At 70.7% G+C, this 41,326-nt stretch carries 39 protein-coding genes; 26 read left to right on the forward strand and 13 right to left on the reverse strand.

Translation table 11 applies throughout. From position 1 onward, the window contains the following. The 5 genes from Q8S40_RS11115 to Q8S40_RS11135 form a co-directional block, all read left to right on the forward strand. Nucleotides 1-2,202: cobaltochelatase subunit CobN (locus Q8S40_RS11115; protein ID WP_305670444.1), on the forward strand; the 2,202-nt coding region annotated here is incomplete at its 5' end. Beyond that, a complete protein-coding gene (locus tag Q8S40_RS11120) occupies nucleotides 2,202-3,335 on the forward strand; it encodes a hypothetical protein (protein WP_305670445.1) in 1,134 nt (377 codons plus the stop codon). The genes Q8S40_RS11115 and Q8S40_RS11120, both read left to right, overlap by 1 nt. Continuing rightward, nucleotides 3,328-3,954, forward strand: a complete 627-nt coding sequence (locus Q8S40_RS11125; protein WP_305670446.1) for a precorrin-8X methylmutase — start codon at nucleotides 3,328-3,330, stop codon at nucleotides 3,952-3,954. The genes Q8S40_RS11120 and Q8S40_RS11125 overlap by 8 nt, the downstream gene beginning before the upstream one ends. Beyond that, nucleotides 3,951-4,670 (forward strand): precorrin-2 C(20)-methyltransferase, encoded by a 720-nt coding sequence (locus tag Q8S40_RS11130; protein WP_305670447.1) that lies wholly within the window; start codon nucleotides 3,951-3,953, stop codon nucleotides 4,668-4,670. Before Q8S40_RS11125 ends, Q8S40_RS11130 begins: the two co-directional genes overlap by 4 nt. Continuing rightward, on the forward strand, nucleotides 4,667-5,422 hold the full coding sequence (locus Q8S40_RS11135) for a precorrin-3B C(17)-methyltransferase (protein ID WP_305670448.1): 756 nt from the start codon (nucleotides 4,667-4,669) through the stop codon (nucleotides 5,420-5,422). Before Q8S40_RS11130 ends, Q8S40_RS11135 begins: the two co-directional genes overlap by 4 nt. A 100-nt stretch (nucleotides 5,423-5,522) precedes the next feature. Here Q8S40_RS11135 and Q8S40_RS11140 read toward each other — a convergent pair whose 3' ends face one another. Then, the gene (locus Q8S40_RS11140; RefSeq protein WP_305670449.1) at nucleotides 5,523-6,278 is read right to left on the reverse strand and encodes a cobalt-precorrin-6A reductase; all 756 of its coding nucleotides are present in this window, start codon (nucleotides 6,276-6,278) and stop codon (nucleotides 5,523-5,525) included. Between Q8S40_RS11140 and cbiE the strand changes: the two genes are divergently transcribed. Genes cbiE through cobM form a run of 3 tightly spaced genes read left to right on the forward strand, consistent with a single transcriptional unit; the run spans nucleotide 6,277 to nucleotide 8,638 of the window. Next, entirely contained in the window at nucleotides 6,277-7,497 is a 1,221-nt protein-coding gene (cbiE, locus tag Q8S40_RS11145) for a precorrin-6y C5,15-methyltransferase (decarboxylating) subunit CbiE (RefSeq protein ID WP_305670450.1), read from the forward strand. The two genes, Q8S40_RS11140 and cbiE, sit on opposite strands and share 2 nt — an antisense overlap. After that, entirely contained in the window at nucleotides 7,476-7,877 is a 402-nt protein-coding gene (locus tag Q8S40_RS11150) for a cobalamin biosynthesis protein (RefSeq protein WP_305670451.1), read from the forward strand. Before cbiE ends, Q8S40_RS11150 begins: the two co-directional genes overlap by 22 nt. Beyond that, the gene (cobM, locus tag Q8S40_RS11155) at nucleotides 7,874-8,638 is read left to right on the forward strand and encodes a precorrin-4 C(11)-methyltransferase (RefSeq protein WP_305670452.1); all 765 of its coding nucleotides are present in this window, start codon (nucleotides 7,874-7,876) and stop codon (nucleotides 8,636-8,638) included. Before Q8S40_RS11150 ends, cobM begins: the two co-directional genes overlap by 4 nt. Here cobM and Q8S40_RS11160 read toward each other — a convergent pair. Beyond that, the gene (locus Q8S40_RS11160; protein ID WP_305670453.1) at nucleotides 8,605-9,705 is read right to left on the reverse strand and encodes a cobalt-precorrin-5B (C(1))-methyltransferase; all 1,101 of its coding nucleotides are present in this window, start codon (nucleotides 9,703-9,705) and stop codon (nucleotides 8,605-8,607) included. The two genes, cobM and Q8S40_RS11160, sit on opposite strands and share 34 nt — an antisense overlap. 53 nt (nucleotides 9,706-9,758) lie before the next feature. On the opposite strand from Q8S40_RS11160, the gene cobA reads away from it, so the two are divergent. From cobA to Q8S40_RS11185, 5 genes are read left to right on the forward strand one after another with little or no spacing between them, the layout of a single operon-like run. Then, the gene (gene cobA / locus Q8S40_RS11165) at nucleotides 9,759-10,547 is read left to right on the forward strand and encodes a uroporphyrinogen-III C-methyltransferase (protein WP_305670454.1); all 789 of its coding nucleotides are present in this window, start codon (nucleotides 9,759-9,761) and stop codon (nucleotides 10,545-10,547) included. A 5-nt stretch (nucleotides 10,548-10,552) separates the two neighbouring features. Then, nucleotides 10,553-11,872 (forward strand): cobyrinate a,c-diamide synthase, encoded by a 1,320-nt coding sequence (locus Q8S40_RS11170; RefSeq protein ID WP_305670455.1) that lies wholly within the window; start codon nucleotides 10,553-10,555, stop codon nucleotides 11,870-11,872. After that, complete coding sequence (gene cobT / locus Q8S40_RS11175) at nucleotides 11,869-12,861, forward strand: nicotinate-nucleotide--dimethylbenzimidazole phosphoribosyltransferase (RefSeq protein ID WP_305670456.1); 993 nt, start codon at nucleotides 11,869-11,871, stop codon at nucleotides 12,859-12,861. Before Q8S40_RS11170 ends, cobT begins: the two co-directional genes overlap by 4 nt. Further along, complete coding sequence (locus Q8S40_RS11180) at nucleotides 12,861-13,613, forward strand: adenosylcobinamide-GDP ribazoletransferase (RefSeq protein WP_305670457.1); 753 nt, start codon at nucleotides 12,861-12,863, stop codon at nucleotides 13,611-13,613. The genes cobT and Q8S40_RS11180 overlap by 1 nt, the downstream gene beginning before the upstream one ends. After that, the gene (locus Q8S40_RS11185; RefSeq protein ID WP_305670458.1) at nucleotides 13,607-14,158 is read left to right on the forward strand and encodes a histidine phosphatase family protein; all 552 of its coding nucleotides are present in this window, start codon (nucleotides 13,607-13,609) and stop codon (nucleotides 14,156-14,158) included. Before Q8S40_RS11180 ends, Q8S40_RS11185 begins: the two co-directional genes overlap by 7 nt. Before the next feature lie 36 nt (nucleotides 14,159-14,194). On the opposite strand, the gene Q8S40_RS11190 is transcribed toward Q8S40_RS11185, so the two are convergent. The 3 genes from Q8S40_RS11190 to Q8S40_RS11200 form a co-directional block, all read right to left on the reverse strand. Then, on the reverse strand, nucleotides 14,195-14,527 hold the full coding sequence (locus Q8S40_RS11190) for a hypothetical protein (RefSeq protein ID WP_304807476.1): 333 nt from the start codon (nucleotides 14,525-14,527) through the stop codon (nucleotides 14,195-14,197). Continuing rightward, nucleotides 14,524-16,938: a phosphoenolpyruvate synthase gene (ppsA, locus tag Q8S40_RS11195; RefSeq protein ID WP_305670459.1), complete on the reverse strand. Its 2,415-nt coding sequence runs from the start codon at nucleotides 16,936-16,938 to the stop codon at nucleotides 14,524-14,526. The genes Q8S40_RS11190 and ppsA overlap by 4 nt, the downstream gene beginning before the upstream one ends. A gap of 257 nt (nucleotides 16,939-17,195) precedes the next feature. Next, the gene (locus Q8S40_RS11200) at nucleotides 17,196-17,426 is read right to left on the reverse strand and encodes a DUF2934 domain-containing protein (protein ID WP_305670460.1); all 231 of its coding nucleotides are present in this window, start codon (nucleotides 17,424-17,426) and stop codon (nucleotides 17,196-17,198) included. Nucleotides 17,427-17,857: 431 nt separating this feature from the next. Between Q8S40_RS11200 and Q8S40_RS11205 the strand changes: the two genes are divergently transcribed. Together Q8S40_RS11205 and Q8S40_RS11210 are read left to right on the forward strand one after the other, a co-directional pair. Beyond that, complete coding sequence (locus Q8S40_RS11205; RefSeq protein ID WP_305670461.1) at nucleotides 17,858-19,324, forward strand: FAD-dependent oxidoreductase; 1,467 nt, start codon at nucleotides 17,858-17,860, stop codon at nucleotides 19,322-19,324. A gap of 250 nt (nucleotides 19,325-19,574) precedes the next feature. Further along, nucleotides 19,575-20,837 (forward strand): ferredoxin reductase family protein, encoded by a 1,263-nt coding sequence (locus Q8S40_RS11210; RefSeq protein ID WP_305670462.1) that lies wholly within the window; start codon nucleotides 19,575-19,577, stop codon nucleotides 20,835-20,837. 108 nt (nucleotides 20,838-20,945) lie between these two features. On the opposite strand, the gene Q8S40_RS11215 is transcribed toward Q8S40_RS11210, so the two are convergent. The 4 genes from Q8S40_RS11215 to Q8S40_RS11230 form a co-directional block, all read right to left on the reverse strand. Next, the gene (locus Q8S40_RS11215; RefSeq protein WP_305670463.1) at nucleotides 20,946-21,260 is read right to left on the reverse strand and encodes a hypothetical protein; all 315 of its coding nucleotides are present in this window, start codon (nucleotides 21,258-21,260) and stop codon (nucleotides 20,946-20,948) included. Nucleotides 21,261-21,457: 197 nt separating this feature from the next. Next, nucleotides 21,458-22,354 carry a universal stress protein gene (locus Q8S40_RS11220; RefSeq protein WP_305670464.1) on the reverse strand — a complete coding sequence of 299 codons (897 nt, stop codon included), beginning with the start codon at nucleotides 22,352-22,354 and terminating at the stop codon, nucleotides 21,458-21,460. 298 nt (nucleotides 22,355-22,652) lie between these two features. Beyond that, entirely contained in the window at nucleotides 22,653-25,628 is a 2,976-nt protein-coding gene (locus Q8S40_RS11225) for a cation-transporting P-type ATPase (RefSeq protein WP_305670465.1), read from the reverse strand. 74 nt (nucleotides 25,629-25,702) lie between these two features. Further along, nucleotides 25,703-26,431 (reverse strand): GntR family transcriptional regulator, encoded by a 729-nt coding sequence (locus Q8S40_RS11230; protein WP_305670466.1) that lies wholly within the window; start codon nucleotides 26,429-26,431, stop codon nucleotides 25,703-25,705. A gap of 365 nt (nucleotides 26,432-26,796) precedes the next feature. Between Q8S40_RS11230 and Q8S40_RS11235 the strand changes: the two genes are divergently transcribed. Genes Q8S40_RS11235 through Q8S40_RS11270 form a run of 8 tightly spaced genes read left to right on the forward strand, consistent with a single transcriptional unit; the run spans nucleotide 26,797 to nucleotide 33,804 of the window. Further along, the gene (locus tag Q8S40_RS11235; RefSeq protein ID WP_305670467.1) at nucleotides 26,797-27,807 is read left to right on the forward strand and encodes a tripartite tricarboxylate transporter substrate binding protein; all 1,011 of its coding nucleotides are present in this window, start codon (nucleotides 26,797-26,799) and stop codon (nucleotides 27,805-27,807) included. Continuing rightward, entirely contained in the window at nucleotides 27,804-28,874 is a 1,071-nt protein-coding gene (locus tag Q8S40_RS11240; protein ID WP_305670468.1) for a ketopantoate reductase family protein, read from the forward strand. The genes Q8S40_RS11235 and Q8S40_RS11240 overlap by 4 nt, the downstream gene beginning before the upstream one ends. Continuing rightward, the gene (locus Q8S40_RS11245; RefSeq protein WP_305670469.1) at nucleotides 28,871-29,692 is read left to right on the forward strand and encodes an alpha/beta fold hydrolase; all 822 of its coding nucleotides are present in this window, start codon (nucleotides 28,871-28,873) and stop codon (nucleotides 29,690-29,692) included. The genes Q8S40_RS11240 and Q8S40_RS11245 overlap by 4 nt, the downstream gene beginning before the upstream one ends. A 4-nt stretch (nucleotides 29,693-29,696) precedes the next feature. Further along, the gene (locus Q8S40_RS11250; RefSeq protein ID WP_305670470.1) at nucleotides 29,697-30,536 is read left to right on the forward strand and encodes a polysaccharide deacetylase; all 840 of its coding nucleotides are present in this window, start codon (nucleotides 29,697-29,699) and stop codon (nucleotides 30,534-30,536) included. Next, a complete protein-coding gene (locus Q8S40_RS11255) occupies nucleotides 30,533-31,147 on the forward strand; it encodes a carboxymuconolactone decarboxylase family protein (RefSeq protein WP_305670471.1) in 615 nt (204 codons plus the stop codon). Before Q8S40_RS11250 ends, Q8S40_RS11255 begins: the two co-directional genes overlap by 4 nt. A gap of 36 nt (nucleotides 31,148-31,183) precedes the next feature. Then, the gene (locus Q8S40_RS11260; protein WP_305670472.1) at nucleotides 31,184-32,155 is read left to right on the forward strand and encodes a tripartite tricarboxylate transporter substrate binding protein; all 972 of its coding nucleotides are present in this window, start codon (nucleotides 31,184-31,186) and stop codon (nucleotides 32,153-32,155) included. A gap of 4 nt (nucleotides 32,156-32,159) precedes the next feature. Beyond that, nucleotides 32,160-32,945: an SDR family NAD(P)-dependent oxidoreductase gene (locus tag Q8S40_RS11265; protein ID WP_305670473.1), complete on the forward strand. Its 786-nt coding sequence runs from the start codon at nucleotides 32,160-32,162 to the stop codon at nucleotides 32,943-32,945. Nucleotides 32,946-32,955: 10 nt separating this feature from the next. Further along, entirely contained in the window at nucleotides 32,956-33,804 is an 849-nt protein-coding gene (locus tag Q8S40_RS11270; protein WP_305670474.1) for an aspartate/glutamate racemase family protein, read from the forward strand. Between the two features lies 1 nt (nucleotide 33,805). Here Q8S40_RS11270 and Q8S40_RS11275 read toward each other — a convergent pair whose 3' ends face one another. The 3 genes from Q8S40_RS11275 to Q8S40_RS11285 are packed head-to-tail and all read right to left on the reverse strand — an operon-like array spanning nucleotide 33,806 to nucleotide 36,960. Further along, the gene (locus tag Q8S40_RS11275) at nucleotides 33,806-35,008 is read right to left on the reverse strand and encodes an MFS transporter (RefSeq protein ID WP_305670475.1); all 1,203 of its coding nucleotides are present in this window, start codon (nucleotides 35,006-35,008) and stop codon (nucleotides 33,806-33,808) included. Beyond that, nucleotides 35,005-35,991: a dihydrodipicolinate synthase family protein gene (locus Q8S40_RS11280; RefSeq protein ID WP_305670476.1), complete on the reverse strand. Its 987-nt coding sequence runs from the start codon at nucleotides 35,989-35,991 to the stop codon at nucleotides 35,005-35,007. The genes Q8S40_RS11275 and Q8S40_RS11280 overlap by 4 nt, the downstream gene beginning before the upstream one ends. A gap of 3 nt (nucleotides 35,992-35,994) precedes the next feature. Next, nucleotides 35,995-36,960 (reverse strand): tripartite tricarboxylate transporter substrate binding protein, encoded by a 966-nt coding sequence (locus tag Q8S40_RS11285; RefSeq protein ID WP_305670477.1) that lies wholly within the window; start codon nucleotides 36,958-36,960, stop codon nucleotides 35,995-35,997. A gap of 111 nt (nucleotides 36,961-37,071) precedes the next feature. On the opposite strand from Q8S40_RS11285, the gene Q8S40_RS11290 reads away from it, so the two are divergent. The 3 genes from Q8S40_RS11290 to Q8S40_RS11300 all read left to right on the forward strand — a co-directional run bounded on the left by Q8S40_RS11290 (nucleotide 37,072) and on the right by Q8S40_RS11300 (nucleotide 40,510). Next, nucleotides 37,072-37,902 carry an alpha/beta fold hydrolase gene (locus Q8S40_RS11290; RefSeq protein ID WP_305670478.1) on the forward strand — a complete coding sequence of 277 codons (831 nt, stop codon included), beginning with the start codon at nucleotides 37,072-37,074 and terminating at the stop codon, nucleotides 37,900-37,902. 209 nt (nucleotides 37,903-38,111) lie between these two features. Next, the gene (locus tag Q8S40_RS11295) at nucleotides 38,112-39,521 is read left to right on the forward strand and encodes an ABC transporter substrate-binding protein (RefSeq protein WP_305670479.1); all 1,410 of its coding nucleotides are present in this window, start codon (nucleotides 38,112-38,114) and stop codon (nucleotides 39,519-39,521) included. Then, on the forward strand, nucleotides 39,515-40,510 hold the full coding sequence (locus tag Q8S40_RS11300; protein ID WP_305670480.1) for a Gfo/Idh/MocA family protein: 996 nt from the start codon (nucleotides 39,515-39,517) through the stop codon (nucleotides 40,508-40,510). The genes Q8S40_RS11295 and Q8S40_RS11300 overlap by 7 nt, the downstream gene beginning before the upstream one ends. Here Q8S40_RS11300 and Q8S40_RS11305 read toward each other — a convergent pair. Further along, nucleotides 40,485-41,326 (reverse strand): 2-aminoethylphosphonate--pyruvate transaminase (locus tag Q8S40_RS11305; RefSeq protein ID WP_305670481.1); only part of this gene is annotated, 842 nt, incomplete at its 5' end. The two genes, Q8S40_RS11300 and Q8S40_RS11305, sit on opposite strands and share 26 nt — an antisense overlap.

Consider the following 41,326-nt stretch of genomic DNA (forward strand, 5'->3'; position numbering starts at 1 on the left):
ATGGCGCTGCTGCGCCTGCGCGCCACGCCGCCCGCCGAACGGCGCCTGGCCATCCTGCTGCCGGACTATCCCGGCGCGGGTGGCCGCACCGGCTATGCGGTGGGGCTCGACGTGCCGTCCAGCGTGCTGGCGCTGCTCGAGGATCTGCGCGCGGCCGGATACACGCTGAGCGATCCGCCGGCCACGCCGCGCGCCCTGCTCGACGCGCTGGCCATGCCCGCCGCAAGCTGGCCGGTCGCTGACTACCTGGCGCAGGGTGGCACAGCCGATGAAGCCTGGGGCGAACCAGATCAGGACCCGGGCGTAGCCGATGGCGCCTTCCACTTCCGCGCCATCACATTCGGAAACATCCTGTTGGCCGTGGCGCCGGACCGTGGCCGCGCCAGCGACCGCCGCGCCACCTATCACGACCCTGCCCTGCCGCCGCGCCACGCGCTGCGCGCCTTCGGCCTCTGGCTGCGGCACGCACGCGACGTGCATGCGCTGGTCCATATGGGCGCGCATGGCACGCTGGAATGGCTGCCGGGCAAGGCCGTGGCGCTGACCGTCGCTTGCTTCCCCGAACAGGTGCTCGGCGCGCTGCCGGTGATCTATCCCTTCCTGGTCAGCAATCCAGGCGAGGCCGCACAGGCCAAGCGACGCATCGCGGCGGTGACGCTCGGCCATCTGCCGCCGCCGCTGACCACGCCCGGCCTGGCGCCGGAGCTGCAGGACCTCGACCGCCTGCTCGATGAATTCGCCGCCGCGGACGGCATGGACCGCCGCCGCCGCGAGCGTCTGGCGCAGCTCATCCAGCAGGCGGCGGAATCCGTGCCCACTTTGCCCGCTTTGCCCGCCGATCCGGATGACCGGCTGCGCGCGCTGGATGCCTGGATCTGCGACGTGAAGGAGCTCGCCATCCAGGACGGCCAGCACATCTACGGCCGCGCCGCGCCCGGTGCCGATGCCGAGCGCACCGCCTGCGCCGCCTCGGAACGCGCCGGGCTGCTGGCGGCACTGGATGCGCGCCACGTCCCGCCCGGCCCCGCCGGCGCGCCGTCGCGCGGGCGGCGGGACGTGATGCCCACCGGCCGCAACCTGACCGCCACCGACCCGCGCGGCCTGCCCACCCCCACCGCCATGGAGCTCGGCCGGCTGGCGGCGGCGGAGGCGCTGCGGCTTTATGCGCAGGAACAGGGCGAGGCGCCGCGCCGGCTGGTGCTGGACCTCTGGGGCAGCGCCACGCTGCGCACGGGTGGGGAGGAGATCGCCCAGGGCCTGGCGCTGCTGGGCTGCGTGCCGGTCTGGGACCGGGCGACGGGCCGCGTCACGGGGGTGGAAGTGCAGCCGCCGGCGGTGCTGGGGCGCCCGCGCGTCGATGTCACCTGGCGCATCTCCGGCCTGTTTCGCGACCTGTTCCCGGCGCAGATCGCGCTGCTGGATGCCGCCGTGCGCGCCGTGGCCGCGCGCGACGAGACGGCGGAGGAAAACCCGCTGGCCGAGGCGCGCCTCGCCGGCCAATCCCTGGCCCGCATCTTCGGCGCGCCCCCCGGCGCCTATGGCGCGGGGCTGGAGGATGCGCTGGCCAGCGGCAGCTGGACGGCGCGGGAGGAGCTGGGCCGCGCCTATCTCGCCGGCGCCTCGCATCGCTATGGCGGCACGGCTGGCGAGGCGACGCCCGATGCGGGATTCGGCGCGCGGGTCGCCACCGCCGATGCGCTCCTGCATCCCGGCGACGATCCGGGGCGGGATTTGCTGCAGGGCGGCGCAGATGTGGCGCATCTCGGCGGTTTTTCTGCCGCCGCAGCCATGCTCGGCGCCTCGCCCAGCCTCATCACGCTGGACACCACCGACCCCGCCCGGCCGCGCGCCCGCACGCTCGATGCCGCGCTGCGCCGGCTGGTGATGGGCCGCGCGGTGGACCCCCGCTTCCTGGCGGGGCAGATGCGCCACGGGCCGCGCGGCGCCTCCGAACTGGCGGAGACGGTGGACCGGCTGGTGGCTTTTGCGGAAACCACCAGCGCGGTGGACGGCGCGCTGCTGGACCGCGTGCATGCGGCCTATGTGCAGGACGCGGCGGTGCGCGACTTCCTCCGCCGCGAGAATCCGGCGGCCGCGCGGGCCATCGCGCTGCGGCTCGGCGATGCGCTGCGGCGCGGCTTGTGGCACCCGCGAGGCAACGCGATCCCTGCCGAGCTGGCGCTGCTGATGGAGCCCGGCTGATGCGCCGCGGCGCCTGCCCGAGCCTCGCGGCCCCGATGCAGACCGGCGACGGGCTGCTGGCCCGGCTGCCGCCCGCCACCATGCCGCCCGCGGACTGGGTGGCGCTGGCGCGGGCGGCGCAACAGGCGGGCAACGGGCTGCTCGACATCACCGCCCGCGGCAGCGTGCAGATCCGCGGGCTGCGCGCCGAAACGCTGGACCTCGCGGAGAGCCTGGTGCCCTCGGACTGGCCGCGCGGCGCGCTGGTGATGACCTCGCCGCTGGCGGGCGATGCCCCCGATGAGGTGGCGGACCCGCGCCCGCTGGCCCGGCGCATTGCGGCCGCCGCGCCACTCGGCCTGCCGCCCAAGGCGACCGTGCTGGTGGATGGCGGCGGCGCGCTGCATCTGGCCGGCGAGGCCGCGGATCTGCGGCTGGTGGCACAGCCGGAGGGCTGGCTGCTAGGCTGCGGTGCGGCCTGGCTCGGCCTGGGCGATGCCGAGGCTGCGCTGGCCGCCGCGCTGCTGCTGCTGGAGGCCATGGCGCGGGAGGACACGCGCGCGCCTTCGGCCGTGGCCCGTGCCGCCGCCGCGCGGCACCTGTCCCCCGCCCCGGCCCCGCCGGCGGGGACGGCACCGGAAGCCCTCGGCCTGCACGCCCTGCGGGATGGCCTCGCGCTCGGCGTCGGCCTGCCCTTCGGCAGGCTGGAGGCCGCGACGCTGATCGCCTTCGCCGAAGCCAGCGGCGCACGCGCGCTGCGTGGCGCGCCGGGCCGCGTGCTGCTGGCGCTCGGCGTGCCGAACCCTGCCGGGCTGCGCCACAAGGCCGCCACGCTCGGCCTGATCACCCAGCCGGACGACGCACGCGGCCGCGTCGCCGCCTGCACCGGCGCGCCCGCCTGCGCCTCCGCGCTGCTGGATACGCGTGCACTCGCCGCCATGCTGGCGCCGCTGGTTCCACCGGGCGCCCTGCTGCATGTCTCGGGCTGCGCCAAGGGCTGCGCGCATCCGCGCCCGGCCCGGCTCACCCTGGTCGGCACGCCGCAGGGGCTGGGCTTGATCCGGCGCGGGCGGGCGGGCGACACGGTGGCGCAGCACCTTCACACCCAGGAAGCACGCGCCAGTCTGGCGCGGGAGTTTGCCGCCGATGCATGACTATATCCGCGACGGGGCCGCGATCTACGCACGCTCCTTCGCCATCATCCGGGCCGAGGCGGACCTCGCGCGCTTCTCGGCGGAGGAGGAGGAGGTGGCGGTGCGGATGATCCATGCCTGCGGGCTGGTCGAGGCCGCTTCGCATTTCGCCTTCGCGCCAGGTTTCGTCGCCGCCGGCCGCGCCGCGCTGCGGGCCGGCGCGCCGATCCTGTGCGATGCGGAGATGGTGGCACGCGGCGTCTCCCGCGCACGCCTGCCCGCGGACAACCAGGTGATCTGCACGCTGCGCGACCCGCGCGTGCCGGAGATGGCGGCGGCGATCGGCAACACCCGCTCCGTCGCCGCCATGGCGCTGTGGGGCGAGCATCTGGCCGGCAGCGTCGTCGTCATCGGCAACGCGCCAACCGCGCTGTTTCATTTGCTCGACATGCTGTCGGACGGCGCGCCGCGACCCGCCGCGATCATCGGCATGCCGGTTGGGTTTGTCGGCGCGGCGGAGTCGAAGGAGGCGCTGATGGAAGCGCCGCTCGGCATTCCCTGGGCCGTGGTGCGCGGCCGGATGGGTGGCAGCGCCATGGCGGCGGCCGCGCTCAATGCGCTGGCGAGGGTCGGGCTGTGACGGGGCGGCTTTATGGGCTGGGCATCGGCCCGGGCGACCCGGAATTGCTGACGCTCAAGGCGGCGCGGCTGCTCGATGCCGTGCCGGTCGTCGCCTATTTCGCGAAGCAGGGCCGCGCCAGCCATGCGCGCGCCATCATCGCGGACCGGCTGCGGCCGGGCGTGGTCGAACTGCCGCTGCTCTATCCCGTCACCACCGAGATTCCGCGCAGCGACCCGGCCTATCGCGCCGCGCTCGACACCTTCCACGACGCGGCCGCCGCCACCATCGCGAGCCACCTGGAAGCGGGCCGCGACGTGGCCGTGGCGAGCGAGGGCGATGCGCTGTTCTACGGCTCCTACATGCATCTGCATGTCCGCCTGGCGCATCGCTTCCCGACCGAGGTGGTGCCCGGCATCACCGCCATGTCCGGCGCCTGGGCGCTGGCCGGCCTGCCCATCGCGCAGGGCGACGATGTGCTGACCGTGCTGCCGGGCACGCTGGAGGAGGATGCGCTGGCCGCACGGCTGGCGGGCACCGAGGCCGCGGTCATCATGAAGCTCGGCCGCAACCTGCCGCGCGTCCGCGCTGCGCTGGCGCGTGCGGGCCGTCTCGAACAGGCTGTCTATGCCGAGCGCGTCGGCACCCCGGCGCAGCGCGTGCAGCGGCTGGTGGAACGCGATGCGTCGCCGGCGCCCTATTTCTCGCTGATCCTCGTCCCGGGCTGGGCGCAATGACGGGCCGTCTGGATGTCGTCGGCATCGGTCCCGGCGATGCCGCGCTGATCACCCCCGCCGCGACCGCGGCGCTGGCGGCGGCGGAGGCGCTGTATGGCTACGGCCCCTATCTCGCCCGCGTCCCCGAACGTCCAGGCCAGCAGCGCCACCCCACCGACAACCGCGAGGAGATGGACCGCGCCGCCGCCGCGCTGGATTCCGCCGCCACCGGGGCGCGCGTGGCCATGGTCACCGGCGGCGATCCCGGAGTCTTCGCCATGGCCGCCGCGGTCTGCGAAGCCATCGAGCACGGCCGGCCGGCATGGCGCGCGGTGGAGCTCGCCGTCCATCCCGGCATTACCGCAATGCTGGCCCTGGCCGCAAAGGCCGGCGCGCCGCTCGGGCATGATTTCTGCGCCATCTCGCTGTCGGACAACCTGAAGCCCTGGCCAGTGGTGGAGCAGCGGCTGGCGGCGGCGGCGGGGGCGGGTTTTGCGATCGCGCTGTACAACCCGATCAGTCGTGCCCGGCCCTGGCAGCTCGGCGCCGCCTTCGCCTGCCTGGCGCAGCACCTGCCGCCGGAAACCCCGGTGATCTTTGGCCACGCCGTGGCGCGGGCGGCGGAGCAGGTGGTGATCGTGCCGCTGGCCGAGGCTGCCGCGCAGCCCGCCAGCATGGCGAGCTGCATCATCATCGGCACGCTGCACACCCGCATCGTGCCCCGGCCCGGCCTGCCGCCGCTGGCCTATACCGCGCGGCGGCTCAGCGCATGATCGAGCCAGTCGAGCGCCGGGCGGCCGCGTCCGCGGCCTTGGCTTGCCGGATTTCCAGCGGGCCGCCTTCGCGGCCTCGCACGCCTAGGGCGTGCGCAGGTCAGCGCCTAGGACCGTTGGCATGATCCAGCCAGTCGAGCGCCGCCTCCACCGTCGTAACCCGCGGCGCCTCCGGCAGGGCCGGGCGGTCCAGCAGGAACACCGGCAGGCGGCGGGCGCGGGCGGCGACCAGCTTGGCGAAGCTCGCCGTGCCGCCGCTGTTCTTGCAGACGATCGCCTCGATGCCATGCGCGTGCAGCAGGGCTTCCTCATCCGCCAGGGTGAAGGGGCCGCGGGCGGTCAGGCAGGTCACCTCCGGCATGGGCGGCGGCGGCGTGATGGGGTCGACGCTGCGGATCAGGTAGCGGTGCTGCGGGGCCGCGGCAAAACCCGCCACCTCCTGCCGTCCCAGCGCCAGGAAGACCCGGCGCGGCGCGGGGCCGAGGGCGGCGCAGGCCGCCGCGACATCGGCCACAGGTCGCCAGTCATCGCCGGGCTCGGCCAGCCAGGCCGGGCGGTGCAGCACCAGCAGGGGCACGCCGGCGCGGCGCGCGGCCAGCGCGGCATTGGCGGAGATGCGCGCGGCATAGGGATGCGTCGCATCCAGCAGCGCGGTGACGCGATGCGCGCGCAGATAGGCCTCCAGCCCCTCCGCCCCGCCAAAGCCGCCGCTGCGCACCGGCACCGGCATGGCGACCGGGTTCAGCGTGCGGCCGGCGAGCGACAAGGTGACCGTGAGATCGGTGCGCGCCGCCAGCCGCAGGGCCAGCGCGCGCGCCTCGGTCGTGCCGCCCAGCAGCAGAAGGTGTGGTCGCATGGATGAGGCTTCGCGCGGCGCGCCCTGGTTGTCCATCATCGGCCTCGGCGAGGACGGGCTGGCGGGACTTGGCGAGGCCGCGCGCGCGGCTCTGGCCGGGGCGGGGACGGTGTTCGGCGGCGCGCGGCATCTCCGGCTGGCGGCCGGCGGCATCACCGGCATGGCGCAGTCCTGGCCCTCGCCCTTCAGCGTGGCGCCGGTGCTGGCGCTGCGCGGGCAGGCGGTGGCGGTGCTCGCCTCCGGCGATCCGATGTGGCACGGCGTCGGCGCCACCCTGCTGCGCGACATTCCGGCCGGGGAGGCGCGGGTCTTCCCGCAGGCCTCCGCCGCCAGCCTGGCCGCCACCCGGATGGGCTGGCCGCTGGCGGAGGTGACGGTGCTGTCGCTGCATGCCCGCGATCCGGCGCTGCTGCGCCCGCATCTGCATCCCGGCGCCCGGCTGATCCTGCTGACCAGCGACGCCGCCCAGCCGGCCGCAATTGCCGCCCTGCTGGCCGCAGAGGGTTTTGCGACCAGCGCGATCACGGTGCTGGAGGCGCTGGGCGGGTCGGATGAACGCCTGCGCCATGCCACGGCGGCGGCTTTCGACCTCGACGGCATCCATCCGCTGAACACGCTGGCCATCGAGGTCCTGGCCGGGCCGGATGCGCGCTGGCTGCCGCGCGCGCCCGGGCTGCCGGACGACCTGTTCCAGCATGACGGGCAACTGACCAAGCGGGAGGTGCGGGCCATCACCCTCGCCGCGCTGCGGCCCTTCCCCGGCGCGCTGCTCTGGGATGTCGGTGCCGGTGCCGGGTCGATCGGCATCGAATGGATGCTGGCGCATCCCGCCTGCCGCGCCATCGGCATCGAGGTGCGGGCGGATCGCGCGGCGCGGGCCGAGGCGAATGCGCGCGCGCTCGGCGTGCCCGGCCTGCGCCTGGTGTCGGGCGAGGCGCCGGCCGCCTTCGCCGGGCTGCCGCCACCCGATGCGCTGTTCCTCGGCGGCGGTGCCAATGATCCATGCGTGTTCGATGCGGCGCTGGCGGCGCTGAAACGCGGCGGCGTCTTCGTCGCCAATGCCGTGACGCTGGAGACCGAGGCGCTGCTGCTGGCCCGCCACGCGGCGTTGGGCGGCGAGCTGCTGCGCATCGGCCTTTCGCGCGCCGTCGCCGTGGGCGGGATGACGGGCTGGCGCCCGGCCATGCCGGTCACCCAATGGGTTTGGCACAAGCCATGATGGTCGCGGGGCTGGGCTGCCGGCGCGGGGCGCGGGCCGAGGATGTGACGGCGGCCGTTGCCCTGGCGCTGCAAACGGCCGGACGCGCGCCGGCGGAACTGGCGCGACTGGCCACCAGCGCCAGCAAGGCAGAAGAACCCGGCTTGCGCGCGGCGGCGGCTTCGCTAGGCCTGCAGCTCGATGCCGTGCCACGGCCGGCGCTGTTGGCCGCCGCGCACGGCTGCCTCAGCCATTCGGCGCGTGTCCTTGCCGAGACGGGCGTGCCCTCGCTCGCCGAGGCGGCGGCGCTGGCCTCCGCCGGGCCGGGCGCGCGGCTCCTCGGCCCCCGCATTTCGGTGGCCCGCGCCGTCACCTGTGCCCTGGCGGAGACCACCCCATGACCGTGCATTTCATCGGCGCCGGGCCGGGGGCTGCGGATCTGCTGACGCTGCGCGGACGGGACATTTTGGCGCGCTGCCCGGTCTGCCTGTTCGCCGGCTCGATCATCCCGCGCGAGATGCTGGCCCATTGCCCGCCCGGCGCGCGCCTGGTGGATACCGCGCCGATGAGCCTGGATGAGATCGAGGCCGAATGCGTCGCGGCGCATGCGGCCGGGAAGGATGTAGCGCGGCTGCATTCCGGCGACCTGTCCATCTATTCCGCCATCGCCGAGCAGACGCGGCGGCTGGAGGCGCACGGCATCCCCGTGACGCTGACCCCCGGCGTGCCCGCCTTCGCCGCCGCCGCCGCATTGCTGGGGCGGGAGCTGACGGTGCCGGCGCTGGCGCAGTCGGTGGTGCTGACCCGCATGCCCGGCCGCGCCTCCCCCATGCCCGGCGGCGAGACGCTGGCCGCCTTCGCCGCCACTGGCGCGACGCTGGCCATCCACCTGGCCGTGCCGCAACTGGCGCGCATCGTCGATGAACTGACGCCCTTCTACGGCGCGGGCTGCCCCGCCGCCGTGGTGGTGCGCGCAAGCTGGCCGGATGAGCAGGTGTTCCGCGGCACCCTGGCCGATATCGCGCCGGTGGTGGCCGCCGCGGGGGTGGAGCGCACGGCGCTGATTCTGGTCGGCCCGGCCCTGGCGCCCGAGGGGTTTCGCGAAAGCGCCCTCTACGCGCCCGACTATCAGCGGCGGTTTCGCGGGAGGGAGGGGCTGTGAGGCAGTTTTGCAAACACCGCACGGCCGACCAGCCGGCCGGTGCGGTCAAAGACAACGACCTCCAGTTCGCTGGGCGCAGGGGCGAGCGCTTCCGCCGCCACGTCCCAGGCACGGGCCGCGATGGCATCGCCCAGTGGATGGCCGGCGGCCTCGGCCATCTGGAAAGCCTCGGCGACGGTGTTGGCGGCGGCCACCCGCGCGGCCAGGGCCGCATCCGGCAGCAGTGCGCCCAAGGCGGCCAGGTCAGCCTCGCCGCGCTTGGAATGCAGGTCGAGCCTTCCCTGCGCCAGCTTGGTCATCTTGGCGACGCCGCCGGCGATGGTCACGCGCGGCACCGGATGGCGGCGCAGGTATTTCAGCAAGCCGCCGACGAAATCGCCCATCTCGATCAGCGCCACATCGGGCAGGCCATGCAGCGCCTGCACCGCGGCCTCGGAGGCGGAGCCGGTGCTGCCCGCCACATGGCCAATGCCCATAGCGCGCGCCACATCGACGCCGCGATGGATGGAATCGATCCAGGCGGCGCAGGAATAGGGGATGACGATGCCGGTCGTGCCCAGCACGGACAGCCCGCCGACGATGCCCAGCCTTCCGTTCAGCGTGCGCTCCGCCAGCTTCTCGCCATCGGCGATGGCGATCTCCACCTCGACATCCGCATCCGGTGCGATCTCGGCCAGCGCGGCGCGGATCATGGCGCGGGGGCCGGGGTTGATCGCGGGCTCGCCGGGCGGAATCGGCAGGCCGGGGCGCGTCACCATCCCCACCCCCGGCCCGGCCCGGAACACCACCCCCGCACCCGGCGGCAGCGGCCGCAGCGTCACCAGGATCAGCGCGCCATGCGTCACATCGGGGTCATCCCCGGCATCCTTCACCACGGCGGCCATCGCGCCGCCCGCGACGAACTCGGCCCGCGCCAGGGCGAAGGCGGGGGTCTCGCCCCCGGGCAGGCGGATCGTCACCGGATCGGGGAAGACGCCATGCCGCAGCGCGGCATAGGCGGCCTTTGCCGCCGCCGTGGCACAGGCGCCGGTGGTCCAGCCGCGCCGCAAGGCCTTGCCCCCATTCATCCGCTTTCCGGTAGCGCCAAGCGGGCCGCCGCGCCATGCCCGGCGGTGCAGCCATGAACACCGACACGCTCGCCGCCCTCCTCGCGCAGTCGCGCCGCATGGTACCGGGTGAGGTCTGGCTGGCCGGCGCCGGCCCCGGCGATCCCGGGCTGCTGACGCTGGAGGTGCTGGCCGCCCTCGGCCAGGCCGATATCATCATCCATGACGCGCTGATCGAGGCCGAGGTGCTGGCCCTCGCCCGCCCCGGCGCCGAGCTCGCCTTCGTCGGCAAGCGCGGCGGTCGTCCCTCCGCCCGCCAAGCGGAGATCTCGGCCCGGCTGGTGGCGGAAGCCCGCGCCGGGCGGCGGGTGCTGCGGCTGAAGGGCGGCGACCCCTTCGTCTTCGGCCGGGGGGGGGAGGAAGCGGTGGCGCTGGCCGAGGCCGGCATCCCCTTCCGCGTGCTGCCGGGCCTGACCTCGGGCCTCGCCGCCATGACGGCCGCCAATATCCCGGCGACGATGCGGGAGACCAACCAGGCGATCATCCTGGCCACCGGCCATGCGGCGGAGCATGGCGGCGGGCTCGACTGGGCGGCGCTGGCCCGCACCGGCCAGCCCATTTTGCTCTACATGGCCACCCGGACCCTGCCGGCGATCGTGGCCGGGCTGATGGCGGGCGGGATGCCGCCGGAGACGTCGGCCGCCGTGGTGGTGGGGGCGACGACGCCAGATCAATCCGTTCTGGTGACCCGGCTGGATGCGCTGACGGGGCTGGACATCCCCTCCCCGGCCATCATCGGCATCGGCGCCATCGTGGCCGTGCGGGAACGCCTGCTGGCGCATGCCGGCCGGCTGCTGGCCTGACCGGGATGCGCGGGCTGGTGATCGCGGCGCCGCGCTCCGGCGCTGGCAAGACGACGGTGACGCTGGGGCTGCTGGCCGCGCTGGCGGCGCGCGGCGTGGCGGTGCGCGCGGCGAAGATCGGGCCGGACTACATCGACACCGCCTTCCACGCCGCCGCCACCGGCCGCCCCGGCCTGAACCTGGATAGCTGGGCGATGCCCGCCGCGTTGCGCGACGCCCTGCTGGCGGAGGCCGCGACCGGCGCCGAGCTGCTGCTGGCGGAGGGCGCCATGGGGCTGTTCGACGGGATTCCGGGGCCGGAGGGGCAGCGCGGCTCGGCGGCCGATCTCTGCGCGCGGCACGGGCTGCCGGTGCTGCTGGTGCTGGATGTCGGCGGCCAGGCGCAGACCGCCGCCGCCGTGCTGCGCGGCTTCGCCACCCACGACCCCGCCGTGCGCATCGCCGGCGTCGTGCTGAACCGCGTCGGCAGCCCGCGCCATGCAAGGCTGGTGGAGCAGGCGATGGCGCCGCTCGGCATCCCGGTGCTGGGCGCCATCCCGAAGGAGGCGCCGCCCGCTCTGCCGGAGCGCCATCTCGGCCTGGTCCAGGCCGAGGAGCACCCGGCCCTGGCCGCGGCGCTGGCGGCACTGGCCGAGATGGCGGAGGCGCATCTCGATCTGGACGGCATCCTGGCCGCCGCCGCACCGCTCCGCCTGCATCCCGGCCCGCCGCCGGTGGCGCTGCGCCCGCCCGGGCAGCGCATCGCACTCGCCCGCGATGCCGCCTTCTCCTTCGTCTATGGCCATGTGCTGGCGGGCTGGCGCGCGGCGGGGGCGGAGATTTTGTCCTTCTCGCCGCTCGCCGACGAGGCGCCGCCCGACTTCTGCGATGCCTGCTGGCTGTCCGGCGGCTATCCGGAGCTGCATGCGGGGCGGCTGGCCGCCGCGTCGCGCTTCCGCGCCGGGCTGTCGCATTTCGCGGCGACGCGGCCGGTGCATGGCGAATGCGGCGGCTACATGGTGCTGGGCGTCGGGCTGACCGATGCCGCGGGCCAGGACCACGCCATGGCCGGCCTGCTGTCGCATGGCACCAGCTTCGCCAAGCGCCGGCTGCATCTGGGCTACCGCCGCGCGCGGCTGCTCGCCGAGGGGCCGCTCGGCCCGGCGGGGCAGCATCTGCGCGGCCATGAGTTCCACTACGCCACCGAGGTCGATCCCGGCCGCGACACCGCCTTCGCCACGCTGGCCGATGGCGAGGGGCGCGACCTTGGCCCGGCCGGCGGGCAGCGTGGCCGGGTCTCGGGCAGTTTCTTCCACATGATCGCGGCCGAGGATGCTTCAGGATGATCGATGTGCAGGCGCGGCTCGACGCGCTGGCCAAGCCGCCCGGCAGCCTCGGCAAGCTCGAACGTCTGGCCGCGCGCCTCGCCGTCACCCAGGGCCGGCTTGACCCGCGCACCACGCCGCGCCGCCTGGTGGTCTTCGCCGGCGATCACGGCGTGGTGGCGGAGGGGGTGGGGCTTTGGCCCTCCGCCGTGACCGGGGCGATGATGCGGCTGATGCGCGCCGGGCGATCCTCCGCCAGCGCGCTGGGCCGCGCGGCGGGGGCGGATTTCCTGCTGGTGGATGCGGGGTCCTGCGCCGAGGGCATGGCGCCGGGGCCCGGGTTCCTGGATGCGCGCATCGGGCACGGCACGGCGAGCTTCGCGCAGGGTCCGGCGATGACGGTGGCGCAGTTCGATGCCGCCTGGGCGCTCGGTGGGCGCATCGCGGCCGAAGCGGCAGCGGAGGGCATCGCCGTGCTGGCGCTGGGCGAGATGGGCATCGGCAACACCACCTCCGCCGCTGCGCTCGGCGCGCTGCTGACCGGGGCGCCGGTCGAGGCCATGGTCGGCCCCGGCGCCGGCGCCACGCCCGAAAGCCTCGCCCGCAAGCGCGCCGTGGTCGCCGCTGGTCTCCTGATCGCGCAGGGTGAGCGCGATGAACGCGCCGCGATCGCGGCGGTCTGCGGCTATGAAATCGCCGCCCTGGCAGGCTGCATCGCAGGCTGCGCGCAGCAGGGCGTAACGGTGGTGCTGGATGGGCTGATCGTTGGCGCCGCGGCGCTGGTGGCGCAGCGCCTGGCGCCTGGGGCGCTCAAGACGGCGATCGCCGCGCATGTCGGCGCCGAGCCGGGTCATGCGCGGATGCTGGAGGCGATGGGGCTGGAGCCCTTCCTCGATTGGGGCCTGCGCCTCGGCGAGGGCACCGGGGCTGCGCTGCTGCTGCCGCTGCTGGATGCCGCCGCAGCCCTGCTGACCGAGGTGGCGACGCTCGATGAGGCGATGGGCGGCTGATGCGGGAATGGGCCCAGCCCGCGGCGCTGGCGCTGCGCTTCCTCAGCCGCCTCTCGCCCCCCGGCGAGGAAATGGCGCGCTTCGAGCGCGACCTGCCGCGCGCGCTGGCCTGCTTCCCGCTGGCCGGCGCGTTGCTCGGCGCCATCACGGCGTTGGTCCTGTGGGCGGCGGCGCTGGTGTTTCCGCTGTATCTCGCGGTGCTGGTGGCGCTGGCCTTCGATGCCTGGCTGACACGCGGGCTCCATGAGGATGCGGTGGCCGACCTGGTTGACGGGCTGGGCGGCGGCCGCGCGCCGGAGGATGTGCTGCGCATCATGAAGAACAGCCAGATCGGCGCCTTCGGCGCGCTGGCGCTCGGCTTCGCGGTGGCGCTGCGCGCGGCGGGGCTGGTGGCGCTGGAGGATCCGGGGCGTGCGGTGGTGGCGCTGGTGGTGGCCGGGGCCGCGTCGCGCCTGCTGATGCTGGCGGTGATGTGGCGCGTGCCGGCGCTGCCCGGGCTGGGCGCGCGGGTGGCGGGCGCGATGGATGGGCGGCGCTTCGCCCAGGCGGTGCTGCTGGCGGCGCCGGTGCTGCTGGCGGGTGCCTGGATCGCACCTGGCGGCATGGCGCTGGCCCTGGCGGCGGGGCTCGCCTTCCTGGCCTGGTATCGCGCGCTGCTGCTGCGCCGGCTGGGCGGCAGCAATGGCGATGCGATGGGCGCGGCCGCCTATGCCGGTCTGGTCGGCACGACCTTGGCGCTGGCCGCATGGTGACGCTGCTGCGCCATACGGCCGTGGCGTGGCATTGGCAGGGACGTTGCTATGGCGTTAGCGATGTGGGGCTCTCGGCGGCCGGCCTCGCCGCGGCCCGCGCACTGGCCGAGGCGCTGCCGGTGGCCGGGGTCACGCGCCTGCAGGCCTCGCCCCTGCGCCGGGCGCGGCTGCTGGGCGGGCTGCTGAGCCGCCGCCTTGGCCTGCCGCTCGAGATCGTGCCAGCCCTGCGGGAGCGGGACTTCGGCGCCTGGGAAGGCCGGAGCTGGGATGCGATTCACGCCGAGACGGGCGATTCCATGATGGGCATGATCGAGGCGCCCGACAGCTTCCGCCCCGGCGGCGGCGAGACAACGGCGGAGCTCGTGCAGCGTGTACTGGCCTGGTTCGAGACGCTGCCCACCGATGGCGGCGTGGTGGCGGTGACGCATGGCGGCCCGGTGGCAGCGCTGCGGGGCAGGCTGGCGGGGCTGCCCGTGCCGGAATGGCTTGGGCTCATCCCCGCTCATGGCGAGGCCGTCCGCCTGCCGGGCTGGACAGGCTGCTGAGCGAAGCCGTCGCGCGGGCGATGCCGCGCGTCCCTGTCACTCCCAGCTCAACCCACCGCTCCTGGGGGCAGACCCCTCGCCTGCGACCTTGGCATTCTCGCCGGATGGCGTGCCCTCAGCCCGTGCGCTGCCGCGACGGTCGAGCGCCTCCACCGCTGCGACCGCCAGCGCCGCCACCTGGACCAGCCGTTGCCGCGCCTCGACGTTGGAGCCTTCGCGCGCCTTCACACGCGCCCAGGCGGCATAGTCCCCGATCAGTTGCACGAAGCTCGCCAGGGGCAGCGCATCATCGCGCTCCTCGCCACCCCACTGCGCATCCTGCCGGGTCCGCTCAGCCCCAACCTCGGCCAGCACACTTTGCGTCGTCATGATGTCACTTCCTTTACGGTAGCCAGGCGCGTTTCCACTTCCGCCACGCGCCGTAGCGTGCCGGCGAAGCTGTCCGGGTTGAGCGAGATCGAATCGATGCCCTGCTCGACCAGGAAGGCGGCGAAGTCGGGGTGGTTGCTCGGTGCCTCCCCGCAGATGCCCACGGTCACGCTGCAGGCATGGGCGCGCGCGATGACATCGGCGATCATCCGCGTCACCGCGGCATCGCGCTCATCGAACAGGCCGCGCAATTCCGCGGAATCCCGGTCCACGCCGAGCACCAGCTGCGTCAGGTCGTTGGAGCCGATGGAGAAACCATCGAAGCGCGCCGCGAATTCCTCCGCAAGGATCACGTTGGATGGGATTTCGCACATGACATAGACGTGCAGCCCGTCGCGACCACGTTCCAGCCCGTGCCGCGCCATCTCGGCCAGCACCTGGTCCGCCTCGGCCGGGGTTCGGCAGAACGGCACCATGACCACGACATTGTCGAGGCCGATCTCCTCGCGCACCCGCACCAGCGCGCGGCATTCCAGGGCGAAGCCCTCGCGGTAGCGATCGCTGTAGTAGCGGGAGGCTCCGCGCAGCCCGAGCATCGGGTTTTCCTCGACCGGCTCGAAGGCGGTGCCGCCGATCAGGTGGGCATACTCGTTGCTCTTGAAGTCGCTCAGCCGGACGATGACGGGGTTCGGGTGGAAAGGCGCGGCGAGCTTGGCGATGCCGCGCGCCAGGCGATCCACGAAGAACTCCGTCTTGTCGGCGAAGCCGCGCGTGAGGGTCTCGATCTCCTGCCGCGCCGCCGCGTCCTGCACGCGGTCGAAATGCACCAGCGCCATCGGGTGGATGCGGATATGGGCGTTGATGATGAACTCCATCCGCGCCAGCCCCACGCCGGCCGAGGGCAGCCGCCACCAGCGCAGCGCCGCGGCGGGGTTGGCCAGGTTCAGCATCATCTTCGTGCGGGTCTGGGGCAGCCCGGCCAGGTCGATATCCGCCACGGAGAAGTCGAGGGTGCCGTCATAGACATGGCCCTGGTCGCCCTCGGCGCAGGACAGCGTCACCGCCTGGCCATCGCGCAAGGTCGCCGTCGCGGTGCGGGTGCCCACCACGGCGGGCAGGCCCAGTTCCCGGCTGACGATGGCGGCGTGGCTGGTCGGGCCGCCCTGGTCGGTGACGATACCCGCGGCGCGCTTCATGATGGGCACCCAGTCGGGGTCGGTGGCCTCCGTCACCAGGATGGCGCCGTCGCGGAACTGCGCGATGTCGCGCGGGCCGCGGATCAGGCAGACATCGCCGGTCGCGATCGCGTCACCGACGGCCGCGCCACTGACCAGGGGCCGCGCCCGCCGGTCCTTCAGCCGCCAGGTGCGCAGGCCGCTCGACGCCGCGCGCTGCGCCTGCACCGTCTCCGGCCGCGCCTGCACGATGTGCAGCGCCTGGGTTTCGCCATCCTTGGCCCATTCCATGTCCATCGGCCGGCCGTAATGACGCTCGATCGCCACGGCCCAGCGGGCCAGTTGCAGGATCTCGGCATCGCTGAGCACCAGTGCATCGCGCTCGCGCCGCGTGGTTTCCACCATCGCGGTGCGGGCGCTGCCGCCGGTGGCGTAGATCATCTTCCGGTCCTTGGCGCCGCGCGTCTTTTCCAGGATCGGCGTGAAGCGGGGCTCATCGAGCAGCGCCTTGAAGACCAGGTATTTGTCGGTCTCCACCGTGCCCTGCACCACCGTCTCGCCCAGCCCCCAGGCGGCGCTGATCACCACCGCGCCGGGGAAGCCGGTTTCGGTGTCGATCGAGAACATCACGCCCGAGCCCGCCAGATCCGAGCGCACCATGGTCTGCACGCCGATCGACAGCGCGACATCGAGGTGATCGAAGCCCTGCGCCTGGCGGTAGCTGATGGCGCGATCGGTAAACAGCGAGGCGTAGCAGCGGCGGCAGGTGTCGAGCAGTTCCTGCTCACCGCGCACGTTCAGGAAGCTTTCCTGCTGCCCGGCAAAGCTCGCCTGCGGCAGGTCCTCGGCGGTGGCGCTGCTGCGGACGGCGACGGCGGGTGCCGCCGCGCCACCGCGACGGCGGCCAAGTTCGCGGTAGGCGGAGCGGATCGCCTCTGCCGTTGCCGGCGGAAACTGCCCTGCCAGGAACAGCGCGCGGATCGCCTCGCCCACCTCCTGCAGCGTCTCATCCCCGGCGGCGAGTGCCGCAAGGCGCGCGCGCAACGGCGCCTCGATCCCGTTGGCGGCAACATAGTCGCGGAAAGCGGCGGCCGTGGTCGCGAAGCCATCAGGAACGCTGACGCCTTCCTTCGCGAGGCTGCGGGCCATCTCGCCGAGTGAGGCGTTCTTGCCGCCCACCTTTGGCACATCCTGAAGCCCAAGTTCCCCGAACCAGATAATGGCGACGTCCGACATGGTGGCTCCCTTTGCGTTATCGGGCCGCGCCTGCGGCGCGTGCCTGGCCTTGAAGGCCATTGGGCCACGCCACGGACCTGGCATGGCTCGCGTCCGTGCACCCATGGCCAAGCCGCCGGATCAGACCCAGGCGCAGGTCCTGCTGCAGCGCGGCAGGGCCCGATTTGCCCAGCGGCGCTGCCCGCCCTCGTTCGCTGACCGGTCGAGACTGGTGCGGCATGGACGACCTGCGCCGCTGCGCCTCGCGGAAAGCCGACTCAGTGCTTTGCCGGGCCTTTGGGCACGACCGGCGTGTCTGCGCGCGGATCAGCCGCTAGGGCGCTGGCCTTGACCTCCTGCTCACCGGTGGCGGGCAGCGAAACGCTCAGCATGCCGCAGGCCATCATCCAATGGTCATCGGCGCGCCCTTCCGGGCAGCCTTCGTCGAGCCAGAGGAAATAGGCGATTTCGCGGAGCTGGCCTTCGTCCTGGCCATCGGTCTGGGGCATCTTGTCCTCCATTTTCTTGGGTGCGTTTCTTGGGCGAGGTGGAATTCTCACCTGACATTGCGGCGTGATGCATTGATGCGCATCAAGCGGCATGGCGAACCGCAGGTGGCGCGCAAGGTTGTCCCGATGCGTGCAGACCACGGCGCCTCAATCACCGAAGGTGCGAGGCTTCGTCGATTGATGGGAGGGCGGATCGGCCGCATCCGTCACCAGCCGCTGGCCGGATTGATCCAGGTCAATGCAGCGCCCGGCCGAGCACATCTAACAATCAACGCATATGCGGTGCCACGCCTGAAAGCATCCGGGCACCGCTGGCCTCCCCCGGGCCAGAGACCAGCCTTCGACGGGTGAAGATTCGGGCGCCCGGACTGAGGCGTTCGCACCAGCAACAGCCGGTATGGGAAGCAAACGCAACAAATAGGGAGGGCCAAATGACAGATCGAACATCGCACAACCCGAACCGGCGCGGCCTGCTGTCGGTAGCAAGCGTCGGGCTCGGCGCCGGCATGGCGGCATTCGGCGGCGCACAGGCGGCCACCCTGCCCACACCGCAGACGCAGCATCGCGCGGATGTGATCGTGATCGGCGGCGGCATGGCTGGCTGCGCGGCCGCGCTGGAGGCGACCGAACGCGGCGCATCCGTGATCGTGCTGGACAAGGCCGGGCGCCTTGGCGGCAATTCGATCCTTGCCGCCGGCATCTTCGCGCTGCCGCTGGGCGATTCCGCAGCTGCGCGGCAGGACTTCGCCCGCGAATACGAACGCATCGGACAGGGTCGCGGCAATGCCGAGATCTTCGCGCTGATGGCCGAGCATGTGCGCGAGAACATCGCCTGGCTCGAGCGCAACGGCGTCGCCTTCGGGCCCGAGGGCGAGAGCGCGCCGTTCCGCGTGGCGGTGCGGACCGTGGGGCCAGGGGCGTGGCGCGGCATGCCCGTGCTGTTCCAGGCCATGCGCGAACGCATCGAGGCGCGCGGCGGACGTTTCGACTTCGGCGTGAAGGCACGTGAACTCGTCATGGACAACCGCGGCCATGTCGTCGGCGTCCGTGCGGCGGGGCCGGATGGCCTGGTGGATTACCTCGGCCGGACCGTGGTGATCGCCGCCGGCGGCTACGCGGCAAACACCGCCATGCTTGAGGCCTTTGCTGACCCGAATGCGGGCGCCCTGATGGTGCGCGGCTATCGCGGTGCCACCGGCGACGGCCACCGCATGGCCGAGGCCGCAGGCGCGGGCCTGCGCGGCATGGGCGGGATGATGGCGCTGCACATTGCGGCGGTGGACCCGGACTCGACCGCCGCCGGCCAGCCGGCCTTCGCCATCCCCCACGCGATCAGCATCAACCGCGCGGGGGAGCGTTTCGTCGACGAATCGCGCGGCTATGTCGCGCATGGCAAGGCGGTGCTGACGCAGCCGCAGGGGCTGACCACGCTGGTGTTCGACCAGCGGATCGCCGAGATCGAAGCCGTGGCCGGCGTGGTCGGAAACTTCCGCCGCCTCGGCCTCGACGTGCATCAGGCCGACACGATCGAGGCGCTGGCGGCCAAGGTCGGCCTGCCACCGGAGGCGACGGCCCGCACCGTCAACGCCTTCAATGCGGCGGTGCAGGACGGCGCCGCGCCGGGGGCTTCACCGCCGAAGCGGACGCTGGCCCGCAAGGTGGAAAAGGCACCCTTCTTCGCGCTGCACCCGCTGGTCCCCGGCATCACACTGACCTTCGGCGGCGTCATGACCGACACCTCCGCGCGGGTACTGGAGGCAGACGGCCGCGTCATTCCGGGCCTGTTCGCCGCCGGCGAGGGCGCGGGCGGTGCGTTCTTCGAGGACTACATCGGCGGCGGCGCGCTCACCATGTGCCTGGTCATGGGAAGGATTGCCGGACGCAGCGCGGTCGCGTAGCGCCCGGCCATTCCGTCACGAAGCCGGACCGCAAGGTGCGAAACCTTCCCGCATCAGGCAGAGGACCGGTGTCGCCGCGGTCCGTAGCCGACGCGCAGCGACCATTCGCCGAATGTCCAGAAGGTGACGCGCTGCGCCTGAAACGCGACGATCGGGAGGAAAGATGCCACACCACGGCTCCAGGCCAGCGCCGCCGGTTGCGACGGGACTGACGCTATCGGTTGCCGCGGCTTTGCTGGGCTTTGTGTTGTTGGCCTGGCTGCCGCTGTTGCTGGCGCTCGGCGCGGCGGAGGAGCCTGGCGGCTGGCACGAGGAGGCGGGGATCGCGCTCGGCCTGGTCGGCCTTTCGCTGCTGCTGCTGCAATTCGCCCATTCCGGCCGCTGGCACCTCGTCTCCGGCCGCAGCGGCATCGATGTCACCATGCGCTTCCATCGCGCCGCCGCGATCCTCGTCCTCATCATGGTGCTGCTGCATCCGGTGCTTTTCGTGCTGCCGCTGCTGCTGGATGATCCGGCGCGCGGCCTTGCACGGTTGCACGCGATGTTCACGAGCCCCCGCATGACCACGGGCAAGATCGCCTGGATCGCCCTGGTCGCGACCGTGTTGCTCGCACTCGGCCGACGGGTCATCCCCTATCAGCACTGGCGGCTGCTGCACGGGTTGGGCGCGCTGGTCGCGGCCGCAGCCGGCGTGTGGCACGCGCTGGAGGTCGGGCTCTACTCCAGCTTCCCCCCGCTCGGCGCGCTGTGGTGGGCAGGGCTTATCGGCGCCACGCTGCTGTTGGCCTGGGCATGGGGCTGGAAACCCTGGCGCGCGGCGCGCGCGGGATGGCGCATCGGTGCCGTGACGCCGCTCGGTCCGGGCTACTGGGACGTCACGGTGACGGGCCCCACGCCGCCGCGCTTCGCTGCGGGCCAGTTCTTCTGGCTCGCCTTCGGTCGCGCCGCCCCCTGGGACGACAACCCCTTCTCGGTCGCGTCGGCGCCGGGTGCGTCCGACCTGCGCTTCGTGATCCGCGAGGCAGGCGACCGCACGCGCACACTCGGTAGCATGCCAGTTGGCCTCCCGGTTCGGCTCGACGGCCCACATGGGACCTTCACGCTGGAGCGCGCCGGCCCCGGGCCGCTGCTGCTGGTCGCCGGCGGGGCAGGCATCGCGCCCATACTTTCGCTGGTACGCGCCTTGGACGCCGTGGATGACCCCCGTCCCGTGGCGCTGCTGCATTGCGCGCGCACGCCCGACCGCCTGGTCTGCCGTGCCGAGATGCTGGCGATCGCGGAACGGCGCGGCTGGCGCTGCCGATTCCTGGCCGAGGAAGCCGCTTCCGAGGGGGTCGCGCAGGGCCGCCCTGACCGCGAGGTACTGGCTGAACTGCTGCGCGGCATGCCGACGGAGGACGTCACCGTGATGATCTGCGGCCCGGAGCCGATGACCATGTCTGTGATGCGCGACCTTGAGACGTTGGGCGTGCCCTCTGCGCACCTCGTCTACGAATTGTTCGACTATGCGTGAGCCTCTGCCCGCAGCAGAGCGGCGCCTCCGCTGGCGTATCCGAGGGCTGCTCGGGCTGGTGGCTTTTGGTATCCTGGCCTTCGCGCTCCGCGGGCTGTGACCCTCGGCTCAGCGTGACCGGTGGGTCATCAGCCAGGCGATGATGGCCGCCCGCCGCCCGGCGTCCGGCGCATAGTGGTCCGGTAGGAAGCGCTCGAGAGTCGCGGCGCGCTCCGGCGGCGGTATGTCCAGGTAGCGCCGCATGAAGCGCGCCGGCGTGCGGTGGCAGGAAGCGCAGTCCGCCGTATACGCCGCCTCGCCCAACGCGATCTGCTGATCGGTGGCTGAAGCCGGCGGCGCAGCCAGGCCCACGCCTAGCGCGATGAACAGCACCGGGGCCGCTTTCGGAACGGCCGCGCGTAAGGCGCGGAGGATGTATCGCACGATTTTGCCTCCCCCGATGATGACTTGAACATAGGCCGGCCGGCACAGAACTGGCCAGCACGGTCCGGCAACACGAAGGACCACTCACGGTGTTGCGGGTGCCGCAGAAGGTAGTGGACATCGCCCTGGCCGAGCGGAGCTTTCGGCTGCGGCAATCCGTCACGAATTGCACCATCTGCGTCACGGGGCCGCGATGGTCATGTTGCCTGTGGCGGCACCGCCAGCACGTCGCAGTCGAGCGTCCGCAACGCTTCCTCGGCGACACTGCCCAGCACGAGCCGCCCGATCGCCCCGGAGCCCCTGGTCCCCATCACCACGAGATCGGGCGAGAGCCGATCCACCGCGCGCCGGAGGGCCTCCGCGGGCGCCCCCTCCTCAAGCGCAATGGGCGGCAGTCGAGATCCGAAACCAAGGTCGAGGCCGCTCAAGAACTGGCCGAGTTCCCGGCGTGTCTGCGCGGCGGTCGCCGCCACATGCCCCGCGATTGCCTCCGCCGAGAGATCCGCCAGCACCATGCTGCCGCGGCCCGGCTGTTGAAAGGCATGGAACACCGTCAGCTCCCCGCGCCCGGCGAAACCGAGCCGGATCGCTGCGCGCAGCGCCTGCGTGGCGGGCTCGGACATGTCCACCGCGGCCAGTACGCGCTTGTAGGGCCGCTCGGCAGGGCGATTCACCATCAGCACCGGCCAGCGGCCCCGGCGCATCACGCGTTCGATGGTCGTGCCGATGAACATGTCGAGCAGCAGGCGCTTGCGGTGCTCGCCCATCACGATGAGGTCGACGACCTCCTCCTCGGCAACGCGGATGATCGCGTCGAAGGGGTCACCCGCCTCCACGCGGAGACGCGGCGCCAGGCCCTGTATTTCAGGCATGGCGCGCGCCTGCTCAGCCAACAGCGAGGTGACCTCCCGTCGCTCGCTCGCGACAAGGACCTCCGGCTGATCGTTATCCACCACCGAGAGGAGCACCAGTTCGGCCTCTGCTTCCCGCGCCAGCGTCGCCGCGCGACGCAGCGCGCGGTCCGAGCGTGATGACAGGTCGGTCGCGCAGAGCAATCGCATCGTCGCTTCCTCCATTAACAGCTTGTCATCCATGTAGTAGGCGCAGCCCCCGAGGGGCAAGGTCGAGGGGCGCCGTCTAATCAGCTTCGTCACGCTGCGCGACCTGGCGGTGTGCGCTACATCGACAAGTCGGCCGCGAGCGGATGAGCGGCACGGCGCTGGCGTCAGCCGCACCGGATCCCGGACGGCTCCGCCTGCACCATGCGGCCGAGCAGTCGCCCCCAGAGCATTGCGCGGTCCGAGCAACAGGGGACCGATGGAGGCGACATCTCCACCATGGTCTCCTTCTACGAGGAGATGGTGATCGGGCAGACCGAGTTGCGCTCCACGGCTATTCGCCCCGAAACCGATCGCGCAGGAAGTGCTTCTCGACTTCCAGCAGCACGAAGCTCGCCGCGCCGATGGCCACGATCAGGACACCATCCGCGAGCGTCAGCGGGCTCGACCCAAAGATGGCGTTCATCACCGGCAGGTAGGTGAAGGCCAACTGCCCGACGATCACGACGGCCAGCGCGAGCAGCACCGGCGTCGTGCCCTTCACCCCGGTGTAGGTGAAGGAGGTCGTGTGCAGGTAGCGCACGCTGAAGAGGTAGAAAATCTCCAGCACCACCAGCGTGTTCACCACCATGGTGCGCGCGGTTTCCAGATCCCGTCCCTGGCCTAGCGTCCAGAAGAAGACGCCGAGCGAAATGCCAGCGAACAGCAACGACACCACGACCACGCGCCACAGGATGAACGGGGTCAGCAGCCCCGCATTGGGCCGGCGCGGCTGGCGGCGCATGACACCCGGCTCCGACGGCTCGAAGGCGAGCGCCAGGCCGAGGGTGCCGGCCAGGATCAGGTTGACCCACAGGATCTGCACCGGCGACATCGGCATGGCGAAGTTGAAGAAGATCGCCACGATCACCGTCAGCGCCTCGCCGCCATTCGTGGGAAGTGTCCAGCCGACAACCTTGCGGATGTTGTCATGCACCGTGCGCCCCTCGTGCACGGCGGCGACGATGGAGGCGAAGTTGTCGTCCATCAGCACCATCTCGGAGGCTTCCTTCGCCGCCTCGGTGCCCTTGATTCCCATCGCGATGCCGACATCGGCGCGCTTGAGCGAGGGAGCGTCATTCACTCCATCGCCCGTCATGGCGACGACCCGCCCCTCGGCCTGGAGGGCTTCCACGATGCGCAGCTTGTGCTCGGGGCTCGTGCGCGCGAACACCACCGTCTCGCGTACGGCGGCGGCAAAGCCCTCAGGCGGCAGCCGGTCGAGATCCTGCCCCGTCAGCACCGCCGCATCCGCGCCGAGGCCAAGCTGGCGCGCGATGGCCTGGGCGGTGGCGGCGTGGTCACCGGTGATCATGCGCACGCCGATGCCGGCCGACTGGCATTCGGCGATGGCCCGGATCGCCTCCTCGCGCGGCGGATCGATGAAGCCGATGATGCCGAGGAAGACCAGCCCCTGCACGACATCGGCGAAGTCCACGCCCTGCGAGCCATCAGGCATGGGGCGCATGGCGAAGCCGAGGACCCGTTCACCCGCCCCGGCGGCCTCTGCGATCCGCGCTGACCAGAAGCCGGCATCGAGCGGCGCGTTGCCACCCGCTTCCTGCTGTCGGTCACACATGGCGAGAACCGCCTCCGGCGCGCCCTTCACCAGCACGACCTTCTCGGCCAGCGGCATGTGGTGCAGTGTCGCCATGAAGCGGTGCGCGGCATCGAAGGGGATATCGTCGAGGCGCGGCCATTCGGCTCGCGCCTCATCAGCATTGAACGCCGCCTTCATGGCCAGCGTGACCAACGCCCCTTCCATCGGGTCGCCCTCGACATGCCAGGCCGTGTCATCGCGGCGCAGCCTGGCGTCGTTGCACAGCAGGCCAGCCCGGATCAGCGACAGCGCCGTGGCGTGGCCTCCTGGCCCGTCCTCCACGAAGAGGCGATGTTCGGCCGGATCATAGCCGGCGCCCTGCACCAGCAGCGTCTCCCCGGACGTAACGACCCGCCGCGCCGTCATTTCGTTGCGGGTCAGCGTGCCGGTCTTGTCGGAACAGATCACAGAAACCGCACCCAGCGTCTCCACCGCCGGGAGCCGCCGGATCACAGCGTTCCGCGCTGCCATGCGCTGGACGCCGATCGCCAGGGTGATCGTGATGACCGCAGGCAACCCCTCCGGCACCAGGCTGACCGCCAAAGCGACGACGGCGATCAGCGCCTCGTCCCAGGCGAAGCCGCGCAGGCCGACAGCAAAGGCGAACAGGGCGGCTGCACCCGCAAAGGCGAACCAGGTGAAGCGTTGCCCAAAGCGATTGATCTGGCGCAGCAGGGGCGTCGTCAGCTCCTCGACGTTGCCGAGCAATTCGCTGATCCGGCCGATCTCGGTATGGAGCCCCGTGGCGACGACCACCCCGGTACCCTGCCCCGTCGCCACCAGCGTGCCGGAAAAGGCCATGCCGTGTTGGTCACCCAGCGCGGCCGCGCCGGCCGTCGGCTCGCTACGCTTCGTGGACGCAACGGATTCACCGGTCAGGATCGCCTCGTCGATCCGCAGGCTGCGGGCCCGCAGGATGCGGAGGTCCGCGGGCACGCGGTCACCGGCTTCGATCAGCACGATGTCCCCGGGCACGAGCTCCGCCATTGGCACGCTGACGCGCTGACCGTCCCGCAGGACATGTGCCTTGGGGGCGATGAGGTCGCGGATCGCCGCGAGCGCGTTCTCCGCCTTGCCCTCCTGGAGGAAGCCCACGATGGAATTGACCAGGACGACGGCGAGGATCACGCCACTGTCGACGAGATGCCCGAGTACGGCGGCCGCCAAAGCGCCGGCCAGCAGGAAATAGATCAGCGCATTGTTGAAATGGGCGAGGAAGCGAAGGAAGGGGTGCCGCCGCGTTCCTGTCGGCAACGCGTTGGGGCCATGTTGCAGAAGTCGCCGCTTCGCCTCCTCGCTGGTCAGGCCCTTGGGGGAGGAGGCCAGCTCGGCCAAGATTTCGGCAGCCTCACGCGCATGCGCCGCGGCGCTGAACCTGCGTGTGTCCGTTGCAGTTTCCGTCAAGGCGAATGTCCCGAAAGGCCCCACCAAAGGGGAGCGTCGATGCGCAGCCACTGTAGTTGCACCAGACCGCGGGACAAGGCGAGGGCGATATGCGCGCCGCTGCGCAGATCGGCAGTGCCCCGTCGGCATGGCTGCTGGTTGAGCAGCCGCGGCGCGGCCATGGGCCCGTGGCCAGACCGGCGGCCTTCTGCTGCGCCCTCCCACCGGCAAGCCACCGCACATGATCCGCAGGGGCAGCAGCAGCGCCTTGGCCACCGCGCCGCCCATCAACCGACCGTCGCGGTCCGCCCGTTGCGCAAGGGCCGCAGCCGCGTGAAGCTCCGGCGGACCGGAGCCCGTTGTCACCCAGGGACGGAAACGGGCACGCTGCTCATCCGCGCCAGCGTCTCGGCGGTGCGCGACAGATGTTGCGCGATGAGGGATGCGGCAAGCTCCGGCTGCCGCGCCGCCATCGCCTCGATCAGTTGCCAATGCTCCGCCTGCTGATGCGCGACACCAAGGTCGGCGGCCCCCGCACGCACGTAACGCTCAACATTGGTCCGCTGCACGCGAATCAGCTCGATCAGGCGTGGCCATCGCGATGCGGCATGAACACCGTCGTGGAACGCCGCATTCAGTTTCATCCATGCCTCGTCGCGCGTCGCGTGCCGGTCCATCCGGCGCAGGATCCGGCGCAGTTGACCGAGTTCGGCATCCGTGACGTTCAGCGCCGCCTGCGCGAGCGCCAGGCGCTCCAGCGCGATGCGGATGGCAAACAGCTCGCGCAGATCCTCGGCCGTCAGGCGCGTGACCTCGACCCCGCGATAGGGAAGAACCTGGATCAGGCCCTCCCCTTCCAGCTGCTTGAGCGCGTCGCGCACCGGTGTCCGGCTGACGCCATGCCGGTTTGCGATCTCATCGATGTCGAGCCGCGCACCCGCGGGGATGCGCCCCTGCAGGATGTCCAGCCGCAGCGCGGCCGCCACCGCTTCCTGCCGGCTCGGGTAAATAATATGCGCCAGGGCCGGCGTTACCGATTTTGTCGGCGCGGACGCGACAGACGGCTTGCGCGATGGTTTTGGTGGCGTCATCGTGGCACTAATATATTATGCATGGGTCGCTCGCAAAGGCCCCAAACCCGCCGGGACAGACGGATCCGGAGACTTGGATCAGGTCTCACCGCATGGTGGCAACAAGGATCGCGCATGAGGCTCATCCCGCCCGACCGGATGGCTGAAAGCCCGGACGCCAGCGCCGTCCTTGGTCGGTTCGCGAGGGCTCTCCGCCATCGGTCGCCATGGACGCCAGGGCACCGCATTGCCGGGGCGGCGGCGGCACCGGACATTCTGCCCATCGCACTGGAATGGCAGGAACAAGCAGAATCCTGGGGGATGAACCCGGGATCGCAGGGAAGCCAGGTCACGCGCCACCATCAGCCAGAACAGGAGACGGCATCATGGTTCCATCATTGAAGGCCCGGGCGCTCCACCTGCCCGGCCTGACGCGCCGCACGGCGCTGCTCAGCCTCGGCGCCGCCGCGCTCGCAGGTCCCGCGCGCGGGCAGCCCGCCGCATGGCCGACGCGGCCGATCCGCATCCTGGTCGGCTACCCCGCCGGTGGAGCGAACGACCTGGTGGCGCGCGCGGTGGCGACGCCGCTTTCGCAATCGCTTGGCCAACCGATCGCGGTCGAGAATCGCACCGGCGCCGCCGGCACCATCGCAGCCGATGCCGCGAAACGCGCCGAGCCGGATGGCACCACGCTCTACATGATGTCGAGCGCGCAGGTCCTGGCACCCTTCGTACGCCGCGACGTCGGCTTCGACCCGGTGGCGGACTACACACCGATCGCGATGTGCGCCTCCGCGCCGTATTTCCTGGTGGTGCATGAGAGTGTGCCGGCGCGCAACGTGGCGGAACTGGTGGCCCTGGCCAAGTCACGGCCGGGACAGCTGAGCTACGCCTCCTCCGGCGTCGGCGCAGGCCCGCATCTGACCTCCAGCCTGTTCATGAGCGTCGCGGGGATCGAGCTTAACCACATTCCCTATCGCGGCGACGCCGATGCGCTGGTGGATCTGGTGGCAGGGCGCGTGCAGGTCTCCTTCATCTCCGTCCCGCCGACCTGGCCACATATCGAGGCCGGGCGGTTGCGCGGCCTGGCCGTGTCCAGCGCCGAGCGGCTTGCCATGGCGCCGGATATCCCGAGCGTGGCGGAAAGCGGCTATCCAGGGTTCGACATGGGCGCCTGGTGGGGCCTGGTCGGGCCGAAGGGTCTGCCATCGGCCATCGTCGATCGGGTGGCGACGGCGGTGCGCCCGATCCTCGACGGCGCGGAATTCGGACAGCGCTTCGCCTCGCAGGGCATCTCGCCCGCCCGCGATACCCCCGCTTCCTTCGCGCAGCGCATCGCCGCGGACAAGGTGAAGTTCGCCGAGATCGTACAGCGCGCCGGCATCACGCCGACATGACGCCACGCGGGTGCGTCGTGCTGCTGGGGGGCGGTGCGGTCGGCAGCCTCATCGGCGGCGGGCTCGCAGCCGCCGGGCATGAGGTGGTGCTGGTGGATGGCTGGCACGACCATGTCGAGGCGATCCGCGCCGATGGCCTGCTGATGACCACACCGGAAGGCGCGCAGCGGGCGCGGCTTCAGGCCTGGCACCTCGGCGATGCTCACCGGCTGCGCAATGTCCGCCCGGATGTCGCGTTCCTTACCGTGAAGCTCTACGACACGGATTGGGCGGCGGCGCTGCTGGAAACCTGGCTGCCGCAATCGGTCCCGGTCGTGACAATGCAGAATGCGCTGGTCGAGGAACGCGTGGCGCGCATCGTCGGGCATGGCCGGACCCTGGGCGGGATCGGCAGCGGGCTCGATGTGTTCATGGCCGGGCCGGGCGAGGTGCGGCGCACCCGCAAACGCGGCGCGGCAGGGGGCACCGTCTTCAAGATCGGCGAGATGCATGGCCGCCGTACACCACGCGCGGAGGCCATTGCGGCAATGCTCTCGGATGTCGATACCGCCGGCGTCACCACGGATCTCTGGACCGAGCGTTGGGTGAAGCTGACGGCCAATACCATGACATCAGGCCTGTCCGGCCTTACGGGCCTGTCCCTGAAAGCCGTGTATTCGGGCGAGGAAACGCGCCGTATCGCGATCCGCCTCGGCGCCGAGGCGATCACGCTCGGCCGTGCGATGGGCTTCACGCTGGAGCGCCTGTTCGGCCTGCCGGGCGAGGCCTGGTTGCGCGCGGCGGCAGGCGATGCCGAAGCCGAAGCCGCGGCGCTGGACACCATGGCGGCCCAGGCCGCGAGCATGGTGGATGGCGGCATGTCCGGCACGCTGCAGGACCTGTCGAAGGGACGTCCCACCGAGGTCGCCTTCTTCAATGGCTTTATCGCGACCGAGGCCGCGCGGCTCGGCCTCGCCGCACCGACCCATGCACGGGTTGCCGCGCTGATCGCCGAGGCCGAAAGTGGTGCCCTGCCACTCGGCCTCGGCAACCTTGCCCTGATAACCGCAGGAACCACCGCGACATGACGACGCGCCAGACCTTCACCGCAAGCGACGGGCTCAAAATCGCCTATTATATCGACGACTTCACCGATCCCTGGACGCAGCCACCGGTTCTTGTGCTGCTGCATTCGGCGATGGGAAATTCGCAGCGCTTCTATTCCTGGGTACCGGCGCTCGCACGGCATTTCCGGGTGGTGCGGATGGATCTGCGCGGCCATGGCGGGTCCGACATCCCGCCCGCGGACATGCCGCTCTCGATGGACCGCTTCGTGCGCGACGTCGAGGAACTGATGGATACGGTTGGCGCGAAGCAGGCCCACATCGTCGCCAATTCCGCCGGCGGCTACCTGGCGCAGAAGCTGGCGATCACGGCACCGGAACGGGTTCTGGGGCTTGCCGTCGTCGGTTCCACGCCGGGGCTGAGCCCAAGCGCCCTGGACTGGCTGCCGCTGATCGAGAAGGAGGGGCTGACGCCCTTCCTGACACGCACCATCCACATGCGCTTCGACCTCGCCTCCACCGACCCGGGCATGATCCGCTGGTTCCTGGAACAGACGGCGGAGAATGACCCCGCTTATGTCGTACGCTTCATCGGCTACATGGCAACCCAGGAGTGGAGTGCGGAGCTGCCGCGTATCAAGGCGCCGACGCTGGTCATCTATCCGGGTGGCGAGACGGTGGGCAGCGCCAACAGCTACGATTCGATGCGCGAGCGCATCCCGGACGTGACCATGATCGAGTACGAGCACATGCCGCACAACATCGCCGACATGATGCCGGACCGCTGCACCACGGATATCCTGGCTTTCCTGTCAACGAAGTTCGGCACAGCGAAGGTCTGACGCCATGCCCCGCCACATCGCCTGCCTGTCCTTCGATTTCGACACCTGGTCCGGCTTCGCCGCGCGCGGCATGACCACGCCGACACCGACCTCGCGCGGCGAATTCGGCGTGATCGGCGCGGAGCGAATCCGCAAGCTGCTGAAGGAACGCCAGATCCGGTCGAGCTGGTATATCCCTGGCGTTGTCATCGAGACCTATCCGGAAGCCTGCGCCGCCGTGGTCGAGGGCGGACATGAGGTTGGCCATCATGGCTACAGCCACGTGCCGCCCGCCTGGCTGGAGGCGCAGCGGGAGGCTGATGAGTTCGGCCGCGCCATGGACTGCATCGCCAAGCTGACGGGCGGCAAGCCGGCCGGCTATCGCTCGCCCTCATGGGACATCAGCGACCGTACCATCGACCTGATCGCGCAGTACGGCCTGCGCTATGACAGCAGCATGATGGGCCATGATTGCAGCCCCTACTTTGCCCGGCGCGGCGATGTGGTGGTGGCGGATGCGCCGATGCAATTCGGAGAGACCACGGATCTGGTGGAAATCCCGATCAGCTGGTCACTCGATGACCATCCGCATTTCGAATTCATCCGCGCCAAGACCGAGGTCCTGCCCGGCCTGTCCAACGCCAATGCGGTGCTGGAGAACTGGCTGGCGGATTGGGAGTACATGCAACGCACGGAGGAATGGGGCGCGCTGGTCTTCACCTTCCACCCCTATGTCGTTGGCCGCGGCCACCGCATGTTGATGCTGGAGAAGCTGATCGATGCGCTGGTGAAGCAGGGCGCCGTGTTCCTGACGCTGGATGAATTGCAGCAGGAATATCGCAGCCGCATCGGCAAGCCGGCATGAGCGCGACCTGGAGCGCCACACCCGGCCGCGCCTGCCGACTGCCGGACCCGACACCGGAGACGGCACCGGACACCGCCGCGGTCTTCGCCAAGGTCGCGGCGAGCCGTGGCTGGGTTTCCAACCTGCTGACCTCGCTGGGCCACGCGCCGGACGCCCTCGCGCGTTTTTCGGCGCTCGGGCATTACGGCCGCTACGGCACCGAACTCAGCGAACGGCAGCGCGAATTGGTGATCTGCATCGTCGGCCGCAACATCACCTATGCCTGGGCGCATCACGCACCGTTGGCGCTCGACAGCGGCGTCACGGAGGCGGAGCTGGCGGCGATCAAGACCGGTCGGACACCGGAGGGATTGAACGCGGCCGATCAGGCGCTGTGCGATTTCGTCTTCGCCTTCACCAGCTTCAGCGGTGTGCCGGAACCGGTGTGGCATGCGGTATCGGCCAGCTTCACCACGCGCCAGGCAACCGACATCGCCATGCTCGCCGCCTACTATCTGGCCGCCGGATCGCTGATCATGGGCCTCGGCGTGCAGGTTGAACCGCCGGAGATCCTGGCCATTGAGCGCGACTGGCAGAAGCGGCCGCGCGAGGGCGACCAGGTCGTGCGCTGAGACGGACTTCACCACCAGCAGGCAGGGAACAGAACGATGCATCGCAGAACGCTCGGCGCCGCCACGGTGGCACTCGCCCTTGGCGCCCTGCCGCGCCCCGCCGCAGCGCAGCAATGGCCAAGCCGGCCGGTTCGCGTGGTGCTGCCGGTGCCGCCGGGCGGCGGCACTGACATCCTCGCGCGCATCGTGCAGCCGCATCTGCAGGAACGCCTTGGCCAGCCGGTGCTGGTCGAAAATCGCGCCGGCGGCGGCATGACCATCGGCACCAACATCGTCGCCAAGGCGGAGCCAGATGGCCACACGATGCTGATGATCGACACCGCCATCGCGGTGAACCCGCATCTGCATCGCAACCTGCCCTACGACACGCAGCGCGACCTGCAACCAGTGGTGCTGGCGGCAACCGCGCCGGTGATCCTGGTGACGGCGCCGAACTTTTCACCCAATTCAGTGCCGGAGCTGCTGGCCTATGCCCGCGCCAATCCTGGTCGCGTGAATTTCGCGTCCGGCGGCAACGGCACCTCGACGCATCTGTCGGGGGAGTTGCTCCGCCATGTCGGCGAAATCGACATCGTGCACGTGCCCTACCAGGGCACCGGCCCGGGGGTTGCGGCGCTGCTCGGCGGGCACACGCAGATGATGTTCGCGGGCATCAGTTCCACCCGGCCGCATGTCGAGGCCGGGCGGCTGAAGGCCATCGCCGTCACCGGAGAGGCTCGCTCCGGGTCCATGCCCACTGTGCCGACCTTCGCCGAGGCGGGCCTGCCGCAGATGGATGCCGAGACGATCTGGGGATTCTGGCTGCCGGCCGCGACCCCCGCCGCAATCGGTGAACGCTTCGCGCGGGAACTGACCGCGGTGCTGGCGATGCCGGCCGTGAAGCAGCGCGTGGAAGAACTCGGCTTCGTGCCGCGCGGCGGCACCCCGGCCGCCTATGGCGCGCGGTTCGAGGCGGAGCTCGCGAAGTGGGGACCCATCGTGCGCGCCGCCGGCGTGCAGGCAGGCTGAGCCGATGAACCCGCGCCTCGACGGCAAGGTTGCCTGCATCTCCGGTGGCGGCGGTGGCATCGGCCACGCCGCGAGCCTGGCCTTCGCCGCCGCGGGCGCGCGCATCGCGGTCTGCGACCTCGACGCCGCGCGCTGCGAACGCACCGCGGGCGCAGTGGTGGAGGCAGGTGGCGAGGCGATCGCGCTGCCGACCGACATCACGGATGATACCCAGGTGGCGGCCGCGGTGGCCAAGGCCGTCGCGCGCTTCGGGCGGCTCGATATCCTGTACAATTGCGCCGGCGGCACGGTGCCGCAGGACGGCACCGTCACCGACGTGCCGCTGGATGTGTTCGATCGCACCTTCAACCTGGATGTCCGTGGCACCTTCCTGTGCTGCCGCCATGCGGTGCCGGAGATGATCCGCGCGGGCGGTGGCGCCATCATCAACATGTCCTCCGGCGCAGCCCTGCGCGGCGCCAGCCCGTTTCACGTCTACAGTGCCGCGAAAGGCGCCATCCTGTCATTGACCCGCGCGCTGGCCGGCACCTATGCGAAGCAGGGCATCCGCGCCAATGTCATCGCCTCCGGCCGCGTCATGACGGACCGCATTATCCGCACCTTCGGTGCGCTGGATGACCAGGCAAAGCACAACGACCCGCAGGACCCGCTCGGCCGGCTGCGCGACTATCCATTCTGGGTTGGCGATCCGGAGCATATCGCGGCGACCGCGCTGTTCCTGGCCTCCGATGCTTCACGGATGATCACGGGCGCCACCATCCCGGCCGATGGCGGCCGGTCGGCCTATTGAGGAATCGCGCATGCCCTACCGTTTCCTGCTGATCAGCGCCTTCTCACTGCCCGACACCGCGGGGTACCGGATGCGCGCCTTCAGCGGACGGAAACAGGACATGCTGCTGAACTACGACATGTTGGCCCCGCTACTGGCCGGCGTGGAGTGGGATGTGCATCCAGGCGCGCCGGCAACGCATGGCGAATGGCCCGTCGAGACGCGGGAGGAATTCGCCATCACCGGCGTGAACCGCCTGAAGGTGGTGCGAGAGGCCTGCGCGACCGGCCGCTACAATGCCATCATACTGCTTGGCGGCGGTGATCCAGGCTATGTCGAGGCGCGCGAGATCGGCCATCGCCACGGCATCGCCGTCACTGCCTGCGCGCATGCACAGATGCATGCGGCAGGAATGCTCGGGCATCGTTTCTCGATCATCGATATCTCGGAAAACCACAATCTCCGCATGGCCGATCTGGTGGTGCAGTACCGCATGGCGGATCGCTGCGCCTCCATTCGCAACCTGGAATTCCCGCTGCCGCGACCGGCCCATGCCGGCCGCGTCTCGGTGCAGGATGAAAGCGAGCGCTACCGGCGCGAGGGGATTTCGGACATGCTGGAAAGCGCCGTCGCGCAGTCCATCGCCGCAATCGAGGAGGATGGCGCCGAGAGCATCATCCTCGGCTGCTCCGCCGCCTATTGGCTGCAACCGGTACTGCGTCAACGTCTGGCGGAAGCGGGTTGGGACGTGCCGGTGCTGGAAGGCTATCGCTGCGCCATTGCGCAGGCGAAGATGCTGGTGGACCTTGGCGTGGATGCCAGCGGCATCGCCTTCCCGAAGGACCCGCCGCCGCGCACGCGACTCCGCAAATTCGTCTGATCTATTTGCGCAGCAGCGCCGGCGCGACCAGCACCGTCACCACCGCGAGTTGCACGGCAACCGCCACCATTGGCACGCCCCAGCCGCCGCTCGCCGCCACCAGCAGTGCGAAAATCGCGGGGCCGGCGACATAGCCAAGGAAGGTCAGCAGCGTGGAGCCGGATGTGGCGTCGGACACATGCTCCCGCGGCACCAGCCGGGCCACTTCAGCCAGGTAGATGCCGTTCCAGCTCGCCGCGACGAAGCCGGCGACTGCGGCGAGCGCCGCCGCCAGCGCCGGGCTGGCACCCACCGGCAGTGATGCGAAGACCAGGACCGCCGCTGCTGCCGCAATGCCCTGCACCAGCAGGTTGAGGCTCGGCCGCCCGGTACGATCAGCCAGCCAGCCCAGCAGGATGCGCGCGACCACGCCCGCCCCCTGCATCGCCGCAAAGGCGCCGCCCGCCTGCACGAGTGTCAGGCCGCGGGCTTCCACCAGCCAGGTGACGGTGAAGGCGAACAGGCAGCCCTGAACCATGGCGAAGGACACCGCCAGCAGCGTCAACGGCAACAGGGAAGGCGACAGGCGCAGCGCGGCAAAAGGCGCGGCGAGCGTCCTCGGGCTGAAAACGCTGCGCGGCGCTATGGACCGTCCCGGGTCGCGCTCCGCGTCCAGTTCTTGTCGCAGACCCTGGATGGCAAGCGCCGAGACCAGCGCCGTGGCGGCGCAGACCAGCAGCGCGACACCCCAGCCATAGGCGCTTGCCACCGGCGCGGTGACCAGCCCCGCCAGCACGCCACCCAGCGGCGCGCCCGCCTGTTTGACGGAGAAGATCAGCGACCGGTGGGTGGGCGGCGCCGTCGCGGCCAGGATGCGGCTGCCCGCCGGAGGGCTTGGCCCATAGCCGATGCCAAGCAGCAACGCCGCCAGGACCAGCGCCGGCATGGTGCCCACGGCCAAGGTCAGCAGCCCCACGGCCGATAGCGCCGCGCCCACCTGCAGCATCCGCACCGGCCCGAGCCGCGCCAGGAAGGGGCCGCCAAAGGCCAGGAACAACACGGTGCCCAGGGCGTTGATGGCAGACAGATTGCCGATTGCCTCCGACGCCAGGCCAAGGCTGCCCGTCAGCAATGGCGCCACCACGGGCAGGCTCTGCGCCATGAATGAGGCGATGACCTGCATCAGCAGCGTCGCCCCCAGTGCCGCGACCCACGGTGCCCTCACGCCGCATCGCCCGGCAGCAGGCCAGCCTGCCGCAGCACGGCCACGCATTCCGCTACGTCGCGTGGATCGGGCGCATCAAGCGCGGGACGCCAGCCGGTACCGGCCGTCATGCCGAGCAACCCGGCGAGTGTCTTGAACAGCGCGACATGATGGAATCCCTGGGCGAAGTAGCGGCTCTGCAGGCGGCTCGCGATGGCGCCGAGATTCCGCATATGGCGCGCGGCCTCCGTGAAATCGTCGCGCAGCGCGGCTTCGAGGAAGCGCCCGCAATGCGGCACCTCCGGCGTCTGGCACAACACGGAACGGGAGGAGCCGATCATGAAGCTTGGCGCACGGTCCGGGTAGGCGAGCCTGCCGTGCAGGAAATATTCCTCCAGCGAGGTGGCGATGGCGATGCGGTCACCGACGCGCTCCATCATCCGCGCATAGGCCGCGACATCCAGCGTGGTGTTCTGCACCGCGCAGAGGTTCGGCAGATGCAGCAGTGCCTCGACCTGATCCGGCGCCAGGTAGTAGCCGAGTTCGGACAAGGTGGTGCTGTAGGCGACCATGCCGATCTCGATCCGCGCCGCCACATACTCATAAAAGCCCCGCACCCCGGCCGCGTTGCGCGGGCCGTAATAGGGCGGCCAGACCATCACCAGATCGGCGCCTGCCGCCTTCGCGTGCCGCGCCAATTGTATCACATTGGCCGCCGCGGGGTCGGAGCAACCGATGACGACCGGCGCGCGTCCGGCCACCTCCTCCAGCACCACCTCCGTCACCCGTTCCCGCTCCGCCAGCGTCAGTGCCCAGAATTCCTGATGCAGCGAATGGACGGAAAGCCCACCAACACCCGGCAGCGACAGGGTGCGGCGGACATTGTGCCGCAGCCCCGCCTCATCGATCGCGCCATCGGCCAGGAACGGCGTATAGAGGATGGGGATGTAGCCGCGCAATTCCGCGCGCACCCACTCACGCGCCTCGGCCAGGGCGTAGCGCATCGATCAGTCGAGCTTGACGCCGGCGCGCCGCACCACCTCGGCCCATTTCGTGGTCTCGGTCCGCAGATTCTCGGCATAGGCGTCGGCAAGGCCGCCGATCGGATCGAAGCCCAGGCCCCGCAGTCGTTCCTGTACATCCGGATGCGTCACGGCGAAACGAAAAGCCTCGGACAGCCGCGCGATGATGGGCGCCGGCACGCCACGCGGCGCCAAGGCGCCCCAATAGGTGGAGGCGGTTACATCCGGCAGGCCGGCTTCCGCGAAGGTCGGCACATCCGGCAGCGCGGCCGCGCGCTGGGTGCCCGTCACGGCCAGCGCACGCAAGCGGCCGCTATCAACATGCGGCCGGGCGGCACTGATTCCGTTGAACATCAACGGTACATGGCCCGCCACTACATCCGTCGTCGCGGGGCCGGTGCCGCGATAGGGCACATGCACCAGGTCGATACCGGCCACCAGCTTCAGCAATTCGCCCGCCAGATGCGTCGAGGCGCCGTTGCCGCCGGAGGCATAGCTGAAGCGCCCCGGCTGCGCCTTGGCCTGCGTCACCAGTTCCTGCAGCGTCCGCATCGGCGCACCAGGATGGGCGAGCAGGATCACCGGCCCGGTGGCCAGCAGGCTGACCGGCGCGAAATCCCTGGCGCTGTCATAGGGCAGTTGCGGGAACAGCGAGGGGTTGATGGCAAAGCTGCTGTCCACGACGACAACGGAGTAGCCATCCGCCGGTGCGCGCGCGACAAGGTCGGCGCCGATGGTGCCGCCCGCGCCGGCACGATTTTCGATCACCACTGGCTGGCCAAGCGAGGCGCGCAGATGCGGCTCCAGGATCCGCACGAGATTATCGGTGCCGCCACCGGGTCCGAAGGGCACGACGACGCGAACGGGGCGTTCGGGAAAGCCTTGTGCCAGCGCGGGTTCTGCGAGGGCCATGAGGCTCGCGGCGGCGAGCAGCGTGCGGCGATTCGTCATGGGCAAGTTCGACCTCCCTTGGCTCGGTGGCGCATCGTAATGCCTGGGGTGGATTGCGCAATGCCGCGTCGCGCACGACCCTGTCACGTCAAGACGCAAGGAGATTCGAAGATGCCGCATTCCGCCGGACTGCAACCCAACATGTCCTTCCTGATCGCAAGCGACGATGTGAGGCTTGCCTGGCGTGTCGATGACTTCACCGATCCCTGGCGCACCCCGCCAACCCCGGTGCTGCTGCTGCACGCCGCCATGGGGTCCTATCGGCGCTGGTTCAGCTGGATTCCGCAGATCGCCCGGCACCGGACCACACTGAGCCTGGAACTGCGCGGCCACGGCGCCTCCGGCGTGCCCACCGAAGCGCAGCCGCTGACAGTGGAGCGCCTGGTGGCGGATGTGGTGGAGTTGCTCGACCATCTCGGCGTCACCCGCGCGCATGTCGTGGGACTGTCGGCTGGTGGCTATGTCGGGCAGCGACTGGCGATGGAATATCCGGACCGCGTCGCGACCCTGTCCCTGTTCGCCTCCACGCCGGGTCTCCGCAACAGCCAGGCCGGCACCTGGCCTGCCAAGGCCGCGGAAATGGGGCTCGAGGCCTTCATGCGGCAGGGCATTGCCGACCGCTTCGCGCCCGACAGCGACCCCGGTCTGGTCGATTGGTTCTGCCGCCAGACCGGCAGCAACGACCTGCCCTTCATCGGCCGCTTCGTGGCACATATGGCCAGCCGCGACTGGGAGGAAGAACTGCCGCGCATCCGTTGCCCGACATTGCTGGTCGCACCGGGGCATGAGCCGATCGGGTCGCACGACCAGTATGAACGTATGCAGGCGCTGATTCCGGATGCACGCCTGATCTCACTGGCCGGGATGCCGCATAATATCGGCGATGCGGCCCCGCAGGCCTGCGTCGATGCGTTGCTCGGCTTCCTGCCCGACGGCGATTGAGTGACCGTGCAGGGCGCAATACCTGCGCGTGACTAGCTGCCGGGCCCGGGAAGGCGCCTGGCGACCGGCATGACGGCAGATGTCTGGCACGGTGAGATTGCGTGTGTGCTCATACTGGCCAACACTGGGCGGGCAGGAGTGCCACCCGATATGCAGATTATCCCAACCAGGATCGGCCGCCCATCCGCAGCAATCCGGCCGCGCCGCCCGTGAGCGTTGGTCGTCTCAACCTGCTGTTCAACCACGAGCATGGCTCGCTGGCCGCCAATGGCTGGGACGCCGATTCCAGTTCGGCGACGGTGATCCTGAAGCTCTGCTGCCCGTCTCTGCTCCGCATCGACCGCGATGGCCTGCTGCAGCCCGACCTGGCCGAAGCGTGGGAGGTGCTGGATAACCAGCGGGAATTCTGCTTCCTGCTGCGTGAAGGGCTGCGCTTCCACAATGGGCGCATCCTGGACGCCGAAGCCGCCGCTGCCTGCCTGCGGCGTATCTTCGACCCTCGCATCCAGGCGCCGCTGAAAGCGGATTTCGAGGGTGTTGAGATCATTGAGGCCATTGATGCGCGCCGCCTGCGCATTCGCTTCGCGCAGCCGCACACAGCATTCCTGCACAGCCTCGCCTGGCGCTGCTACATGGTGGATGATGTCGCGGTGCAGCCCGTCGGCGCGGGACCCTACGAGCTTCTGGAATGGCTGCGCGGCAGCCATGTGCGGCTACGCCGCTTCCCCGGCCACCATGACGCGCATCGCTTCGCACCTGATGAGCTGGTCATTCGCTTCGCGCCACGGGTGGCGGACCGTGTCGCCGCGCTGGAACGCGGTGAGGCCGACATCGTGGAGACGCTGCCCGCCGGTCCCGCTGCCGAACTGGCCGCGCGGGGCCTGGCGGTGCCACTTGCCGTGCATTCACCGCGCAAGATGGTTGTCGCTTTCCGCTGCACGACCCCGCCCTTCGACGATCCACGCATGCGCCTCGCCGTGGCCCATGCGCTCGACCGGGAGGCGATGCGCGCCCGCCACCTTGGCCCGCGCGGACGCCTGCTAAACGGCGTGCTGCCGGAGGATGATCCGGATGGCGTTGCACTGCCACCCTGGCCGCTGGACCTCGACCGCGCACGGACGCTGATGCGCGAGGCTGGATATGCGGAAGGCGTGCGCGTGTCGCTGTCCTCCGCCGCGCTGCCGCCGACGCCCGCCGTCGCTGCCGATATCGCCCAGCAGCTGGCCCGCATCGGCATCACGCTCGACCTCCACCATTACGACGACCCGCCCTGGTGGCCCGCCGTCTATCTGCAGGGCGGCTGGCAGATGGCGATCCAGTCGGCTTCAGCCCGGCCGCATCCCCACATCATGTTCCAGCGAGATCTGGCGACTGGCGGCGCCTTCAACCCGGGCGGCTATTCAAATACGACGCTGGATGCGTTGATCGCCGAGGCGCGCGCCTGCACGGACCCCAACCGGCAGCAGGCGTTGTATGCCGAGGGGCAGCGGATCGTTCACGCCGATGTGGCGGTGCTGCCGCTCTGGGCTTCGGATGTGATGGTGGCGGTGCGGGCTGGCGTCCAGGGCTTCGTGCCGCATCCGCTCGGCTATGTGGAGTTGGAGGATGTGACATGCTGAACGCGGCGATCATCGGCCTCGGCAAATGGGGCCGCACGCTTGTGGCCAGCGTGCAGGACGCACCCGATTCCGGCATCCGCTTCACCGCCGCCGCAACCGGCCGGCCCGAAGCGTCCCGCGACTGGGCCGCCGCGAATGGCATCCGCGTGCATGAGAGCTACGCGGCCGCATTGGCCGACCCCGCCGTGCAGGCGGTGGTGATTGCCACCCCACATGCGCAGCACGCCGACCAGGTAATCGCCGCCGCGCGCGCCGGAAAGCATGTCTTCGTCGAAAAGCCCTTCACGCTGGACCAGGCCAGCGCGTCAGCGGCTGTGGCGGCGTGCGGCGAGGCCGGGGTGGTCCTGGCGCTTGGCCACAACCGCCGCTTTCTGCCGGCGATGCAGGCGATGCGCGGACTCCTCGCGGAAGGAAGCCTCGGCACGCTGCTGCATGTGGAAGGGCATTTTGGCGGGCCGGGTGGCTATGGCTACAAACCCGGAACCTGGCGCGCGGATGCGGCGGAAAGTCCGCTCGGCGGCATGGGTGGCAGCGGCATCCACATGCTCGATACCTTCATCCATTTGGCCGGCCCGCTTGACCGCGTCAGCGTGGAAAGCACCGCCCGCGTGCTGACCAACGGGTTGGATGACACCACGGCGATGCTGTGTCGCTTCAGCAGCGGCGCGATGGGCACGCTGGTGACGCTGGCCGCCGCGCCGCGCTACTGGCGCGTGGCCTTGTTCGGCAGCGAGGGCATCGCGGAAATGCGTGGCCTGGATCACCTGGCCTTCACCCCGCGTGAGGGCGAGGGTTGGCTGCGCGACTTTCCGCCCACCGATATCGAACGCGCCGAGCTTACCGCCTTCGCAGCAGCTGTCGCAGGCGGGCCGGCCTATCCGCTGTCGCCCGCGGAAGCGGTGCATGGCGTCGCGGCGTTCGAGGCGATGGTGCGCGCCGCCAATACCGGCCGGATGGAAGCGGTCAGTCCGTCCGCCCCATCCGTGTGACGCCCATCTCGCGCAGCGTGTCGGCCAACGCATCCAGTGCCCGGCCGATATCATGTTCCGTCACCACGCCGATGCAGGCGATGCGGAAGGTATTGGCCGCTGCCAAGCGACCGGGGAAGATGATGAAGCCGCGCTGCTTCATCCCGTCATACAGCTTCTTGAAGGAATAGTTCGGGTCCGGCGGGTCATGGAAGGTCGCGACGATGGGGGAGGCGACCTCGTCATCCAGCAATGTGCGGAAGCCCATCTGCCGCATGCCATCCACCAGGCGCCGCCAGCTTCGCCGGAAGCGTTCCTGTCGCGCGGGTAGCCCGCCCTCGTCCTGGTGCTCGCGCAGCGCCTCCGCCATGCCCAGCAGCAGATGCGTCGCCGGGGTGAAGCGGAACATGCCGGTGCGCTCCAGATGCTGGTTCTGGTCCCAGAGATCCAGCGTCAGGCTGTGGGCATTGCCCTTGGCCTCCTCAAGCGCCGCCTTCTTCGCGACGATGAAGGCCAGGCCCGGCGGCGCCTGGAGACCCTTGTTGGCCGAACACACCACCGCGTCATAGGCCAGCTTCTTCGCATCCAGTTCGAAGGCGCCGAAGCTCGCCACGGCATCGATCAGCAGGCCCTTGCCCATCCGCCGGCAGACCTCGGCGATCGCCTCGATCGGGTTGAAGATGCCGGTCGAGGTCTCGCAATGCACCACCATCACATGCGTGATGGCGGGGTCCGCCTTCAGCGCATCCTCGAATTGCTGGGCGGTGGGCGGTGTATAGGGGGCGGTGCGAAAGCTGGCATAGGGCGTGCGAATCTTGCGCGCGACCTCGATCAGCC

Origin of the sequence: Falsiroseomonas sp., from assembly GCF_030695085.1 — a bacterium.
GTDB lineage: Bacteria > Pseudomonadota > Alphaproteobacteria > Acetobacterales > Acetobacteraceae > Falsiroseomonas.

Bases quoted from the DNA above. Each gene is read 5' to 3' on its own strand.
- Q8S40_RS11250 (WP_305670470.1), top strand. From the start codon at position 29,697: ATGCCCCGCCACATCGCCTGCCTGTCCTTCGATTTCGACACCTGGTCC.
- Q8S40_RS11120 (WP_305670445.1), top strand. From the start codon at position 2,202: ATGCGCCGCGGCGCCTGCCCGAGCCTCGCGGCCCCGATGCAGACCGGC.
- Q8S40_RS11150 (WP_305670451.1), top strand. From the start codon at position 7,476: ATGGGTTTGGCACAAGCCATGATGGTCGCGGGGCTGGGCTGCCGGCGC.
- Q8S40_RS11200 (WP_305670460.1), bottom strand. From the start codon at position 17,426: ATGCCCCAGACCGATGGCCAGGACGAAGGCCAGCTCCGCGAAATCGCC.
- Q8S40_RS11235 (WP_305670467.1), top strand. From the start codon at position 26,797: ATGGTTCCATCATTGAAGGCCCGGGCGCTCCACCTGCCCGGCCTGACG.
- Q8S40_RS11260 (WP_305670472.1), top strand. From the start codon at position 31,184: ATGCATCGCAGAACGCTCGGCGCCGCCACGGTGGCACTCGCCCTTGGC.
- Q8S40_RS11240 (WP_305670468.1), top strand. From the start codon at position 27,804: ATGACGCCACGCGGGTGCGTCGTGCTGCTGGGGGGCGGTGCGGTCGGC.
- Q8S40_RS11220 (WP_305670464.1), bottom strand. From the start codon at position 22,354: ATGGATGACAAGCTGTTAATGGAGGAAGCGACGATGCGATTGCTCTGC.
- Q8S40_RS11180 (WP_305670457.1), top strand. From the start codon at position 12,861: ATGCGGGAATGGGCCCAGCCCGCGGCGCTGGCGCTGCGCTTCCTCAGC.
- Q8S40_RS11300 (WP_305670480.1), top strand. From the start codon at position 39,515: ATGCTGAACGCGGCGATCATCGGCCTCGGCAAATGGGGCCGCACGCTT.
- Q8S40_RS11185 (WP_305670458.1), top strand. From the start codon at position 13,607: ATGGTGACGCTGCTGCGCCATACGGCCGTGGCGTGGCATTGGCAGGGA.
- Q8S40_RS11285 (WP_305670477.1), bottom strand. From the start codon at position 36,960: ATGACGAATCGCCGCACGCTGCTCGCCGCCGCGAGCCTCATGGCCCTC.
- Q8S40_RS11140 (WP_305670449.1), bottom strand. From the start codon at position 6,278: ATGCGACCACACCTTCTGCTGCTGGGCGGCACGACCGAGGCGCGCGCG.
- Q8S40_RS11280 (WP_305670476.1), bottom strand. From the start codon at position 35,991: ATGCGCTACGCCCTGGCCGAGGCGCGTGAGTGGGTGCGCGCGGAATTG.
- Q8S40_RS11255 (WP_305670471.1), top strand. From the start codon at position 30,533: ATGAGCGCGACCTGGAGCGCCACACCCGGCCGCGCCTGCCGACTGCCG.
- cobM (WP_305670452.1), top strand. From the start codon at position 7,874: ATGACCGTGCATTTCATCGGCGCCGGGCCGGGGGCTGCGGATCTGCTG.
- Q8S40_RS11125 (WP_305670446.1), top strand. From the start codon at position 3,328: ATGCATGACTATATCCGCGACGGGGCCGCGATCTACGCACGCTCCTTC.
- Q8S40_RS11245 (WP_305670469.1), top strand. From the start codon at position 28,871: ATGACGACGCGCCAGACCTTCACCGCAAGCGACGGGCTCAAAATCGCC.
- cbiE (WP_305670450.1), top strand. From the start codon at position 6,277: ATGGATGAGGCTTCGCGCGGCGCGCCCTGGTTGTCCATCATCGGCCTC.
- cobT (WP_305670456.1), top strand. From the start codon at position 11,869: ATGATCGATGTGCAGGCGCGGCTCGACGCGCTGGCCAAGCCGCCCGGC.
- Q8S40_RS11135 (WP_305670448.1), top strand. From the start codon at position 4,667: ATGACGGGCCGTCTGGATGTCGTCGGCATCGGTCCCGGCGATGCCGCG.
- Q8S40_RS11160 (WP_305670453.1), bottom strand. From the start codon at position 9,705: ATGAATGGGGGCAAGGCCTTGCGGCGCGGCTGGACCACCGGCGCCTGT.
- cobA (WP_305670454.1), top strand. From the start codon at position 9,759: ATGAACACCGACACGCTCGCCGCCCTCCTCGCGCAGTCGCGCCGCATG.
- Q8S40_RS11225 (WP_305670465.1), bottom strand. From the start codon at position 25,628: ATGGGCGGCGCGGTGGCCAAGGCGCTGCTGCTGCCCCTGCGGATCATG.
- Q8S40_RS11265 (WP_305670473.1), top strand. From the start codon at position 32,160: ATGAACCCGCGCCTCGACGGCAAGGTTGCCTGCATCTCCGGTGGCGGC.
- Q8S40_RS11170 (WP_305670455.1), top strand. From the start codon at position 10,553: ATGCGCGGGCTGGTGATCGCGGCGCCGCGCTCCGGCGCTGGCAAGACG.
- Q8S40_RS11190 (WP_304807476.1), bottom strand. From the start codon at position 14,527: ATGACGACGCAAAGTGTGCTGGCCGAGGTTGGGGCTGAGCGGACCCGG.
- Q8S40_RS11230 (WP_305670466.1), bottom strand. From the start codon at position 26,431: ATGACGCCACCAAAACCATCGCGCAAGCCGTCTGTCGCGTCCGCGCCG.
- ppsA (WP_305670459.1), bottom strand. From the start codon at position 16,938: ATGTCGGACGTCGCCATTATCTGGTTCGGGGAACTTGGGCTTCAGGAT.
- Q8S40_RS11290 (WP_305670478.1), top strand. From the start codon at position 37,072: ATGCCGCATTCCGCCGGACTGCAACCCAACATGTCCTTCCTGATCGCA.
- Q8S40_RS11205 (WP_305670461.1), top strand. From the start codon at position 17,858: ATGACAGATCGAACATCGCACAACCCGAACCGGCGCGGCCTGCTGTCG.
- Q8S40_RS11270 (WP_305670474.1), top strand. From the start codon at position 32,956: ATGCCCTACCGTTTCCTGCTGATCAGCGCCTTCTCACTGCCCGACACC.